The sequence below is a fragment of the Pseudomonas fragi genome, assembly GCF_002269505.1.
GTDB lineage: Bacteria > Pseudomonadota > Gammaproteobacteria > Pseudomonadales > Pseudomonadaceae > Aquipseudomonas > Aquipseudomonas fragi_D.
The window spans coordinates 1-57,671 of record NZ_NQKQ01000025.1 but is presented as its reverse complement, the minus strand read 5'-3'; the positions used below and the strand labels follow the sequence as shown (position 1 = coordinate 57,671).

47 protein-coding genes and 6 tRNA genes (1 of these 53 running past the window's edge) are annotated in these 57,671 nt (G+C 58.1%); 16 read left to right on the top strand and 37 right to left on the bottom strand.

Annotation, left to right across the window (positions count from 1 at the left end; genetic code table 11):
- The 3 genes from CJU81_RS18990 to CJU81_RS18980 all read right to left on the bottom strand — a co-directional run.
- Positions 1–333 carry the 5' portion of an ExbD/TolR family protein gene (locus CJU81_RS18990; RefSeq protein WP_095037839.1) on the bottom strand. It extends 96 nt beyond the left edge of the window, so 333 of the gene's 429 nt are visible here — the first part of the coding sequence; the start codon lies at positions 331–333; the stop codon falls past the left edge of the window.
- Entirely contained in the window at positions 330–965 is a 636-nt protein-coding gene (locus CJU81_RS18985; RefSeq protein ID WP_095037855.1) for a MotA/TolQ/ExbB proton channel family protein, read from the bottom strand. The genes CJU81_RS18990 and CJU81_RS18985 overlap by 4 nt, the downstream gene beginning before the upstream one ends.
- A 116-nt stretch (positions 966–1,081) precedes the next feature.
- Entirely contained in the window at positions 1,082–3,298 is a 2,217-nt protein-coding gene (locus CJU81_RS18980) for a DNA internalization-related competence protein ComEC/Rec2 (RefSeq protein WP_176464878.1), read from the bottom strand.
- A gap of 134 nt (positions 3,299–3,432) precedes the next feature.
- Here CJU81_RS18980 and CJU81_RS18975 point away from each other — a divergent pair, with 134 nt between their 5' ends.
- Positions 3,433–3,948: a DUF2062 domain-containing protein gene (locus tag CJU81_RS18975; RefSeq protein ID WP_095030672.1), complete on the top strand. Its 516-nt coding sequence runs from the start codon at positions 3,433–3,435 to the stop codon at positions 3,946–3,948.
- A 44-nt stretch (positions 3,949–3,992) separates the two neighbouring features.
- Here the strand turns inward: CJU81_RS18975 and CJU81_RS18970 are convergent, their stop codons facing one another.
- From CJU81_RS18970 to CJU81_RS18960, 3 genes are all read right to left on the bottom strand, one after another.
- Complete coding sequence (locus CJU81_RS18970) at positions 3,993–4,772, bottom strand: ABC transporter permease (protein ID WP_095037837.1); 780 nt, start codon at positions 4,770–4,772, stop codon at positions 3,993–3,995.
- Positions 4,769–5,701 carry an ABC transporter ATP-binding protein gene (locus CJU81_RS18965; protein ID WP_095037836.1) on the bottom strand — a complete coding sequence of 311 codons (933 nt, stop codon included), beginning with the start codon at positions 5,699–5,701 and terminating at the stop codon, positions 4,769–4,771. The genes CJU81_RS18970 and CJU81_RS18965 overlap by 4 nt, the downstream gene beginning before the upstream one ends.
- 133 nt (positions 5,702–5,834) lie before the next feature.
- Positions 5,835–6,461: a glutathione S-transferase gene (locus tag CJU81_RS18960; RefSeq protein WP_095037835.1), complete on the bottom strand. Its 627-nt coding sequence runs from the start codon at positions 6,459–6,461 to the stop codon at positions 5,835–5,837.
- A 151-nt stretch (positions 6,462–6,612) separates the two neighbouring features.
- Between CJU81_RS18960 and CJU81_RS18955 the strand changes: the two genes are divergently transcribed.
- Positions 6,613–9,060: an acyl-CoA dehydrogenase gene (locus tag CJU81_RS18955; RefSeq protein WP_095037834.1), complete on the top strand. Its 2,448-nt coding sequence runs from the start codon at positions 6,613–6,615 to the stop codon at positions 9,058–9,060.
- Between the two features lie 63 nt (positions 9,061–9,123).
- Positions 9,124–9,540, top strand: coding sequence for a PA2817 family protein (locus CJU81_RS18950; protein WP_095030668.1), 417 nt, complete (start codon positions 9,124–9,126; stop codon positions 9,538–9,540).
- Between the two features lie 98 nt (positions 9,541–9,638).
- On the opposite strand, the gene CJU81_RS18945 is transcribed toward CJU81_RS18950, so the two are convergent.
- Entirely contained in the window at positions 9,639–10,580 is a 942-nt protein-coding gene (locus CJU81_RS18945; protein WP_095037854.1) for a LysR family transcriptional regulator, read from the bottom strand.
- An 89-nt stretch (positions 10,581–10,669) separates the two neighbouring features.
- On the opposite strand from CJU81_RS18945, the gene CJU81_RS18940 reads away from it, so the two are divergent.
- On the top strand, positions 10,670–11,296 hold the full coding sequence (locus CJU81_RS18940; protein ID WP_095037833.1) for a hypothetical protein: 627 nt from the start codon (positions 10,670–10,672) through the stop codon (positions 11,294–11,296).
- On the opposite strand, the gene CJU81_RS18935 is transcribed toward CJU81_RS18940, so the two are convergent.
- The 13 genes from CJU81_RS18935 to CJU81_RS18875 all read right to left on the bottom strand — a co-directional run bounded on the left by CJU81_RS18935 (position 11,281) and on the right by CJU81_RS18875 (position 22,135).
- Positions 11,281–16,026 (bottom strand): dermonecrotic toxin domain-containing protein, encoded by a 4,746-nt coding sequence (locus CJU81_RS18935; protein WP_095037832.1) that lies wholly within the window; start codon positions 16,024–16,026, stop codon positions 11,281–11,283. The two genes, CJU81_RS18940 and CJU81_RS18935, sit on opposite strands and share 16 nt — an antisense overlap.
- 116 nt (positions 16,027–16,142) lie before the next feature.
- Positions 16,143–16,964, bottom strand: coding sequence for a quaternary amine ABC transporter ATP-binding protein (locus tag CJU81_RS18930; RefSeq protein ID WP_095037831.1), 822 nt, complete (start codon positions 16,962–16,964; stop codon positions 16,143–16,145).
- Positions 16,961–17,812: an ABC transporter permease gene (locus CJU81_RS18925; protein ID WP_095037830.1), complete on the bottom strand. Its 852-nt coding sequence runs from the start codon at positions 17,810–17,812 to the stop codon at positions 16,961–16,963. Before CJU81_RS18925 ends, CJU81_RS18930 begins: the two co-directional genes overlap by 4 nt.
- Before the next feature lie 21 nt (positions 17,813–17,833).
- Positions 17,834–18,853 carry an ABC transporter substrate-binding protein gene (locus tag CJU81_RS18920; RefSeq protein ID WP_095037829.1) on the bottom strand — a complete coding sequence of 340 codons (1,020 nt, stop codon included), beginning with the start codon at positions 18,851–18,853 and terminating at the stop codon, positions 17,834–17,836.
- Positions 18,850–19,398 carry a sigma-70 family RNA polymerase sigma factor gene (locus CJU81_RS18915; RefSeq protein ID WP_095037828.1) on the bottom strand — a complete coding sequence of 183 codons (549 nt, stop codon included), beginning with the start codon at positions 19,396–19,398 and terminating at the stop codon, positions 18,850–18,852. Before CJU81_RS18915 ends, CJU81_RS18920 begins: the two co-directional genes overlap by 4 nt.
- 130 nt (positions 19,399–19,528) lie before the next feature.
- Positions 19,529–20,320, bottom strand: coding sequence for a phosphate/phosphite/phosphonate ABC transporter substrate-binding protein (locus tag CJU81_RS18910; protein WP_095037827.1), 792 nt, complete (start codon positions 20,318–20,320; stop codon positions 19,529–19,531).
- Positions 20,321–20,338: 18 nt separating this feature from the next.
- Positions 20,339–21,280, bottom strand: coding sequence for a fatty acid desaturase (locus CJU81_RS18905; RefSeq protein WP_095037826.1), 942 nt, complete (start codon positions 21,278–21,280; stop codon positions 20,339–20,341).
- 185 nt (positions 21,281–21,465) lie between these two features.
- Positions 21,466–21,541 (bottom strand) — tRNA-Gly (locus tag CJU81_RS18900).
- 5 nt (positions 21,542–21,546) lie between these two features.
- Positions 21,547–21,622: transfer RNA gene (locus CJU81_RS18895), tRNA-Glu, on the bottom strand.
- 101 nt (positions 21,623–21,723) lie between these two features.
- Positions 21,724–21,799, bottom strand: a tRNA-Gly gene (locus CJU81_RS18890).
- A 5-nt stretch (positions 21,800–21,804) separates the two neighbouring features.
- Positions 21,805–21,880 (bottom strand) — tRNA-Glu (locus tag CJU81_RS18885).
- 101 nt (positions 21,881–21,981) lie between these two features.
- Positions 21,982–22,057 (bottom strand) — tRNA-Gly (locus CJU81_RS18880).
- 2 nt (positions 22,058–22,059) lie between these two features.
- Positions 22,060–22,135 (bottom strand) — tRNA-Glu (locus tag CJU81_RS18875).
- Between the two features lie 331 nt (positions 22,136–22,466).
- On the opposite strand from CJU81_RS18875, the gene CJU81_RS18870 reads away from it, so the two are divergent.
- Entirely contained in the window at positions 22,467–23,225 is a 759-nt protein-coding gene (locus tag CJU81_RS18870) for a hypothetical protein (RefSeq protein ID WP_095037825.1), read from the top strand.
- 233 nt (positions 23,226–23,458) lie between these two features.
- On the opposite strand, the gene CJU81_RS18865 is transcribed toward CJU81_RS18870, so the two are convergent.
- Entirely contained in the window at positions 23,459–23,803 is a 345-nt protein-coding gene (locus CJU81_RS18865; RefSeq protein WP_095030658.1) for a YggL family protein, read from the bottom strand.
- A gap of 233 nt (positions 23,804–24,036) precedes the next feature.
- Here CJU81_RS18865 and dacB point away from each other — a divergent pair, with 233 nt between their 5' ends.
- A complete protein-coding gene (gene dacB, locus CJU81_RS18860; RefSeq protein ID WP_095037824.1) occupies positions 24,037–25,503 on the top strand; it encodes a D-alanyl-D-alanine carboxypeptidase/D-alanyl-D-alanine endopeptidase in 1,467 nt (488 codons plus the stop codon).
- A 192-nt stretch (positions 25,504–25,695) separates the two neighbouring features.
- Here dacB and rlmKL read toward each other — a convergent pair whose 3' ends face one another.
- Positions 25,696–27,966, bottom strand: coding sequence for a bifunctional 23S rRNA (guanine(2069)-N(7))-methyltransferase RlmK/23S rRNA (guanine(2445)-N(2))-methyltransferase RlmL (gene rlmKL, locus CJU81_RS18855; protein ID WP_095030656.1), 2,271 nt, complete (start codon positions 27,964–27,966; stop codon positions 25,696–25,698).
- 541 nt (positions 27,967–28,507) lie between these two features.
- Here rlmKL and rmf point away from each other — a divergent pair.
- Entirely contained in the window at positions 28,508–28,723 is a 216-nt protein-coding gene (rmf, locus tag CJU81_RS18845; protein ID WP_095003125.1) for a ribosome modulation factor, read from the top strand.
- Between the two features lie 129 nt (positions 28,724–28,852).
- Here rmf and CJU81_RS18840 read toward each other — a convergent pair whose 3' ends face one another.
- The 9 genes from CJU81_RS18840 to ppsA form a co-directional block, all read right to left on the bottom strand.
- The gene (locus CJU81_RS18840) at positions 28,853–29,878 is read right to left on the bottom strand and encodes a quinone-dependent dihydroorotate dehydrogenase (protein WP_095037822.1); all 1,026 of its coding nucleotides are present in this window, start codon (positions 29,876–29,878) and stop codon (positions 28,853–28,855) included.
- Positions 29,879–29,999: 121 nt separating this feature from the next.
- Positions 30,000–30,974, bottom strand: coding sequence for an OmpA family protein (locus CJU81_RS18835; RefSeq protein ID WP_016779915.1), 975 nt, complete (start codon positions 30,972–30,974; stop codon positions 30,000–30,002).
- Between the two features lie 106 nt (positions 30,975–31,080).
- Positions 31,081–31,671 (bottom strand): RNA polymerase sigma factor SigX, encoded by a 591-nt coding sequence (gene sigX, locus CJU81_RS18830; protein WP_029611289.1) that lies wholly within the window; start codon positions 31,669–31,671, stop codon positions 31,081–31,083.
- Between the two features lie 92 nt (positions 31,672–31,763).
- Positions 31,764–32,588, bottom strand: coding sequence for a mechanosensitive ion channel family protein (locus tag CJU81_RS18825; RefSeq protein ID WP_095003122.1), 825 nt, complete (start codon positions 32,586–32,588; stop codon positions 31,764–31,766).
- Positions 32,589–32,590: 2 nt separating this feature from the next.
- On the bottom strand, positions 32,591–32,836 hold the full coding sequence (locus CJU81_RS18820) for a CrfX protein (protein ID WP_095003121.1): 246 nt from the start codon (positions 32,834–32,836) through the stop codon (positions 32,591–32,593).
- A gap of 63 nt (positions 32,837–32,899) precedes the next feature.
- Positions 32,900–33,895, bottom strand: a complete 996-nt coding sequence (locus CJU81_RS18815; protein ID WP_095037821.1) for a CorA family divalent cation transporter — start codon at positions 33,893–33,895, stop codon at positions 32,900–32,902.
- Between the two features lie 24 nt (positions 33,896–33,919).
- Complete coding sequence (gene rraA / locus CJU81_RS18810; protein ID WP_095030652.1) at positions 33,920–34,411, bottom strand: ribonuclease E activity regulator RraA; 492 nt, start codon at positions 34,409–34,411, stop codon at positions 33,920–33,922.
- Positions 34,412–34,672: 261 nt separating this feature from the next.
- On the bottom strand, positions 34,673–35,632 hold the full coding sequence (locus CJU81_RS18805) for an alpha/beta fold hydrolase (RefSeq protein ID WP_095037820.1): 960 nt from the start codon (positions 35,630–35,632) through the stop codon (positions 34,673–34,675).
- 104 nt (positions 35,633–35,736) lie between these two features.
- Positions 35,737–38,112: a phosphoenolpyruvate synthase gene (gene ppsA / locus CJU81_RS18800; protein ID WP_086796050.1), complete on the bottom strand. Its 2,376-nt coding sequence runs from the start codon at positions 38,110–38,112 to the stop codon at positions 35,737–35,739.
- 177 nt (positions 38,113–38,289) lie between these two features.
- Here ppsA and ppsR point away from each other — a divergent pair, with 177 nt between their 5' ends.
- Positions 38,290–39,108: a posphoenolpyruvate synthetase regulatory kinase/phosphorylase PpsR gene (gene ppsR / locus CJU81_RS18795; protein ID WP_016779906.1), complete on the top strand. Its 819-nt coding sequence runs from the start codon at positions 38,290–38,292 to the stop codon at positions 39,106–39,108.
- A gap of 87 nt (positions 39,109–39,195) precedes the next feature.
- Here ppsR and prpD read toward each other — a convergent pair whose 3' ends face one another.
- The 6 genes from prpD to CJU81_RS18765 all read right to left on the bottom strand — a co-directional run bounded on the left by prpD (position 39,196) and on the right by CJU81_RS18765 (position 47,732).
- A complete protein-coding gene (gene prpD / locus CJU81_RS18790; protein ID WP_095037819.1) occupies positions 39,196–40,680 on the bottom strand; it encodes a 2-methylcitrate dehydratase in 1,485 nt (494 codons plus the stop codon).
- Between the two features lie 156 nt (positions 40,681–40,836).
- Positions 40,837–42,027: a 2-methylaconitate cis-trans isomerase PrpF gene (gene prpF, locus CJU81_RS18785; RefSeq protein WP_095037818.1), complete on the bottom strand. Its 1,191-nt coding sequence runs from the start codon at positions 42,025–42,027 to the stop codon at positions 40,837–40,839.
- A gap of 47 nt (positions 42,028–42,074) precedes the next feature.
- Positions 42,075–44,666, bottom strand: a complete 2,592-nt coding sequence (gene acnD, locus CJU81_RS18780) for a Fe/S-dependent 2-methylisocitrate dehydratase AcnD (RefSeq protein ID WP_095037817.1) — start codon at positions 44,664–44,666, stop codon at positions 42,075–42,077.
- Positions 44,667–44,832: 166 nt separating this feature from the next.
- Positions 44,833–45,960, bottom strand: coding sequence for a bifunctional 2-methylcitrate synthase/citrate synthase (gene prpC / locus CJU81_RS18775; protein WP_095037816.1), 1,128 nt, complete (start codon positions 45,958–45,960; stop codon positions 44,833–44,835).
- A 165-nt stretch (positions 45,961–46,125) separates the two neighbouring features.
- A complete protein-coding gene (gene prpB, locus CJU81_RS18770) occupies positions 46,126–47,013 on the bottom strand; it encodes a methylisocitrate lyase (protein ID WP_019827683.1) in 888 nt (295 codons plus the stop codon).
- On the bottom strand, positions 47,010–47,732 hold the full coding sequence (locus CJU81_RS18765; protein ID WP_095037815.1) for a GntR family transcriptional regulator: 723 nt from the start codon (positions 47,730–47,732) through the stop codon (positions 47,010–47,012). The genes prpB and CJU81_RS18765 overlap by 4 nt, the downstream gene beginning before the upstream one ends.
- A 280-nt stretch (positions 47,733–48,012) precedes the next feature.
- On the opposite strand from CJU81_RS18765, the gene rloA reads away from it, so the two are divergent.
- The 8 genes from rloA (at position 48,013) to CJU81_RS18725 (ending at position 57,502) form a co-directional block, all read left to right on the top strand.
- A complete protein-coding gene (gene rloA / locus CJU81_RS18760; protein WP_095037814.1) occupies positions 48,013–48,549 on the top strand; it encodes a retropepsin-like aspartic peptidase RloA in 537 nt (178 codons plus the stop codon).
- A gap of 5 nt (positions 48,550–48,554) precedes the next feature.
- Positions 48,555–50,087, top strand: a complete 1,533-nt coding sequence (rloB, locus tag CJU81_RS18755; RefSeq protein WP_095037813.1) for an osmotic stress tolerance membrane protein RloB — start codon at positions 48,555–48,557, stop codon at positions 50,085–50,087.
- A complete protein-coding gene (locus tag CJU81_RS18750; RefSeq protein WP_095037812.1) occupies positions 50,087–51,070 on the top strand; it encodes an alpha-L-glutamate ligase-like protein in 984 nt (327 codons plus the stop codon). The genes rloB and CJU81_RS18750 overlap by 1 nt, the downstream gene beginning before the upstream one ends.
- A 120-nt stretch (positions 51,071–51,190) precedes the next feature.
- Complete coding sequence (gene pabB / locus CJU81_RS18745) at positions 51,191–52,534, top strand: aminodeoxychorismate synthase component I (protein WP_095037853.1); 1,344 nt, start codon at positions 51,191–51,193, stop codon at positions 52,532–52,534.
- Between the two features lie 68 nt (positions 52,535–52,602).
- Positions 52,603–53,337, top strand: a complete 735-nt coding sequence (locus CJU81_RS18740) for a phosphoadenylyl-sulfate reductase (RefSeq protein WP_095030642.1) — start codon at positions 52,603–52,605, stop codon at positions 53,335–53,337.
- Between the two features lie 171 nt (positions 53,338–53,508).
- A complete protein-coding gene (locus CJU81_RS18735) occupies positions 53,509–54,027 on the top strand; it encodes a sigma-70 family RNA polymerase sigma factor (protein ID WP_095030641.1) in 519 nt (172 codons plus the stop codon).
- 6 nt (positions 54,028–54,033) lie between these two features.
- Positions 54,034–55,020 (top strand): FecR family protein, encoded by a 987-nt coding sequence (locus CJU81_RS18730; protein ID WP_095037811.1) that lies wholly within the window; start codon positions 54,034–54,036, stop codon positions 55,018–55,020.
- Between the two features lie 76 nt (positions 55,021–55,096).
- Complete coding sequence (locus tag CJU81_RS18725) at positions 55,097–57,502, top strand: TonB-dependent siderophore receptor (RefSeq protein WP_095037810.1); 2,406 nt, start codon at positions 55,097–55,099, stop codon at positions 57,500–57,502.
- Positions 57,503–57,671: the final 169 nt, after the last annotated feature.

Here is a 57,671-nt window from a genome sequence, read left to right as displayed (position 1 = left end):
GGTTTTGCCATCGGCGCTGATCGACAGCGGCAAGCGGGTATCGCCGCCGGACTCTTTCTGAAGGGCCTGCATCAGGCTCTCCAGATCATTCTTGGGCAACAACTGGTTATTGACCGAAAACACCCCGTCGGCACTGATGGCGATATCCAGTTGCTTGCTGCCTTGATCCTCACTGGGCGAACCGCTGACGGCCTCCGGCAGATCGACGCGCAACTGGGTTTCACGGGTGAAGGTGGTCGTCACGACAAAGAACAGCAACAGGATAAACACCACGTCAATCAATGACGCGAGGTTGATATCAACTGTTTCCCGTGGCTTGCGGCGAAATTTCACGCTTTGCTCCCGACCATGTCGACTTCACGGTCGCCCTGCACCACTTCAACCAGCTTGATTGCCTCCTGCTCCATGCCAACCACCAGGTCGTCAACACGACGCTGCAGGAAACGATGGAAGAATACGGCCGGGATACCCACCATCAGGCCCGCTGCGGTGGTGATCAGCGCTTTGGAAATACCGCCCGCCAGAATGGCAGCATTGGTGGTCATGCCCGAGCCCATGAACGAGCTGAAAATATCGATCATGCCCAGCACCGTGCCCAGCAGGCCCAGCAAAGGCGCCATCGCCGCAATGGTGCCCAGGGTATTGAGGTAGCGCTCAAGCTCGTGAATAACCCGCGCGGCGGCCTCTTCAATGCACTCTTTCATGATCTCGCGACCATGACGGGAGTTGGCCAGGCCCGCCGCGAGGATTTCCCCCAGCGGCGAGTCGGCGCGCAGCAGTTTGAGCTTCTCCGTGTCCATTTGCTTGTCTTTGATCCAGACCCAGACCTGACCCAGCAGATGCTCCGGGGTAACGCGGCTTGCACGCAGGGTCCACAGACGCTCGACAATAATGCCCAGCGCGGCAACAGAGCTCAGAATGATCGGCAGCATCATCCAGCCGCCGGATTTGACCAGTTCCCACACAGTGACAATCCCCTCGAAAAAGTGCGCCACTCTACCACAGGATTGCTTGCAACCTTGTGGGTCCAACTGTCCTGCCCCTTGCGGGAGCGAGCAAGCACGCGCCCGCAGCGACAGGCTCAATCACGCCAGAACCGGCGTTGATCGCGCATGCTTTCAGCTTTGCCCGACGCCCCCAGGCGAAATTTCACCGCACCCTGCTCGGCGCTGTCCAACACCTGCACGCCCAGCGCCTGATAACGGGCCATCACCTGTGGATGGGGATGACCGAAGCTGTTGCCATGCCCCCGGGAGATCAGCACGATTTCAGGCGCCAGCGCCTTGAGAAACACCATCGACGACGAGGTCTTGCTGCCGTGGTGCGGGGCCTGCAACCAGCGGGTGGGAACTCCCAGCGGGCTTTTCAGCAGCTCACGTTCAGCCTTGGCGTCAATATCGCCGGTCAGCAGCAGCCGTTCATCGCCTGCCTGCACCTGTAGCACGCAGGACTTTTGATTACTGTCGCTCGCCCCCGCCCACTGCCAGAGTGAAAACCTCACACCATCCCATTCCCAAGTCTCCCCGCTGATACAGGGTTGCGCCTGCAACTGCTCCGCCAACCCCGGAACATCGCCGCCAATCACCCGCGCCACGCTGACTCCCCGCTGCACCGCCAGCGCGCCACCGGCATGATCCGAGTCCGCGTGGCTGAGCAGCATCAAGTCCAGCTCGCCAACGCCCAGAGACCGCAAAACCGGCACCACCACCCGCTCCCCCTGATCCAGACTGCCGAACTTGGGGCCCGCGTCGTACAACAGCGTGTGATTGCGGGTACGCAAAGCAATCGCCAGGCCCTGACCGACATCCAGTTGCAGCACCTCGACCTGACCGTGGGGGATGGGCTCACGGGGCGCAAACAGCGCCAGCAACACCAGTGGCCAACCCAACGACCGCAAGACAAACCCAGCAGGCAACAACAGGATCAGCACTCCGGCAGCACACAACAACCAAAGGTATACCGGCACAGATGCGGGCAACCAGGGCGTGGACACATCGGCCAGCAGGCTCAGGCATTCAACCAACACGTCGATCAAGCCACCCGACACCCACAGCAGGCTTTCACCCAGCCAGGGCACAGGCAGCAGCAAGGTGCCCAACAGGGCCGTTGGCAGCACCGCCAGGCTGATCCAGGGCACAGCCATCAGATTCGCCAACGGGCCGATCAGGCTGATGGGCAAGTCGAGCACCCACAGCACCGGGAACAAGCCCAGGGCAATCAGGCCTTGAGGACGCAGCCACATGGCCCGCCACCCCCATGCCCCCAAACGGCCGCTGAAAGTAAAGATAAGCACCGCCACGGCACCGAATGACAACCAGAACCCCGCCCGCAAACTCGCCAGCGGCTCGACGATCAATACCCCATTGAGCGCCAGCAAAAAAGGCAGCCACACGCCCAGCTGCCGAAACCACAAACGCCATGCCAGCACCAACCCGAGCATCACGCACGCGCGCTGCACCGGCACTTCAAAGCCTGCCAGCACGCCGTATCCCGTAGCGCCCAGGAACGCCAGAGCACAAGCCCAGGGTAACCACGGCAAACAACGTGGCCACAGTCCATAACGTGCCAGCAGGGCAATAAATCCGTAGATCAAGCCGGCAAACAGGCCGATGTGCTGGCCCGAGATCACCAGCAGATGCACCGTGCCGGTTGCTTGCATCAGCGTCCAGTCGTCGCGACTCAGGCCCGACCCGTCGCCCAGGACCAGCGCTGCCAACCACGAAGCCCGGCCCTGGGCATCAATGCGCAACAGGCGTTGGCGCAAGCCGTCACGCCAGGCGTGGCTGGCAGCCTCCTGCAATTGACCCTGCTTGACCGTGCCAGTGGCACCAATGCGTTGCGCCAGTAGCCAGGCCTCAAAATCAAACCCCTGAGGATTGAGCAGGCCTTTGGGCTTCTTGAGTTTGACCGCCAGCCGCCAGCGTTCGCCGCTGCTCACTGGCGGGCCGTGATACCAGCTCAGCCTGATGGTCGCAGGCAAAGCGCCGTGACGCGACTTCGCCCCCTGCAATTCAAAGCGAACGGATTCACCGGACTGTTGCGGCAACCCGACCACACGCCCCTCCACCCAAAGCGTGCGCCCATCGAATGAATCCGCCAGACGGTCATCCAGCGCCCTTTGCCCCTGAACGCAGGCCCAGCTCAGCCCCAGAACAAAAAGCCCCACCGGCCAGGCCCGGCAGGCCAACAGCAACATCCCTGCCACCAGCATCGGCAGCAACCACCCGGCAGACGGTAAAACGGGTAAAAAGCGCAGCGTAATAAGCCCCGCTGCCAGCGCCAACATCCCTGTATACATGCCTATACTCAACTTATCCTTTTGACTCGGATTAGCTGGTAGCGAGCATTGCGCGCTTAAGAAATTGTCACAAAGTCTGAATAGGCATCCTGTCGAATTTGGGCATACTGCCCCCTTGACCCAGGGAGAGGCCCATGCCACGGCGTTTGATCAAACGTTTCATGCCAGATCCGGCCCTTATCAGGGAACACAAGTCCTTACGATTTTTGGGCACCTTGCTCCACGACCCGAACCTCTGGCACCTCAATCGTCACTCAGTGGCCCGGGCGATGGCTGTGGGCATTTTCGCGGCCTTTATCCCCATGCCGTTTCAAATGTTGCTGGCGGCTTTTCTGGCGATCAACGTACGCAGCAATATGCCGATTTCCGTGGGCCTGGTCTGGTTGACCAATCCCATCACCATGCCACCGGTGTTTTATTGCACCTACCAGCTCGGCGCCTGGTTGATGAACGTACCGGCACGCAGCTTGCCCGACGAACTGACCTGGGAATGGATCAGCGGCCAGCTGTCTACGGTGTGGCAGCCATTCCTGCTGGGCTCGGTAGTCTGCGGCGTGGTGCTTGGCGCACTGGCCTATTGCCTGACCATGCTCTATTGGCGCTGGTGGGTCAGCCATAAATGGAAGGCCCGTAAAAACAGGCACCCATAAAAAAGGCCCCTTTCGGGGCCTTTTTCATACATGGGCAATCGCTATTACTGACGCATCCCGCGCCCGCTGACCAGCAGCTTGGCGCAACCCAGGTACAGCACCACAGTTGCAACCACCATAAAAGTCAGCGCAACGCTGATCTTGATATCCGAAACGCCCAGAATGCCGTAACGGAAAGCGTTGACCATGTGCAGCACCGGGTTGGCCAGCGACACGCTCTGCCAGAACGGCGGTAGCATGGTGATGGAGTAGAACACCCCGCCCAGGTACGTCAACGGCGTCAGCACAAAGGTCGGAATAATCGAAATATCGTCGAAGTTGCGTGCAAAAACGGCGTTGATAAAGCCCAGCAACGAAAAAATCGTCGCCGTCAGCACGACCACCACAATGGTCAGGCCCAGATGGTGCACTTGCAGATGAGTGAAAAACAGCGACAACAGGGTCACGATCAACCCTACGATCAGGCCGCGTAAAATCCCGCCCACGGTAAAACCGATCAGAATCGTGTGCGGCGAGACCGGCGACACCATCAGTTCTTCAATCGAACGCTGGAACTTGGCCCCAAAGAAGCTCGATACCACGTTGCCGTAGGAGTTGGTGATCACCGACATCATGATCAGGCCCGGCACGATGTACTCCATATAGGTGAAACCACCCATATCGCCGATTTGCCGACCGATCAGGTTACCGAAGATCACAAAGTACAAGACCATGGTGATTGCAGGCGGCAGCAGGGTTTGCGGCCAGATCCGCATAAACCGTCGAACTTCACGGTAAATAATGGTGTTCAACGCAATCAGGTTGGGACGCAGCTCCGAGCTCATACCGCCACCTTTGCCAGGTTTTTCTCGACCAACGACACGAACAACTCCTCAAGGCGATTGGTTTTGTTGCGCAAGCTCACCACTTCGATGTTTTGCGCGGCCAGTTGGGTGAACAGACCGGTAATGCCCACAGCCTTGTCGACCTGCACTTCCAGCGTCGAGGCATCCAGCAACTGACTCGGGTAACCGATCAATTGCGGGGCAGTCTGCAACGGGTGCTTCAAGTCGAGCAAAAAGGTCTCGACATGCAACTGGCCAAGCAACTGGCGCATGCTGGTGTTTTCGACAATGGTGCCGTGATCGATAATCCCGATATTGCGGCACAACTGCTCGGCCTCCTCCAGGTAATGCGTGGTGAGGATGATCGTCGTGCCTTGCTCGTTCAGCCCGGTAAGGAAGGTCCACATCGAACGGCGCAGCTCAATGTCGACACCGGCGGTAGGCTCGTCGAGAATCAACAGCCGTGGCTCGTGCACCAGGGCGCGGGCGATCATGAGGCGGCGTTTCATACCACCGGACAACGAACGCGAAGGTGTATCGCGCTTGTCCCAAAGCCCCAACTGCGTCAGGTACTTTTCGGCACGTTCCTTGGCAATTTTCGCCGGGATACCGTAGTACCCCGCCTGGGTAACGACGATATCGAAGGTCTTTTCAAACTGGTTAAAGTTGAATTCCTGCGGTACCACGCCAATCGAGCGCTTGAGAGCTGCAGGATTGCGATCAAGGTCATGACCAAAGATATTCACCGTACCGCCAGTCTTGTTGACCAGGGTAGAGAGAATGCCGATGGTGGTGGATTTGCCGGCGCCGTTAGGGCCCAGCAAGGCAAAAAAGTCACCTTCGGCTACATCCAGATCGATACCACTCAGGGCCTGGAAACCGTTGCCGTAGGTTTTGGTTAGCTGCCGTATGGACAGAGCGGAACTCATATCGGATTACGCACCAAGATGGGGGAATGGAGAGGTGTAAATAAGGGCGAACAGGCTGTAGGACAAGTCCGACAAGGCCCTATGGTGCTTGGCCTCGCCGCACAAGTACAGTCGCCCGTATTAATAGTGGCTATTAAGTCAACGCGGTCATTACTGCATTTCGGTAAGCCGGACGCTGCTTCAAACGCTCATACCAGGCACTCAAATGCGGCAGTGGCGGGCGTTCGATGGGCATTTCGAACCAGGCGTAAATGAAGGATCCCAGCGGTATATCGCCCATGCCGATTTCATCACCGGACAAGTAGGGTTTTTCAGCCAAGGCCCGATCAGCAATAGCCAGCAACTCACCGCTTGCCTTGATGGCCGCGTTGATTGCCACCCAGTCCTGCTGCTCGGCAGGTGTACGCAATACACCCCAGAACACGGTGCGAAACACGCCGGCAAATGAAGTGCTGGTCCAGTCCATCCACTTGTCTGCCTGCGCCCGTACACGGGCGTCTGTTGGATACCAGGACGTATCCGAACCGTATCTGGCAGTAAGGTAACGCACGATAGTGTTGGATTCCCACAGCACGAAGCCGTCGTCCTCTTCAATCACAGGCACCTGGCCATTAGGGTTAAACGCCCGATATTCCGGGCTGTTGACCACCCCAAAGGCGCCCCCCGCTTCTACGCGGCTATACGGCAAAGCCAACTCTTCAACACACCACAACGCCTTGCGCACGTTTGACGAATTCTTGCGACCCCACACTTTCAGCATGATCTGGCTCCTGATTGATAGACGCCGAAGCAGTCTACGCCGGGATGACGAACTCCGCCTCCAGCGTGAGGTCACTATCCATACACCCCTGGTCGAAAGTTGCGACTAAGCTCACAAGAGTGCACGCCCCTGGTTTCATGGAGGATTGAATATGCTGTTGTTGTGGATTCTGGTTCTGATTGTTGGCATCGCCTATATGGCCCATCGCCGCATCGCGCCCCTGACGACCATTGCCGTGGTCGCTGTGTATTTGCTGGCCATGGGCGTCATCGGCCATGTCCCCGGCTGGCTGCTGGCAATCCTGTGGCTGCTGCTGGCAGCGCCCACTGCCCTGCTGCTATTGCCTGAGCTTCGTCGCAAACTGTTTACTGCCCCCCTGTTCAACTGGTTCCAAAAGACCCTGCCGCCGATGTCGCAAACCGAACGTGACGCCATTGATGCCGGCACCGTGTGGTGGGACGGCCAGTTGTTCAGCGGCCGTCCCGACTGGAACCAGTTGCTGGCCTACCCCAAGGCCCAGCTGACCGAAGAAGAACAGGCATTCATTGATGGCCCCACCGAAGAACTCTGTGCAATGGTCAGTGACTGGGAGATTGGCCAGGCCATGGACCTCCCGCCCCAGGCCTGGTCCCACATCAAGGAACACGGTTTCTTCGCCCTGATCATCCCCAAAGCCTACGGCGGCAAGGGCTTCTCGGCCTACGCCCACTCCCAGGTTGCCATGAAACTGGCCACCCGCAGTGGCGACCTCGCGTCTACCGTAATGGTGCCCAATTCCCTCGGCCCTGCGGAATTGTTGCTGCATTACGGCACCGACGAACAACGCGACCACTATCTGCCCCGTCTGGCCCGTGGCGATGACATCCCCTGCTTCGCACTGACCGGGCCACTGGCAGGCTCCGATGCTGGCGCGATGCCTGACACCGGGATTATCTGCAAAGGCCAGTGGCAAGGCGAAGAAGTGCTTGGCCTGCGTCTGAACTGGGAAAAGCGCTACATCACCCTCGGACCCGTCGCCACCCTGCTGGGCCTGGCGTTCAAGGCCCATGACCCGGACCATCTGCTGGGCGACAACGAAGATTTGGGTATCAGCCTGGCGCTGATCCCTACCGACACCCCCGGAGTCGAAATCGGCCGTCGCCATCTGCCACTGGGCGCCGCCTTTATGAACGGCCCGAACTCGGGCAAAGATGTGTTTATCCCGCTCGACTTCCTGATCGGCGGCCAGGAAATGCTCGGCAAAGGCTGGATGATGCTGATGAATTGCCTGTCGGTGGGGCGTTCGATTTCCTTACCGGCAGTGGGCACTGGCGCTGCCAAGTTCACCAGCCTGGTGACCGGCCAATATGCTCAGGTGCGCGAACAGTTCAATGTGCCACTGGCGGCTTTCGAAGGCATTCAGGAGGCACTGGCACGTATCGGCGGCAATGCCTGGCTGATGGACAGCGCGCGCATGCTGACGGCCAACGCAGTCGATCTGGGGGAAAAACCCTCGGTGCTGTCGGCCATTCTCAAGTATCACCTTACCGAGCGCGGCCGCGAGTGCATCAGCCACGCGATGGACGTGCATGGCGGCAAGGGCATCATCATGGGGCCCAACAACTACCTGGGCCGCAACTGGCAGGGTGCGCCGATTTTCATCACCGTGGAAGGCGCCAACATTCTCTCGCGCAACCTGATGATCTTTGGTCAGGGCGCCATTCGCTGCCATCCATTTGTACTCAAGGAAATGGCCCTCGCCAGCCGTGAAGACAAGGATCAGGCGCTGGTCGAGTTTGACGAACTGCTGCTCAAACACATCGGTTTTGCGATCAGCAACAAGGCCAGCACGTTCGTCCTGAACCTGGGTCTTGGCCGATTCGAGCACGTACCGGGCAATGCCTTGAGCCAGGGTTACTTCCGCGCCTTGAACCGCCAGGCGGCAGCCTTTGCCCTGCTGGCCGACCTGAGCATGATGCTGCTGGGCGGCGAACTTAAACGCCGCGAGCGTCTGTCGGCACGCCTGGGTGACGTGTTGAGCCATATGTACCTGGCCAGCGCCGCGCTCAAGCGTTATCACGACCAGGACTCACCTGCGCACCTCGACCCGCTGTTCAAGTGGGCCATGGAGGAAAGCCTCGGCCACGCCGAACGCGCACTGGACGAGCTGCTGAAAAACTTCCCGAACCGCGTTCTGGGGTTCTTGCTGCGGGGCGTGGTATTTCCGTTTGGTCGCCGTCATACCGGCCCGTCGGACACACTGGATGCAGAAGTTGCCGCAATCCTGGGCCGCACCAAAGGCGATCCGGCACTTGAAGCAGTGCTGGCCGGTTGCTATCGCCCGCAATCACCGGACGACGCCGTGGGTGCCCTGCAACATGCCAGCGACCTGCTGAGCGAAGCCCGCCCGTTGCACAAAAAGCTCCACGAAGCGCTGAAAAGTGGCCAGGTAAAACCTGCCGCAGGCGAACCGGTCATCGATGCGGCGCTACAAGCCGGGGTCCTGCAAGCGGGCGAAGCGCAAACCCTGCGTAGCGCCGAGGCCGCACGGCGCAAGGTGATTGACGTGGATGACTTCAGCAAGGAACAACTCAGCCACACCGAAGGAAAGATTCGATAGCAGGACAGCGAGCGCGATGAGCTTTATACTCTCGCGCCCGTTTTACCCAAGAGGATACCCGCAATGGCCACCAATGATCTGAACCACAACCTTGTCCTGCTCGACATTCTGCGCAGCATCCTGGTTGCTGTCGGTGACGCTGAGCAGATCCCCGAGGAAAGCCACACGCTGTTCATGGAACGTTTTGACGACATGCGCAGTTCGCTGCCGGTTGACCCGATCAACAGCCAGTACCTGGGCCAGGACATCATGTGCCAGGTTATCGAACGTTACCCGCAGATCGCCCATCTGGTCCCGCGCGACCTGCTGTGGTACTTCGGCGGTGCCTGCTTCAACTTCCTCTCGGATGAAGAACTGGACATGTACCAGGCTCTGGAAGAGCGCCGTCACGAAGCCGAGCTGAACGATGAGCCGTTCGACTGGAATCAGGAAAAACAACTGATGGCGCTGCCGACCACACAAGACAGCCCGCAGCACTGATCACAGTCCGACCCAAAAGCCCGCCCGGTTTTGCCTGGCGGGTTTTTTTATGCAAACACGAAAACCCCGTAGCAGCTGCCGAAGGAACGAGGCAGCTGCTACGGATTACGCCACATCCCCAGCGTCGGTTCCTGCGCCAGCCGTTCCACCAGAAAGTCGATAAACACCCGCAGCTTTGGCGGCAGATACCGAGTGGGCGTTTGCAGCAACCACACGCCACCATGGTAGGAAGCAATAAAATCCCACTCGGGCAGCACCTGCACCACCAGCCCCTCTTCCAGCGCCTGGCGCGCCGTGAAATACGGCAAGCTGCCGACCCCGATATGCTGCAACACCGCATCCAGACGTACGCCTGTGTGGTTGGCCGCATAACGCCCGCGTACACCCACTGTCACCGATTTACTGCCCTGCCTGAACTTCCAGCGCGCATCGGCCGGGGTTTCCCCTAGATAAATGCAACTGTGCTCACGCAAATCCTCAGGCTGCTGCGGCACCCCGTGACCGGCCAGGTACTGCGGCGTGGCACAAAGCAAATGCTCGATCGGGAACAACTGGCGCCCGACCAACCCCGGCGGTGGTTGATCAGTAATGCGAATGCTCAAATCGACGTTGTCATCGATCAAATCGACATAGCGATCTTCCAGGATCAATTGCACATCGACCTTGGGGTAACGACGCAGAAATTCGGGCATATGCGGATGAATTACATACCGCCCCACCGCCTTGGGTACGCTCAGGCGTATCAGCCCTTCGGCCTCCCGGGCAAAACGCCCGCTCAGGTCCATTACCGCTTGCGCCGCACCGGCCATTTCGTTGCAACGTTTGAAAACCTCATGCCCCGCATCGGTCAGCCCCAACTTGCGGGTTGTGCGTTGCAGCAAGCGAATGGCAAGGGCTTTTTCCAGACGGGCAACACTGCGACTGACTGCCGAAGGCGAGGTACCGAGCTGGCGTGCAGCTTCAGAGAAACTCCCGGCCTCGACCACCTTCACAAACACGACCATTTCAGCCAGTAACGACAAAGATAGATTTATGCTCACGGTGCACAGGTCCATTGAATTTTGCATGGATTATCACACCACAGGCTCGACCCTATACTAGAAAAAGAAACCCGCTCAGGAACACTGCCATGACCCAACGCCTGTTTTTCAACAACGACGCCACCCGCTGCGAGGTCGAGGTTACCCACTGCGCGCCCCATGAGGACGGATTCGTCGTCACCCTCGCCGCCACTCCCTTTCATCCCCAGGGTGGCGGGCAACCCAGCGACACAGGCTGGATCGGCAACAGCCAGGTCATCAAGGTGGTACAGGAACAAGACGCCATCGTGCATTACGTCAGCCTGCCCGTACCGACAGGCCGGGCACAGGCGCAAGTCGATGAAGCCCGCCGCCGGCTGCATGCCCGCCTGCATTCGGCCGGGCATTTGATCGGAGTGTATGGCGAGCAACTGGGCTGGGTACCCACCAAAGCCCATCACTGGCCGGACGAATGCCGGGTAAGTTTTGTGCCCGGTGACAACCCGCAAGCGCTGGAAGCTGAGGCCGTGCAGCACGCCCTGGAACAATGGATCGGTGCCGACCTGCCAAGGCATACCCGCCTTGATCCGCAGCAGCGCGCCATCAGCTTTGGCGATCTGCCGGGTTATCCGTGCGGCGGTACCCATGTGCAATCTCTGGCTGAACTGGGTACCGTCAATGTGCTGTCAGTAAGCCAGAAAAAAGGCGTGCTCTCGGTTCGCTACACGCTCGACTGAGCCGTTACGGCTAACGACAAAAACAGCCGCTGCGCCATGGCCCTGTCAAGTCGGGCGCGATACACCTCGATGTACTCGTGCTTGCTCTGGGCTCTGGCGTAAAGCGAATGCTCACTCAGGGTTCGCTGCGCGGCGGTTTTAAGATGGGCCACATCAAAATCCGCGAGGGGCGTGTCCTTGCTCTTGTAGTGAAAGTGGGCAAACCACAACGCCTTGCCATCCTGCGTGCTGATGGCGTATTCCTCCAGGTAATCCTTGCGTTGGCCTTTCGACAAATACCGCCGTGGTCCGGTACGGGTGATTTTCACCTCACCCTGGGCTTTCAAGTACTCGACATTGGCCCCCGTAGGTGGGAGCCGCTTGATAATGCTGATTCGCAAGCTTCGACCTTCGGCACGCAACCTGCCAGCCGCCGCCTTGAGTTCGGCAATTTGCGCCAAAGCTTCTGCTTTACGTTGATGATCCAGGGACTCGACATCAGGGTTGGCACCCACAACATTTTTTTCAATCTGCTGCGCCACTTCATCGAGCGAGCGAGCCTTGAAATCCAGAATCTCCTCGATTTCCACCGGTATTTTTGACGTAGTTGCTGTTGCGCGGTTATGTGCGATCACTTCTGACAGGCGCTCCAGCAATCTGCGAGCGTCTGCCTGAAGACTGGACAGAGACTTTGCTTGAGAAACCTGAACGGTTGAAGGCCTGCTGCTGCCGATCTCTTCCCACAAGCCTGTTTCTGTTTTGCGATAGGAGCGAATATTCAAGCGGTCAATGCCCTCAGCAACATCGACAATTTCCTCATCGGAACCGGAGGACGGAGGACGGACCTCCCCCACCAGGGTCAGGTTTTTGCTGGTCTTGATGACTTTCTGCAGAGCACGGGTGGAGGTGCTTGTGGCCCGGGGCGCATTGATCAGACGACTGGGGCCGGGGCGGGCATCCTCCGCTTCAGAGGACGAGCTTTCAGACTCCCTGATAACATTTTCCATCTGGGACTCTGCAAACTCCCGCAGGCTGCCCATTACCCGGATGATGTCGGGTAGGTACTCATTACGAAAATGCTCGGAAGCCAGGCTCAGCAAGTTCTGGCAAACGCCTTCAGCGGCGTCGTACTTTTCAATGGTCTTGTCAAAAAACTCGAGGTGCTCACTGGTGTAGATCGCACCATCGCGGCGCAAGCCCAATTGCGACCAGGCCGTATCAACCAATGTGCCTTGCCCAAACAGATCAAATGCGTGTTGCTCTTCAGGAGAGAGGTTGATCGCATCACGCCGAATGGCCAGTTCACAAAGGGTTTCCAGATACGCTGCGGACCAGTGGCGATCAAAATAATCGCGGTCCGGCTTGCTCATTATCTCCAGCAGCGCGCTTTCTTTGGGCAGCGGTCTGGCCTTGACCTCATCCAGCGCCTCACTTTCACGCAGCGAATTTTTGAACAGCCGCGCCTCCAGCCGTTGCGCCTGTTTCAAGTTCTGAACCCAGCGCTCATAGGGTTCATTGGAGCCCTTGCTGATTTCAGCCATGACTGCCAGCAACTCGGGGATATAAGACAGCATTGAGTTGTTGAGCGGTAAGGCCTGGAGCGATTCTTCCAGGTAGTTCTGCAATTTGAACAACCTGAGGGTCAACTGAACCCACGTCTCCTGTGTCCGGGCTTCAAAGCTTTCATTTGGCATCACATGATGCGTTCTGGTTTTCAGGTCGATCAACTCCAGCACACCTCTGCGCCACGCTTCCAGCTCGGTTTCATAGCGATCAACCAGCGCCTCCCGGCGTTCCGGGTATTTATTGAGCAACTCTTCGGTAAGTTTGAGCACACGCTCACGGCCCTGTAGCTCTTCCTCAAGACGTACCGCCTCTTGCATGAGAGCCGTGACTTTCTGGGCTTTTTTCTCCCGAAATGCCTGAATGGCTTTTTTCGGTCCACCGCCTCGCAGCCCGATGCGCAAATCAAGGCGCCATTGCCCGGATTCATCTCTTCTCAGGGCCGGCCCAAATCGCATGCGCTGCTCAGGGTCCTGAATGACCGGCCCCTCAACATTACTGCTGACACGGTAGGTTCTGTCGTCAATTCGCACATAGAACTTGTCCTGATACTGGATAAACCCCTTCAATACGCCCTCTTCCACAAGCGTGCCCCGAGTCAGATCGATATCCAGCGCAAAGGTGTTCAAACTCGACTGCTGGGCTTCAGTCAGTCGGGGCTGTGCACTGAACCATGTCACGTCCAGGGACGAATAATCCCTTGCGGTGCGGGCATCCAGATCAGGCAGTCTTTTTTGCGCAAATACGGAGACTTGCTGCGGCTCTGGCACCGCAAGCGCTTCAGGTTGATAGATCGTGAACAGAGGTTCATCGACAGGCGGGTTCAAGCGCCGACGTTCATTGGTTTGCGCCTTGAAGCGCAAACTCTCGTGCAACAGGGCCAGGCTGATATTGAACAACAGGTCGATGACTGTTTGTTGAGCCGCCTGCTTGTCGCCATCGATTCGCGCCTTTAAACCGCTATCCAGGCTTAACAGGGTCTGAAACAGCCAGGCGGCTTTTTGCAGGGGGCCGCTGAGAAAAAACGTCAGGCCGTTAAACAGGCTCCAGCCGTAGTGTTTGAGCAATAACCAGCGGCGTTCCGAGGTCGATACTGTCTGATTGTCAGCCATGGTCATCAGGGCATTGGCGTTAGCGTCGAACATCGCGCCAAAGTAGTCACCCACCACGGCCTGGGTACTGAGGGTTGCCGGGCTGCGGGGCAGCAGGGCCAAAAAACCTTCCAACAAGACACCCTCCAGATGCGGGCGCTCAAAACCGCCGTCGGCGTAATACCCCCTGGCATCATCGTCCAGCCAGGTCAGCACGCTCTCTTGCAACTCGCCCGTGTGCTTGATGGCCTCCACCAGTGCCGTCCAGCTGGCAAACTCCAGCAGCGGCTCCGGGGCAAAAGGCCGGTACAAAATAAATGGCCCGACCTGAATATTCAGCGCACCGAACACAAACATGTTCGCCACCGTATCCACTTCAGCCCCCTCATAAGCGTGAAAACCCAAGGGGCGCACACATATATATCCACGGGTGACCGACAGTTGCGCGTCATGGCGCATAAGCTGGGTCATGATTCGCAGACCCTGGCGTGTAAAACCGGCTCGTCCCCTGATTTGCTGCTCCAGGGCAAACAGGGGCAATTGAATTCTCAGCTGGGCGGCGAACAGTGCCTCACGTCGAGCTGCTTCCTGTTCGTCGTCGACCAGATACCCCTTGAGCAGCGCGATATAGCGCGTCCCGACATCCAGCTCATCCACCAGCGCCTTCACATAGCCGCTGGTCAACCAGCCCGGCACGGGAGCGCCGGTGCGATCCTTGACATCGATCAGGCCGACCGGCCAGCCGCCTCTGTAACTCAGGACAAACTCCGCGAAAGACAGGACATCGTCACTGAAAATGGCCAACTGCAAGTTCTCAACGCCTACGTCATGAATCTCGATGTTCGAGAGATCAAGACCCGAGTGCGGATGATCGCGCTCGATACGTTGGCGGATCATCTTCTCGGCATAAACCGGCAGAGCATCAATGCCCTCAAGAAAGCTGCGCCCGCCGTTCTGGCGCTGCCATATCAGTTCAGCGTTGAGCAGCTGGCTGTAAGCCATTTGCTGCGCAGGGCTGGCAACGGCGAGCCACTCGGGTAATGCTCCGGTTACATGATCCAGGTACGGCTGCTCCTGCGGGCTGAAAAAAGGAAACATCGCAGCCGCGTCGTCCAGTGCCTGCTCAAGCCGCCCGACACTCCAGTTGCCCGCCTGCGCAGCTTGCCCCGAACGGGCTATGTCACGCAGTTGCGAATCCAGGAGGGTCACGGCCAGCGCTGCGAAGAAATCCCCCTCTGGTTCATACAGGCTCCAGGTCAATGAGCGAATCGGCGTGGTCTGCAATATTCGCCTGACCATAAGGGTCGCGAACGCCTGCACCGAAACAAATGATTCAACCCCGTGTTCCAGCGAGTAACCGAGCACGAGCAGGCGATCCGGCATTTGTCGGGTGAGCAGCAGCGTGCCTGGCAGTTGAAAGCGGCTAACGAGGTTGTCTTGCGCTCCCTCTATGTTCACCAGATAAGCACGCAAGGGCGTTTCGGCGGTAGCCCTTGTGCGGGCCTGCTTGTCCGGGAAGGAGGCCAGCACCGCCAGCCCGACCGACTGCTCGGTCGCGAGTTCAGGCATGCGGTTTTGCACCAGGGCGGCACTGCTCAACGCGTTCTGTAAAACCCGGCTCAACCACAAGACAGGAGCCGTCGTGACGCTGTGCCTGTCACTCCAGAACTCGGTCATGGCCTGTTGAAACATGTCGATCAACACCACCGCCTGCTCATTGATGATGACCTGCAGATCAGCCATGTCTACCGCCAATGGCGCAGGGTCCAGCTCGGTGCTCCCGGCGCAAAGGCGATGGAACCCTTGAATCAGCACCACCGGCTTTGAATCGAGAAAACCCTGAATCATCACATCCACCGCAGCCATCAATCGATAGCGTCGGGGTGTACCCGGCAAGTCGTCGGGCGTCAGTGGCTGTGCAATAAAAAGCTGAGAGAAATCTGCATTCAGAGCCGGATATTTTTCCTGCAATGCTCGCTTGAAGCCCAGAGCAGCCACGTTCTGGAATGTCGGACGCTCAGAAAAATGCTGGGCTGCAAAGCTGCCCAGCACCGAGTAGCGAACCATTGCGTCGGGGGTGGTCGAGAGTGTTTTCATGACAGTTCATCGCATTAAGTAGCAGACGGAGTTCTGCCCGCGGGGGCAGAACGAATCCGCTGATTAAATGCAATTAACCGGGGTCAAACGCGGTAACAGGGTATGGACATTACCGATCAGGCGCTGGCGCGACGGCGCTGGACGAAACGGCCCACGTAATCATCTGCCGGGGCATGCAGAATTTCATGTGGGGTGCCGACCTGAATCAACTGTCCGTCCTTGAGCACGGCAATGCGATTGCCGATGCGCAGCGCTTCGTCCAGGTCATGGGTGATAAACACGATGGTTTTTTGCAGGGTGCGTTGCAACTCCAGCAATTGGTCCTGCATCTCGGCACGGATCAACGGGTCCAGGGCGCTGAAAGCTTCGTCCATCAGGATGATGTCCGTGTCGGTGGCCAATGCCCGCGCCAGGCCGACGCGCTGACGCATGCCGCCCGACAGTTGATGAATGAACACCTGCTCGTAACCTTGCAGGCCGACCACTGAAATCCAGTGGCGCGCGCGCGCCTGGCATTGCGCGGCGCTTTCACCCCGCACCTTCAAGCCATAGGCGACGTTGTCCAGTACATTGCGATGGGGCAGCAGGCCAAAATTCTGAAATACCATGCTGATCTTGTGCCGACGAAAATGGCGCAGGGCAGGCATGTCGTAATCAAGGATGTCTTCACCGTCTACCAGGATCTGACCGCTACTAGGGTCGATCAGCCGATTGAGATGACGCACCAGCGTGGATTTGCCTGACCCGGACAAGCCCATGATGACAAACACCTCCCCTGCCCTTATCGACAGCGAAATATCATTGATACCCACCACGCAGCCTGTTTCAGCCAGCACCTGATCTTTACTCTTGCCGGCGCGAATCATGGCCAGAACGTCTTTCTCACGATTGCCGAATACTTTGAAAACATTGCGTACTTCAATTTTGTTATCGGTCATTTCTGATCCCCATGCCGCGGTCGGCCATAGGCCTGGGTAATACGGTCGATGACCACCGCCAGAATCACGATTGCCAGCCCGGCCTCCAGGCCCTTGCCGACATTGAGGGTCTGAATGCCCACCAGCACATCCTCACCCAGGCCGCGCGCGCCAATCATCGAGGCAATCACCACCATCGACAGGGCCATCATGGTGGTCTGGTTGACCCCGGCCATGATGCTGGGCATGGCCAGTGGCAATTGCACGCCGAACAACTGCTGCATCGGCGTGGCACCAAAGGCATTGATTGCCTCCATCACCTCGCGGTCGACCTGGCGCAGGCCCAGATCGGTCAGGCGGATCAGCGGCGGTACGGCATAAATCACAGTGGCAAAAATCGCTGGCACCTTGCCCAGGCCAAACAGCATCAGCACCGGGATCAGGTACACGAAGCTGGGCATGGTTTGCATGATGTCCAGCAGCGGCATCAGCACCGAGCGCAGGCGGTTGCTACGGGCGGCCAGAATACCCAGCGGGATGCCCAGCAGCACCGAAATGACCGTGGCTACCATCATCAATGCCAGGGTTTGCATGAGCTTGTCCCACAGACCGACTGCGCCCACCAGAAACAACAGGCCGACGATCAGCACGGTGCTGAGGACTTTGCGCGTGGCATGCCAGGCAATCACCCCGACGATGGCCAGCATCAGCCACCACGGAGTCAGGCGCAGCAGGTTTTCAAGGTTGACGATGGCCCAAAGCAAGGTGTCGGAGATGTGCCGAAACACATCGCCGTAGTTGCTGACCAGCGCATCAACCCCGTCATTGACCCATCCTGCGATGGAAAACGTCAGATAGTCAGGAAACATGCAGTGCTCGTGTTCAAGGGGTTAATTCGCTTCAAGCGCCGCATCGACCTTGGCCGCTGCTTCAGGAGTGACCCAGGCGTGCCAGATCTGCGGTTGCTCACGCAAAAATGCCTGTGCTGCCTTGCGCGGTTCGGTGCGCTTTTCGCTCATTTGCGCCAGAGTGGTGTTCAGCAGATCGATCGGAAAATCGACCTTCTGGTAAAACTCGACCAGTTGCGGGTATTGCTGGCTGAACGGCGTCGATACACCGATGGCCAGTTTCGCCGGCAACGAACGGGTGCCCTTGGGGTTGGGATTATTGACGTCGGCCAGGGTTTTCCAGGCTTCGGCATCAAAGGCAGGCTCTTCGAGCTTGATCAATTTGTAACGGCCAATCAGCGGGGTGGGTGACCAGTAGTAGAACAACACCGGTTTGCCACGCTTGATCGATGAGCTGACCTCGGCATCCAGCGCCGCGCCGGAGCCAGTGCGAAAGTTCACAAAGTCCTTGTCCAGACCATAGGCCTTGAGCTTCTGGCTATTGACGATTTCAGAGGTCCAGCCAGTAGGACTGTTCAGAAAGCGACCGCGAGAAGGGTCTTCCTGATCGCGGAAAACATCTTTGTAGCGCGCCAGATCATTGACCGATTTCAAGTCCGGCGCCAGTGCCTTGATGCCTTTTTCCGGGTCGCCCTTGATCACATACTCAGGCACCCACCAGCCCTCGCTGGCATTCTTGACGATATCGCCCAGCCCCAGCACCTTGCCCTCGGCTTCGGCCTTGATCCACACCGGGCTGCGCCCTGCCCACTCCTCACCAATCACTTGAATATCGTTTTTGGCCAGTGCAGCTTCCAGGCTGACAGTGCTGCCGGGCAGTGTGTCCGTCGCCACGTCGTAGCCTTTTTCGGTAATCAGACGCAGTACTTCGGTAATCAAGCTGCCGCTTTCCCAGGTGATATCACCAAAGTGAACCGGCGCCTTTTGCTCTGCCAGCACCGGCTGGGTGATCAATGCACAGGCCAGTAGCGAACCACCGAGCCATTTTTTCAAGTTAGTCATGCGGATTCTCTTGTTATGGAGGGGCGGAAGGTGGGTTGCGCGGTGGCCTGCAAGGCGCAGCGCTTGAGTGCGCGAACCATGTAGTCACTGACGCTGCGCCGGGATATGCCCAGCTGTTGCGCGATTTCGGGGTAGGTCAGGCCATTGACCCGTGACAGCACGAAGGTTTCCTTGACCTTGTCAGGCAAACCATCGAGCCGGGCGTCAATCATCTGCAGGGCTTGAAGTGCCTGCGCCAGTGTTTCTGGCGAGGGTGAATGCAGAGGTTCTTGCTGTTGCACGCTCATCAGATAGGCCCGTTCCACATCACGGCGACGCCACAGTTGAAAGATCAAACGCCGGGCGATAGTCGTCAGCAGCGCGCGCGGCTCACGAATGACCAGGCCCCGGGGCGCACTTAAAAGTTGGGCAAACGTATCGGCCGCGATGTCTTCAGCGTAGCTGCTGGAATCGAGGTAACGGCACAATCGTGCATGCAGCCACAAATAGTGGGTGCGATAAAGCTGGCTCACATGGTCGCGATGAGCGAGGTCGGCGCCGGACATAGGGGCTCCAGAAAGTAAGTAGAACGGTATGTCCGGTGATCCGGTGCGGCGATCCTAGCAAATGGTTTTATGCAATTTAAATACTAAAAAAACATTTGGTTATTCGTTTCAGCTATTAAACATGAATCCCCTACTGCAAGACTTCATACCCGAACTCCGCCGCTTCCTGCCGATAATCGAGAACCTTCTGATAATCAGCTTCACTGGCGGGTAAAACTTCCCGCAGCCCCAGGGTTGCAGCTACCTCGGGTAATTGCTGCAAGGCAGTATTCATTGCCTGGCGAATCTGCTCTGCGCCGTCGCGTCCGGCACTGAGCGCCGTGATGTAAGGCAACGTCGGGCTGCTGGCCGTTCGCGCCACAACCCGCAGCCCGGCGACTTCTGTCGGCGCATAACGGGCCAGGTAGGCAAAGGTCACGCTGTCGATGGCGGCCAGGTCTGCCCAGCCTTCACGCACCCAGCGCAGGCTTTGCCGGTGCGCGCCGCTGACGGCCACTGAAGCAAAAAAACGCCCGCCGCGCTGCAGGGGCGCAAGACGATGGCGCAACAGATTCATACCACTGTTGGAGTGCTGGTCATTGATCACCCCGCGGCTGCCCGCGAAAGCGGCCAGATCGCGGCGCGAGTCTGCATCACGGCTGACAATCACACTGCAATGCTCACCGCCACTGCTGTCGGGCCATTCGTAATGCGGGCGACCGATCAATTGCACCTGCCCGCGCAACTGGGTTAACAGCGGATAACCACAGGTCTGACTCAGCAACAGCTCTGGGGCCCTGAACAACTCCAGCAGACCAAGGCCCCGGGTATCACCGCGGGTGTGCTGCAAAAGCGCGAGAATGCGGGTCAGCCAGCGCTCATTGGCTTCGCTGACCTGCTGGGGGGCTACATACATTGCCAATTCGGCATAACGGCCAGACATGGAAGGCACCTTGTGAAATTAACTGAACGGATGCTGCGGGCTATCAATCGCCCGCACCGCGTGACGACGAAAAAGCTCACCGTAGCCTTGCACCAGGAAACCACCACTGCGTTGCTGCCACTGCTCGCGCCGCGCCCGATAGACCCTGGGCAGGTAAAACCACGGCAAGCCCGGCAAATCATGGTGCACCAGATGCAAATTGAGGTTCAGGAACAGCCAGGTCCAGGGCCAACCGGCTTCATTGAGTACCGTTCGCTGTTCCGGCCGGGCTGCGGGACGGTGCTCATAAAAGGAGCGAACCATGCCCACTGACAAAACTGGCACGGTGACCAGAAATACATACTGCCAAACGGCCAGTTCGCTGTAGTACGCGATAAAGGCGAACATCAGCACCGTGAAAAAACCGTGGGTCAGCCACATGCACCAGGCTTGCCGGTCGCCACTGCGCAGGCGTTGCAGCTCTTCTCTGGCCATACCGTACAACGCCAGGGGCGGGCCCAGCAGCAATCGCCCCGGCACCGTTTTGTTCAGCCAGAGCAGGCCGCGCAAAAGCTTTGAGCTGGTTTGCCAGTGAGCCTGGCTTAAATAGCGGCTTTCGGGGTCAATGCCTGGCAGGGTCAGGTCATGATCGCGGTGATGCTGTAAATGGCTGTCGCGATAGAGGGTGTAGGGGTACCACAAGGCAAAAGGTGCGTAGCCCAGCACCTTGTTCAGACTGTTGAAACGGGTGGGATGGCCGTGCAGCAGTTCGTGCTGCACTGACATCCACAGCACCACCACCGGAATCAGCAACACAATTGTCCAGCCCGCGCCGAGCAGCGGGCTGCCCAGCAGCAAGGCAAACCAGGCGGCGGGTACGGCAAGCAACAATATCCAGGTGGGCCACTGGGTTCGACCGGTAAAGGTACGGGACAAGGCCTGAATGTCCCGTTGCTGGGCGCTATCGAAAAAATGCGACATCTGAAGAACTCAAAACAGGTTTGAATCCTTGTGGCCCCAGTCCCAGTTTTCTTGCAGATCGATTGGTTATGAGCTTAGAGGTGTTTGCGGGCTGGCCGAAAAGCAAAACCCGGAAACGCAAAAAGCAGCACGAAGGCTGCTTTCTGTGTGTTTTTTGAAACTGCGTAGCTCCAAAAAACAAAATTTGGAGCGGGAAACGAGACTCGAACTCGCGACCCCGACCTTGGCAAGGTCGTGCTCTACCAACTGAGCTATTCCCGCAATAATGGCGTCCCCTAGGGGACTCGAACCCCTGTTACCGCCGTGAAAGGGCGGTGTCCTAGGCCACTAGACGAAGGGGACGTTGCCCGAAATGCACACGTACATTTCAGTGCCAGATCACTAACAAACGTTAGTCTCTTGGCTTTCACTCAACTTCGCCCGAGAGCAAAGCTGCTTAAAAATGGAGCGGGAAACGAGACTCGAACTCGCGACCCCGACCTTGGCAAGGTCGTGCTCTACCAACTGAGCTATTCCCGCAATAATGGCGTCCCCTAGGGGACTCGAACCCCTGTTACCGCCGTGAAAGGGCGGTGTCCTAGGCCACTAGACGAAGGGGACGTTGCCCGAAATGCACACGTACATTTCAGTGCCAGATCACTAACAAACGTTAGTCTCTTGGCTTTCACTCAACTTCGCCCGAGAGCAAAGCTGCTTAAAAATGGAGCGGGAAACGAGACTCGAACTCGCGACCCCGACCTTGGCAAGGTCGTGCTCTACCAACTGAGCTATTCCCGCAATGGCGTCCCCTAGGGGACTCGAACCCCTGTTACCGCCGTGAAAGGGCGGTGTCCTAGGCCACTAGACGAAGGGGACACACTACAACTTCACTGGTTACATGCGTTTGGCTGTTTGCTTTACGCTGCAATTGGCGCGCATTCTAGGGATGGATTGGAAGGTCGTCAACCCCAATATGAAAATATATTGAAATCAATGACTTCCCCCCTCTTAAGACGTTTTCCTACTGAGTCTTAAGGCAAGCTCCTAGCGCCTATATTCCGGCCCCCTACAAGGGGTTATGATTGCCCAAACTCAGTGATGGCAGTTCGCTGCCCCGTCGATCTTCAGCCTCTATATAGCCAGGCACTGCGACTTCACCGAATCAACGCATCCACACCCAGAAGAGGTTTTAACGTTGACGCCCACCATGATTGCCCTGCTTGTCGTCGTCGGGATCGCCCTGTTGATCGCCATCGTTTACATAAACCATGTAGTGGAAAACAACAAACTGGAGAAAGCCCGCCTCAGGGTCGAGCTCAACGATCGCATCCGTCGTTGCAGCGAGGTTAACGAGACCTTTCCCGGCCAACTGATGTCCCCTGCCCTCAAGCTGCTGCTTACCCGCCTTGAACTCAATGCCACACAGCGCCTGTTAATGCTGGATAAATCCAGCGCGGCATTAAAGGCGCAAGTGGCCGAACTCGGCGGCCTGATTGCCAAGGGAGAGTCGATCCCTGTCAACAACCCGCCCAACCCCATCACGAGCGAGGCCATGGCCAAGGACGTGCGCTTCTTGCTGGAAACCCTGCACGGCCAGATTACCCGTGCTGCGCAAGATGGTTTTCTGCCTACTAATGAAGCCAAGCAATGGCTTAAAGAGATTCGTCACTTGCTGGTCGTGGTGCATATCGAGTTCTTCAACAATCTGGGCAAGCTCGCCTTACAGAAAAACCAGCCGGCCCAGGCCCGCCTGGCTTTCGAGCGCGCCGTGCAGTATTTGCGCAAACAGCCGGTGCCGGCCATGTACAACGCCCCGCTGAAGGATTTTGAAGCACAGCTGGCACGCGCCAACGCACAGGTGCAAAGCGCACTTGCGCCGAACACCGGCGAAGAGAACGAGCTGACTGAAGGCTTGAAAACCGACGAAGCCGATGCGGACTGGAAAAAGAAGTCGATTTACGACTGAGCCCCTCATATCAAGAGGCGAGAGCGAAATTGCTCGCGATGGCATCACCGCATGCTCCCTGGAGACCGCGCTGCCTGCATCGCGAGCAAGCCCGCTCCCACAACATGACGCCCACGGCAAATCACACGAAAAAAACGTGGGCACTGAGGTTAAGAAATTCGTTGCAATACCCGGGACGGGTCAGAGGGCGTAACACACAAAGGCAGCCGCTCGGGCTGCCTTTGCGTTTGACGTCAGGCTACCGGATTGATTTCTTTTTCCGGGTACCACACGTCCAGCAGCGGGCTGACTTCAACGGTGGTCAGCTCTGGACGCGCTTTGAGCCAGGCTTCAACAGCAGCACGCTGCTCTTCGGTGACCGAGCCGCGCTTCTGCAGGCAAACCAGACCGTAGTCGTCGCCGCCAACATAACCCAGACCGTTAGCTTCCATGGCTTCTGCCAGGAAAGCTGCCAGGAATGCATCGATAGCCTCTTCCGACAGGTCTTCTTTGAAATCCAGGTTCAGCTCAAAACCCAACTCCTGAAATTCATCAACGCACAGTTTTTTGCGCAGACGCTGGGAACGATTAGTAGCCATTGAACAATCCTCTTAAGTAATAACGGGCGGCACTTTAGCAGCTTCGGCCGCCCGGCGCCCGGTTCCGTGTGAACGGTTCATCGTTTTCTATACTTTATCCACCAAACCCTGTAACAGGTGGATGCACAACCCCGACAACCTTGGGGCATAATGCCAACACGTTTATGACCATTGAGGGAACTTTTCATCATGCCCTCGTATTTTTTCCCCTCGCCTGCAGGGTTTTACTTCATATGATCAAATCTTTACGGCCACTGCTTCTCGCCAGCTTTTTTCTGCCACTGGCCTTCGGCGCCAACGCCGCCCCCGTCAATACCACCCTCACACCAAAAGTTCAGCAAGCGCTCAAAACCAACAAGCTGGGCGACGACGCCCTGTCGCTGGTTCTGCTGCCACTCAGCGGCCCCGGCATTCCAACCGTTTACAACGCCGATGTGTCTATGAACCCGGCCTCTACCATGAAACTGGTGACCACCTATGCGGCCCTGGAAATGCTCGGCCCGACCCATCAGTGGAAAACCGAGTTCTACACTGACGGCACGCTCAACAACGGCATTCTGCAAGGCAACCTGTACCTCAAGGGCGGCGGCGACCCCAAGCTCAATATGGAAAAGCTCTGGCTGTTGATGCGCGACCTGCGCGCCAATGGCGTGCAGCAGATCACCGGCGACCTGGTGCTCGATCGCAACTTCTTCAATCAGCCGCAACTGCCGGTGTTCAACGATGACGGCAATGACAAGAACAAGCCGTTCCTGGTCAAGCCCGACTCGCTGATGGTCAACCTCAAGGCCCTGCGTTTCGTGGCGCGCAACGATGGCGGAAAAGTCCTGATCTCGGTTGAACCACCGATTGCCAGCATCAAGATCGATAACCAGGTCAAAGCCGTCAACGCCAAACAATGCACCGGCGATGTGCGCTATAACCCGGTCACACAAGCTGACGGCACTGTGATTGTCACCGTCAGCGGGCAACTGGCTGACGGCTGCAACTCGCAGACTTATCTGTCCCTGCTTGATCACGCGACCTACACCGCTGGCGCCGTACGCGCCATCTGGAAAGAACTGGGCGGCAGCATCCAGGGCCAAGACCGCCAGGCCAGCGTGCCAAAAGGCGCCAAGTTGCTGGCCCGCTCCTTCTCGCCAGACCTGGCCGAGATCATTCGCGACATCAACAAGTACAGTAACAACACCATGGCCCAGCAGTTGTTCCTGAGCCTGGGCGCGCAGTTCCGCAACGACGCCGACGGTGACGACGCCAAGGCCGCACAGCGCGTAGTGCGCCAGTGGCTGGCGAAAAAAGGCATCACTGCGCCGCACCTGGTCATGGAAAACGGTTCCGGCCTGTCCCGTGCAGAGCGCGTTAGCGCACGTGAAATGGCGCAAATGCTCCAGGCTGCCTGGAAAAGCCCCTACGCTGCAGAATTCATCAGTTCCATGCCCATTGCCGGTAAAGACGGCACCATGCGCAAACGCCTGAAAACCACGGCCATGAACGGCCAGGCACATATCAAGACCGGCACGCTGAACACCGTACGGGCTATTTCCGGCTTTAGTCGTGACATCAACGGCAATACCTGGGCAGTGGTCGCCATCCTCAACGATCCACGCCCGTGGGGCGCCTCGGCAATTCTCGATCAGGTGCTGCTCGACCTGTATCGCCAGCCGCAAATTCCTAACAGTGCGGTATCCATCGCTCAGTAGGGCATTTGCCAGGCAATAAAAAACGCCCCTGATCTTACGATCAGGGGCGTTTTTTTATGGGAGCAACTGTCTTGAGAACAGCTCGACTCTGTGGGAGCGGGCTTGCTCGCGATGCAGGCGACACGGTTATTTAGGTAAACCGCGGCGACACCATCGCGAGCAAGCCCGCTCCCACCACTCCAGCATCAACCTTTACCGGGCCATGATTTTCCACGCACGGTGGATTTTGCTGTTGCGGGCAAAGTCCGGGTCGATGGTGCTGGCGGTGATTTCTTCGACCGAATAACGCGCTTCCAGATGCTCATCCAGAATGAACTTGCGGAAGTTGTTCGAGAAGTACAGCACGCCACCCGGCGCCAGACGGGCCATGGCCAGATCCAGCAAATGCACGTGATCGCGCTGCACATCGAAGATGCCTTCCATGCGCTTGGAGTTGGAGAAAGTCGGCGGATCGATAAAGATCAGGTCGTATTCTTCGCGACAGGTATCCAGCCACACCATCACATCGCTCTGCTCCAGACGGTTCTTGTCAGAAAAACCGTTCAGGGACAGGTTGCGCCGCGCCCAGTCCAGATAGGTTTTCGACAGGTCAACGCTGGTGGTGCTGCGCGCACCGCCCTTGGCCGCATGGACGCTGGCCGTTGCGGTGTAGCAGTACAGATTGAGGAAGCGCTTGCCAGCGGCCTCTTTCTGGATGCGCATGCGCATTGGGCGGTGATCCAGGAACAGACCGGTGTCCAGGTAGTCGGTAAGGTTGACCAGCAGCTTCACGCCACCTTCGTTAACCTCGGTAAACTTGCCCTGGGCACTTTGACGCTCGTACTGCTTGGTGCCGCTCTGACGCTCACGGCGCTTGACGATTACCCGGCTCTTGTCGATGTTCAGCGCCTGCGGAATGGCCGCCAGTGCATCGAACATACGCTCCGAAGCTTTTACCGGATCGATGGATTTGGGTGCTGCGTACTCCTGGACGTGAACCCAGTCGTGATACAGGTCGATCGCCATCGAGTACTCAGGCATGTCGGCGTCGTAGACACGATAACAATCGATGCCTTCGCGCTTGACCCACTTGCTCAGCGCTTTGACGTTCTTTTGCAGACGGTTGGCAAACATCTGCCCGCCTTCGCTCAAGCGCGGCTGCTCGATCACCACGGGGGCCGGTTTGATCGGGTTACCGTTCTTGTTGAACTTCTCGTACTTGGTCGGCGCTTCGATGTTGGAAGGCAGATCGGACTCGGCCTGCTCGCGCTCAGCCTGACGCTGCTCGGGGGTACGGCGCTCGCCGGTAACGAACTGATCCGGCACCACCTTGATCAACAACAGCTTGCACGGCAAGGCGCCGTTCCAGAACGAATACTGCTTGTGGCTGCGGATACCCATGCGCTTGCCCAGATCCGGAGCACCGGTAAACACCGCGGCCTCCCAGTTCAGACAGGCCTGACGCAGACGCTCGCCGAGGTTCTGGTAGAGGTAGAGCAGGCTCGCCTCATCACCCAGACGCTCGCCGTACGGCGGGTTGCAGATCACCAGGCCTTTCTGGTTCTGGTCCGGACGCGGCTCGAAGGTCGCCACTTCGCCCTGGTAGATCTTGATCCAGTGGCTCAGGCCCGCACGCTCGATGTTGTTGCGCGCTGGCTGGATCAGGCGCGGATCGGCTTCATAGCCGCGAATCCACAGCGGTGGCTTGGCCATGCCGATCTCGGCACGCTCGGTGGCTTCGTCGTGAAGTTTTTTCCAGATGGCCGGAATGTGACCGAGCCAGGCATCGAAGCCCCAATGGATACGATTGAGGTTCGGCGCCATATCGGCGGCGATCATCGCACCTTCGACAAGGAACGTACCCACACCGCACATCGGGTCAGCCAGGGCAGCGCCTTCGGCGGCCATACGTGGCCAGCCCGCACGAATCAGGATGGCTGCCGCGAGGTTTTCCTTCAGCGGGGCTGCACCCTGCTGCAGACGGTAGCCACGCTGGTGCAGGCTGCTGCCCGACAGATCCAGCGACAGAATGGCTTCGCCACGGTCCAGACGCAGGTGAATGCGCATGTCGGGGCTGATCTTGTCGATCGAAGGGCGCTCACCGCTCGGCGTGCGCAGTTTGTCGACAATGGCGTCCTTTACCTTCAACGCACCAAAGTGGGTGTTGTCGATACCCGAACCGTGACCGCTGAATTCAACGGCCAGGGTGCCATCCGGGACCATATGGTCCTGCCACTCAACATCCAGCACACCGTGATACAGGTCTTCAGCGTCCTTCATCGGGAAGCGCTTGAGTACCAGCAACACCCGGTTGGCGAGGCGCGACCACAGGCACAGGCGGTAGGCCGTCTCCATGGTTGCCATGCCACGAATGGCCGAGGTGTGCTCGCGGGCTTCCTCAAGACCAAGGCCGGTGGCCTCTTCGAGAAGCAGGCCTTCAAGGCCTTTGGGGCAGGTAAGGAAGAGTTCGTAACGATCCGACATGGGATTCCTGGGCTATTAGCTATCAGCGAGAAGGCGACGCATCGCCCGCTCCGTTTTCAATCAAGCGCTTTTCTTGAAGAGCGCTCGCGTGGCACGAAACTGTGCCGTTCCACCGAGGCGATCACTCATGCCCTGAGGCATGGAGAGTTTAGACGCCTGGGCAGGTCATTCATCTGGAAACAACAGGTCATATACAGACCCTTCGTCGAATAGTCCCCCAGCAAAACAGACGGGTATTCGCGACGAGGAATGAAACGCATCCTCTTTGCAAACACTCGGCCTATCAGGCTTTGGTCGTATTCATGAGCCAAAAAGCGACCTTACTTATGGCCTTAACACCATTATCGTTACGTCCTTATGACAAAACGATCATTCACACGCCTTGGCGCATTGGTTAGAACTCAACTCAGGTTACGGCCGCACAGGCCATAACAAAATGCTCGCCACGCCGGCAGCGAGCACACCAACGGCAGAACACTCTGCCCCGACCTCAGGAAGGTCGACGCTAAATAAAACAGTCAACAAGTGAGGGCAATACCCTATGAGAAGACTTAAGCGTGATCCGTTGGAAAAAGCGTTCCTACGCGGATATCAATACGGTGTTAACGGAAAATCCCGCGAGCTTTGCCCTTTTACTCTACCGTCGGTACGCCAAGCCTGGATTAACGGCTGGCGCGAAGGACGCGGCGACAACTGGGACGGTATGACAGGCACTGCGGGCATCCACAGACTCAACGAACTTCACGCCGTCGGCTAACTCTGGGCAAATCCGACATCACCTCGAAGCTGTACCGACTCAACCTTGCCGTCCTATCCAGGCGGCGGGCTCAGGCCCAGGGGCTCCTTAATGGAGCCCTTTTTATTGCCTGCGGGTTTTCGCCGCGACTCAGGTGCGCGCCAAAGCAGAAATGGCGTCAACCGACTCACGAATCAAGGCCGGGCCCTTGTAGATAAAACCCGAGTAGATTTGCACCAGGCTGGCGCCCGCAGCGATTTTCTCAGCAGCGTGCTTGCCCTCGGTAATCCCGCCTGCAGCGATGATCGGCATGCGGCCCGCCAACTCGCCAGCCAGCACCTTGACGGTGTGGGTGCTTTTCTCGCGTACCGGAGCACCGGACAAGCCACCCGCCTCGTCGCCATGCTCCATACCTTCAACGCCTACACGACTGAGGGTGGTGTTGGTGGCGATAACCGCGTCCATACCCGTCTCAAGCAGCGCCTGAGCCACGAGCACGGTTTCTTCATCTGTCATGTCAGGGGCGATCTTGATCGCCAGCGGTACGCGCTTACCGTGGCGCTGAGTCAGTTCGTTCTGACGCAGTTGCAGGGCTTCGAGCAATTGCTTAAGCGAATCACCGAATTGAAGGCTGCGCAAACCCGGGGTGTTAGGCGAGCTGACGTTTACAGTCACGTAGCTGGCGTGCTCATACACCTTGTCCAGGCAGATCAGGTAATCATCGACCGCACGCTCAACCGGCGTGTCGAAGTTCTTGCCGATGTTGATACCCAGGATACCGCTGTACCTGGCTGCCTGAACCCGCGTAAGCAGATGATCAACGCCAAGGTTGTTGAACCCCATGCGGTTGATGATCGCTTGTGCTTCAGGCAGTCGGAAAATACGTGGTTTGGGATTGCCCGGCTGAGGACGCGGCGTCACGGTGCCTATCTCAACGAAGCCAAAACCCAGCTGTGCAAAGCCATCAATGGCCGCACCATTTTTGTCCAGACCTGCGGCCAGGCCGACCGGGTTCGGAAAATCCAGCCCCATCACCGTCACTGGCAGCCTTGCCGGCGCCTTGCACAACAAACCATTAAGCCCGAGACGGCCACCTGCGCCGATCAAGTCCAGGGACAGGTCGTGAGAGGTTTCAGGGGAGAGTTTGAAGAGCAACTGGCGGGCCAGGTTATACATGGGCTGATTGAACTCAAAGGGTTGCTTGAAGAGAGCGCGATTATAGCTGCGCGCTTCGCTAAATCACAGGCAAAGAAAAACCCGGCCGGAGCCGGGTTTTTCTGAACAGCCTAGCTAAAAATTACTTAGCTTCTGCTTGAACGGTAGCTTCTACGCGACGGTTCAGAGCACGGCCTTCTTCAGTTGCGTTGCTTGCAACTGGGTTGGCTTCGCCGTGGCCAACTGCGTCTACACGGTTGGCTGCAACACCTTGGTTAACCAGGGCTGCACGAACAGCGTCAGCACGACGCTGCGACAGTTTCTGGTTGTAGGCGTCTGGACCGATGCTGTCAGTGTAACCAGCAACAGTGGTAGTGGTCGCAGGGTACTGCTTCATGAAATCAGCAACGTTGTTGATGTCAGGCATGTACTGCGATTTAACAACCGACTTGTCGAAGTCGAATTTCACGTCAAGTTCAACGCGAACAACTTCAGCGATCGGAGCTTCTGGTTCTGCTTCAACTGGTGCTGGAGCTGGAACTGGAGCAGGAGCGACTTTACCGCCGTTACCGCCGAAGTTCACACCCAGACCAACGGTAGGAGCGTAGTCCCACTTGCCGTTGTCCAGTTTGTAGTCAGCTTCAACGCCAGCACGGGCGAACAGGTTGTCAGTGATGTACCACTTAACACCAGCGCCTGCAGTCAGGAAAGTCGACTTGTCGCGACCGCTGTGGCCGTCAGCCTCAACGTTGGTCATGCTCTTGTGAGCAACACCACCGGAAACGTATGGACGCAGAGCGTCGCCTACGGTGCCGAAGTGGTACTGAGCGTTCAGACCAAAGTTGTCGCCTTTGATTTTCTGGTGGCCAGTGCCGTCATTCGAACGGGTGTGGTTGGTAGTGTCGTAGGTCAGGTTCAACGAAACGTCGTCGGTCAGGAAGTAACCGATCGATGCGCCTGGGTTGTAACCGTCTTCTACGTGCTTGACGCTGTCGTTGTACTGTTTTTTGTAGAACAGTTCACCCTCGACCGCGCCTTGGCCTTGTGCCAGGGCACCGAACGAAGTTGCGGCTACAAAGGAACCAATGGCAATGCCCAAGGTGTTTTTCAGTTTCATCCGTTAAATCCCCATCTGGTGATTGTAAAGCAGTCCCACATACCGGGGGACAACTCGGCGGCAAGTCTATCAGACCTTGCCTAGACGTAGAGCCATTTGCGCTGAACTAAGTTTCAGCAATGCCTGCAAATTTCTCACGCAATTTATCAAGAGCACGCTTGTAACGCATTTTCGTCGCACTCAAACCCATATGCATTATGTCCGCGATTTCCTGAAATTCCAGTTCTGCGACAAAACGCAGCACAAGAATCTCGCGATCAATCGGATTTACATGCACCAGCCAGCGATCAAGCCCGCCCTTTTCCTCAGGTTTCGGCGCCTTTTCTTCGGACGCTTCCTCGAGGGGGTCAATGCTTAATGCGTCCATCAAGCGACGCTTTCGCCGTTCCTTTCGATACTGTGTAATGCATTCGTTGTAAGTGATGCTATATAGCCATGTCTTGAATTTCGATTTCCCTTCGAAATTTTTCAAACCGTACAGCACTTTTAGCATGACTTCCTGACAGACATCATCAGCGTCCCTATCGTTCCCTAAATACCTTGAACAAACGTTGAACAAAGTACGTTGATAGCGCCGCATTAGCTCTTCATAAGCTCGCGTCACGTGAAACAACTCATCATGCGAGCGCGCCACCAGCTCCTCATCAGAGAGTTCGCGGGGGTCATAACGCATGGATAGCGATTGGGCTTTATTCAAAACGAGTTGTGCCAACAGTCAGGTCAATGTCCGCCGCAGCCTGATAAATCATGGCTTTTTTGCGGCGGCGTACATTAGCAGGGTTTGCCGCCTTAGCGGCTGGTTACGTGCTGCTCCAGCAAGATCCGGTTCGAGATGGAGACTAGCTCACCCTCATCGGTCAGCAACGTGGTTTTAACCGTGCCAATTTCTTCGATCTGCCCTTCAACCTCGCCAATCCGCACTTCCTGGCCAACCTGATACAGCTCACGCACATAGATCCCGGCCAGTATCTGCCCTGCGATTTCCCGGCTGCCCAGCCCCATTGCCAGAGCAATAGCCAGACCAACGGTAATCAACACAATAACAATCACATGGTTCAGCAGGTCGGTTTTGACCTCAAGCTGGCTGATGGCCACGGAGATACTGATGATGATGACCAGCCCCTGGGTCACTCTGCCCAGCCCGCCGGCATAATCAAAGCCCACGCTCTCGGCAGCGCCACGCACCAGGCCGTTGAGCACCTGGGCCAGCAACACACCTGCCAGCAGAACCAGCAGCGCACCAAAGACCTTGGGCAGATACACCGTCAACAGATCCAGCGCGGATGACACACGATCCAGGCCCAGAGACTGCGCCGCTGAAACCAGGAATACCAGCAACACAAACCAGTAAACAATCTTGCCGATCAGGGTCGAGATCGGCACCTGGATGCCCACCCGCGCCAGAATCTTGGTCAGCCCGGTACCGCCCATCAGGCGATCAAGGCCCAGCTTGGCGAGCAGCTTGGACAGCAAGGCGTCGAGCAGTTTGGCAACCACGAAGCCCAGCAGTACCACAACCAACGCGCCGAAGAGGTTGGGAATAAAGTTGGCAATCTTGGTCCACAAGGCAGTCATTGCCGCGACCAGGCTTTGGGTCCAGACATTCAATTCCATGTTCAATCAGCCTTATCAACAGGGCGAGCAGCAGATTTGCGCCGCGAAACGGGCGCAATATGAGCCGAACCGCTATTCAAAGCAATCATCAGTGCTTGCATCCAGCGGCCCAGCAAGCTGAAAAGATCTCCCGCACCGACCTGGCGGTTGGCGGTTTTCAGCACGCGGCCCAGGCACGCATCGTCGTCCCGGTTGGACGGCTCGGCCTTGAGCATTTCACGTAAGGACTGTTCAAACGGATCGTGCATAAGCACCTCTCGGTAAGTCAGTAAAAGACGAAGGGACATTTGCCGGGGTCACATTCAACCCGGTCACAGCCACTGCAAACGACGGTAAAACCACCATTGCCCCGCCCCGATAACCAGCATCACACCGCAGGTAATGGCAAAGCCATATGAGTCATCGGAGAACGGCACGCCCCCCACATTGATGCCCAGCAAACCGGTAATGAAGGTGATCGGCAGAAAGATTCCCGTCAGCACGCCAAAGCGATACATGATGCGGCTCATGCGCACGTTCAAACGCCGGTCTTCAGACTCGAGCACCAGCCCCACACGCTCGCGGGTCAGCTCCAGCTCTTCCAGATAACGGGTCAGGCTGTTGTTCAGTTCGTTCCAGTAGTCAGCATCATCGGCGCTGAACCAGGGTAATTTGATACGCGTGAGCTGACCGAAAATATCCCTCTGTGGTGCAAGAAAACGACGCAAGGCGGCTGCCCTGCGACGAACCTGCAAAATCGAGTTGTGATCCGGGGTATACCGTTCGTCGGCATCTATCTTGTCTTCTTCATCATCGACGATTTCAGACAGTTCACCGATCAAATCCTGCACCTTCAGGGTCAGGTGCTGGGCCAGATAAAGGATCAGTTCCGAGGTGTTCTTTGGGCCTTCGCCCTGGGAAAATTCACCAAGCAGCTCATCCGTGGCCCGCAACGGGCGCATGCGCAGTGAAATAAGCCGCTGCGCGCTGCCAAAAATACGCAGCGAGACCATGTCTTCGGGCTCTGCACCGGGGTTCAGATTGACCCCGCGCATGAACAGCAGCAGCTCATTGGCAGGCAAAGGGACCAAACGCGGACGGGTATTCTCTTCGAGCAGCAGGTCACAGCTGAAATCACTCAAGCCGCTCGATTCACGCAGCCAGTTCTGGGTTTGAGGATGGCTGCGATCCCAGTGCAGCCAAATGCTTTCGTGGGCCTGCAACTGCAGATCGTTCAGTTCGGTACGCGCAATTTCACGCGCCCCGCCCTCACCGTCCAGCACCAGTGCATGCACCAGCCCCCATTGTGCGTTTACGTCCTCGTACATCCGTGATCCTTAGTGGTAATGCGTTTAGTCAGGCATTTTCAGAGCAGTTGGCGAGATAATAACGCCGTTGTTGTCCGCGTAAATGAATTCTCCGGGACGGAACGTGACACCTGCGAACGTGACCGGCACGTTAACATCACCCACTCCGCGGCGGTTGCTCTTGAGCGGGTGACTGGCCAAAGCCTGGACGCCAAGATCGGTTTGCGCGAGCACATCGACATCGCGAATACAGCCGTAGATAACAATGCCTTCCCAGCCATTTTTCGCCGCCCTGTCCGCAATCATGTCGCCCAGCAAGGCATGGCGCAGAGAACCGCCACCGTCAACCACCAGCACTTTGCCTTCACCGTTGAGTTCAGCCTGCTCCTTGACCCGCGAATTGTCTTCGAAACACTTGATGGTCACGATCTCGCCACCAAAGGAGTCGCGCCCGCCGAAGTTGCTGAACATGGGCTCAAGCACCTGCACCAGCTCAGGGTAGGCATCGCACAGATCGGGGGTGATGTAGTGATTCACGGGAAAGCTCCTGTTCAGGGTGGGCACATCAGTGAAAATAACGTTAGCACTATGGTTATAGACGCTTTGGTGATGGCTGGCTTTAAAAGTCGTCCAGGCCACTAGCGACAACTAATATCACACAAAAGAACAAGTTATGACCACCTCGCGATATCGGGTCACACGCTATCCGTAGCAGCTAGCTGCACAAACACTGCAACTGTGGGAGCGAGCCTGCTCGCGAAGGTCGTTCGCGAGCAGGCTCGCTCCCACAATAAGTATCTACAACGATTGCGCAGTGCCTTTTAGTAGCCAATCACGCACCAACGGCCACACTTCCTGCTGCGCAGGCTGGCTGACGAGCATTTCAACATGACTGAAGTCAGAGCTGAAACCCTGCTCACGCCCCAAAGAAACGAATTTGCGCTGCTCTGAACCCAACTGATCGAACAGTTTGCGGCATGCCCACTCAGGTGTTTGTCGATCACCCGCAGCCGCCACCACCAATGCCGGAATCTGCACCTCGGCCAGCCCGCCCCACCAGTCACGCTCGGCATCCTTGAAACGCCCCATAAAACCATTCCAGCGCAGGGTTTCAAGGGCGATGCTGACGGGTTCGTCTTCCGGGCCACGCTTGAGACGCGTCCCCGAGAGTTGTTTGAAACGCTTCAACAACAGATAGGCGCCCCACTGCACCGGCGGAATTTTCAGCGACCAGTAACGACGATTGATCTGGCAACCAAAGAACGCCGCCGACGCCACATCCTGCGCGCTCAAATACTGCCCCCCCAGGGCCGCAGCCAAACTGATAGCCCCCTGGGAATGACCGATCCAGTGCGGGGTTTGCCCACTTAGCTCACGCACAAACGCAGCGATGGCCGGCAAATCGTAACGGGCATAGTCGGCTACCCGGTTCTTGTGCCAACTCACATTGCGCGACGACAGGCCGTGGCCGCGCATTTCCGGCAGCCACACATCAAACCCGGCACGCGCCAAAAACACCCCAAGCCCTACGCCCTTGGGCGAGTACCAGAAGCGTCGATTGGAAAAACTGCCATGCAACAGGATGACCGGCACACCGCGGACCTGGCTGTCGTCCGCCATGCCCAGTCGGGTCACCACCAGCTCAACGGAAATATCCGGGCTATTGGCGGGTTTCAAGCGATATACATCTTCGCTCAGGTCGCCCCGACGCTCAGCGCTGATCAGGGCAACGGGAAAAAGGAGACTGCTGCTTTGCATAATGCTCTTGCACAAAAAAGGGCGACTTCTTTCAAGAACTCGCCCTACCACGGCTTATAAAGAGCAGGGCAACCGTTTGGCTGCCCTGCCCCTCTCTCAACGACTCAAGCCTTGGCTTGACCTTCTGCCAGGAAGAACCAGGTTTCCAGAACGCTGTCCGGGTTCAGGGACACGCTTTCGATGCCCTGCTCCATCAGCCACAGCGCCAGGTCCGGGTGATCAGACGGGCCCTGACCGCAAATACCGATGTACTTGCCGGCCTTGTTGCACGCCTGAATGGCATTGGACAGCAGCTTTTTAACCGCCGGGTTGCGTTCGTCAAACAGGTGAGCGATTACACCGGAGTCGCGATCCAGGCCCAGGGTCAGCTGGGTCAGGTCGTTGGAACCGATGGAGAAGCCATCGAAGTACTCAAGGAACTCTTCAGCCAGGATCGCGTTGGACGGCAGCTCGCACATCATGATGATGCGCAGGCCGTTTTCGCCGCGCTTAAGACCGTTTTTGGCCAGCAGGTCGATAACCTGGCTCGCTTCGCCCAGGGTACGCACAAACGGCACCATGATTTCGACGTTGGTAAAGCCCATCTCGTTGCGTACACGCTTGAGCGCACGGCACTCGAGTTCGAAGCAGTCACGGAAGTTTTCGCTGATGTAACGCGAAGCACCACGGAAACCCAGCATCGGGTTTTCTTCTTCCGGCTCGTAGAGCTTGCCGCCGATCAGGTTGGCGTATTCATTGGACTTGAAGTCCGACAGCCGCACGATGACTTTCTTCGGGGTAAATGCGCCAGCCAGGGTGCTGATGCCTTCAACCAGTTTTTCAACGTAGAAACCTACCGGATCGCTGTAACCAGCAATGCGCTTGTCGACGCTGTCCTTGATTTCCTGTGGCAGGCCATCGTAGTTCAGCAGCGCCTTGGGGTGCACACCGATCATGCGGTTGATGATGAACTCAAGGCGGGCCAGGCCCACACCGGCGTTCGGCAACTGCGCGAAGTCAAAGGCACGGTCCGGGTTGCCGACGTTCATCATGATCTTGAACGGCAGGTCCGGCATGGCGTCCACGGAGTTCTTCTTGATATCGAAGCCCAGTTCGCCTTCGAAGATAAACCCGGTATCGCCTTCAGCACAGGAAACGGTAACGCCCTGGCCGTCTTTCAACAGCTGGGTGGCATTGCCGCAACCCACCACGGCCGGGATGCCCAGTTCGCGGGCGATGATCGCCGCATGACAGGTACGACCGCCACGGTTGGTGACGATGGCGCTGGCGCGCTTCATCACCGGCTCCCAGTCGGGGTCGGTCATGTCCGAGACCAGAACGTCGCCCGGCTGGACTTTGTCCATTTCCGACACGTCCTTGATGATGCGTACCTTGCCTGCGCCGATGCGCTGGCCAATGGCACGGCCTTCAGCCAGTACCGTACCGGTTTCCTTGAGCAGGTAGCGTTCCATGACATTGCCGGCGCTGCGGCTTTTCACGGTTTCAGGGCGCGCCTGGACGATGTACAGCTTGCCGTCATCGCCGTCTTTGGCCCACTCGATGTCCATCGGGCACTTGTAGTGCTTCTCGATGATCATCGCCTGTTTGGCCAGCTCGCTGACTTCGGCATCGGTCAGGCAGAAGCGGGCGCGATCGGCTTTTTCAACGTCAATCACCTTGACCGACTTGCCGGCCTTGGCTTCGTCGCCGTAGATCATCTTGATGGCTTTGCTGCCCAGGTTGCGACGCAGAATCGCAGGGCGGCCAGCTTCCAGGGTTTGTTTGTGAACGTAGAACTCGTCCGGATTTACCGCACCTTGTACGACGGTTTCGCCCAGGCCGTAGGCGCCGGTGATGAACACTACATCACGGAAACCCGACTCAGTGTCCAGGGTAAACATCACGCCCGCAGTGCCGGTTTCGGAGCGAACCATGCGCTGTACGCCAGCAGACAGGGCGACCAGTTTGTGGTCAAAGCCTTGGTGCACGCGGTATGAAATGGCGCGGTCGTTGAACAGGGAGGCAAATACTTCCTTGGCCGCACGAATGACGTTTTCAACGCCACGGATGTTCAGGAAGGTTTCCTGCTGACCGGCAAAGGAGGCGTCCGGCAAGTCTTCGGCGGTGGCCGAGGAGCGCACGGCAACGGCCATGTCCGGGTTGCCTTGGGACAGAGCAGCAAAGGCGGTACGAATTTCGGCGTTGAGCTTCTCCGGGAACTCGGCTTCCATGATCCATTGACGGATCTGGGCACCGGTTTTGGCCAGGGCATTGACGTCATCTACATCGAGCGCATCCAGCGCAGCATGGATCTGGTCGTTCAAACCGCTCAGTTCGAGAAAATCACGATAGGCCTGAGAAGTCGTGGCGAAGCCACCGGGAACTGAAACACCAGCGCCTGCAAGATTACTGATCATCTCGCCGAGGGATGCGTTCTTGCCCCCCACATGCTCCACGTCATGGGCGCCGAGCTTATCGAGGGAAACTACGTACTCTACCAAGGTGATCTCTCCACTAACGGTGTTGGGAAAAGCTCAGGGCGCTGGATGCTCATCATGAGTCATCGCAGCGATTGTGGCCTGGACCTGGAAAATAAGTGACACTGCCTGTCATGTAGCGCGACAAAAGCGCGCCTATCATATCCAAGAATCGTCACCAGCTTAAGGCCCAAGGCGCAAATGAAACGATCTGCTTTCTTTATATCCGATGGCACCGGCATTACAGCCGAAACCCTGGGCCAGAGTTTGCTGGCACAATTCGAGAATGTGACCTTCAGCAAATTCACACGCCCCTATATCGACAGCGTGGAAAAAGCGCGGGCAATGGTGCAACAAATCGATAACGCCGCCGAAAAGGACGGATTTAGCCCGATAATTTTCGACACTATCGTCAATCAGGATATTCGCGAAATCCTTGCGACGTCCAACGGTTTCATGATCGACATCTTCTCCAGCTTTCTGGCTCCGCTGGAGCAGGCGCTTGGCGAACACTCCTCGTATTCGGTGGGCAAATCCCACTCCATTGGTCACAACTCCAACTACATGGAGCGTATCGAAGCGGTGAACTTTGCTCTCGACAACGATGATGGCGCCCGTACACATAAGTACGACAAGGCCGACCTGATCCTGGTCGGCGTGTCGCGTTGCGGCAAAACCCCTACATGCCTGTATATGGCCATGCAATTCGGCATCCGTGCGGCCAACTACCCGCTGACCGATGACGACATGGAAAGCCTCAAGCTGCCAGCTGCCCTGCGTGAACACAAACACAAGCTGTTCGGCCTGACCATCGACCCGGATCGCCTGACGGCCATTCGCAACGAACGCAAGCCCAACAGCCGCTACTCCAGCTTTGCCCAGTGTGAATTTGAAGTGCGCGAAGTTGAACGCCTGTTCCAGCGCGAAAACATCCCGCACATCAACTCTACACATTTCTCGGTTGAAGAAATCTCGGCCAAAATCCTGGTTGAAAAAGGCGTGGAGCGGCGTTTCAAGTAACAGCGCTGAACATGAAACCTGTGGGAGCGAGCCTGCTCGCGAAGCCGGTAAAGCCCTTTCGCGAGCAGGCTCGCTCCCACTTCGGCCTTAGATCACCAACAAATCCACAAACCGGTTAACCGGCGTGGCTTCCAGCGCCGCCTGATCCTTGCACAGGGCAAAAATCTGCGCACACCGCTGGCCCACAAAACGGGTCGCCAGATTGGCCTTGAACTTGTCCTCCAGCAATGGAATCCCTTCATCCCGACGCCGACGATGGCCAATCGGGTACTCAACCTCCACTTGCCCGGTGCTGGTGCCATCACTGAAAAACACCTCGATGGCATTGGCAATCGAGCGCTTGTCCGCCTCGAGGTACTCGCGGGTGTAGCGCGGGTTTTCGACCACTACCATTTTGTCCCGCAGTTGGTCGATGATCGGATGGGCCCCATGAAAATCATCCTCGTACTGCTCGGCAACCAGATTGCCAAAAGCCAGCGGCACGGCGGTCATGTACTGAATGCAATGATCACGGTCCGCCGCGTTGGCCAATTTGCCTTGCTTGGAAATGATCCGAATCGCCGATTCATGGGTTGTAATCACGATTTTTTCGATGTCGTGCAGACGATCCTTGACCTGCGGGTGCAGGGTCACCGCCGCTTCGCACGCCGTTTGCGCATGGAATTCGGCCGGAAAGCTGATCTTGAACAGCACGTTTTCCATCACATAGGTGCCGTAGGGCTGACTCAGCCGGAACTGGCGCTGACCTTCGGGCTTGAGCGCCAGGTCCTTGTTGGTGTGGCTGAACAGCACATCATAAAAACCCCACTGCGGCGCCGTCAGCACCCCGGGGATGCCCATTTCACCGCGTAGCGCGATATCGGCAAGGCGCACGCCACGGCTCGACGCATCCCCCGCAGCCCAGGACTTGCGTGACCCGGCGTTCGGCGCATGGCGATAGGTACGCAACGCCTGGCCATCGACAAAAGCGTGGGACAGCGCCGACAGCAACTGCTCACGGTTAGCCCCCATCAACTTGGCGCACACCGCCGTCGAAGCCACTTTAACCAGCAAAACATGGTCAAGACCGACACGATTGAAGGAGTTTTCCAGGGCCAATACACCCTGAATCTCGTGGGCCATGATCATAGCTTCGAGTACTGCGCGCACCGTCAGTGGCGCCTGGCCATTGGCTACCTGTTTTTGCGAGAGGTGATCGGCCACTGCCAGAATGCCCCCCAGATTGTCCGAGGGGTGGCCCCACTCCGCAGCCAGCCAGGTGTCGTTGTAATCCAGCCAGCGCACGATGCAGCCGATGTCCCATGCTGCCTTGACCGGGTCCAGACGATACGAAGTGCCCGGTACCCGAGCACCAAACGGCACCACGGTGCCCTCGACCATTGACCCCAGGTGCTTGGTGCACTCAGGAAATCGCAGCGCCAGCAGGCCGCAGCCCAATGTGTCCATCAGGCAGTTGCGCGCAGTATTCAGGGCTTCGGGGGAGGTGATGGTGTAGGTCAGTACATAATCGGCAATGTCCTGCAAAACCTTGTCGTAATCGGGGCGATTATTGAGGTCGACGTTGGCGCTCATGGGGCAGTCTCCAAAGAGTGGGTAAGGGTCGTGTCCATCCTCAGGTTCATCGTGATTTTGCGGGTCTAAATGCCCGTTTGATGTAACAGAATCAAAAGCCCCTCACCACGCCTCTCCCGAAGGGAGAGGGGACTAAAGGCAAAAGGGTTCACCCGATCAAAAAGAATCACCCGGCACCCGCACCCAGCCTTCCATCAACACCCGCGCACTGCGGCTCATGATGGCTTTGGTCACGGTCCATTCGCCGTTAACCTGGCGCGCCTCTGCCCCCACGCGCAAAGTGCCCGAGGGATGACCGAAACGCACGGCGCTACGCAATTCACCACCTGCAGCCAGATTGACCAGCGTGCCCGGAATCGCTGCTGCCGTACCGATGGCGACTGCCGCAGTGCCCATCATGGCGTGGTGCAACTTGCCCATCGACAAGGCCCGCACCAGCAAATCCACTGCCTGCGCAGCCACCGGCTTGCCACTGGATGACACATACGCCGCGGGCGGTGCAACAAAGGCAACCTTTGGCGTGTGCTGACGCTTGGCCGCGTCTTCAAGCTTGTCGATCAGGCCCATGCGCAGTGCGCCGTGAGCGCGGATGGTTTCGAACATGGCCAGGGCTTTCGGGTCGCTGTTGATGTCGTTTTGCAGCTCTGCACCGCTATAACCGATGTCCCGCGCGTTGACGAAAATCGTCGGGATCCCGGCATTGATCATCGTCACGTTCAAGGTGCCGACACCCGGTACTTCAAGGTCGTCCACCAGGTTACCGGTTGGAAACATCGAACCGCCTGCCCCCTCTTCATCCGCCGCCGGGTTGAGAAACTCCAACTGCACTTCAGCGGCCGGAAAGGTCACGCCGTCGAGTTCAAAATCGCCGGTTTCCTGTACCGCACCTTCGGTGATCGGTACATGGGCGATGATGGTCTTGCCAATATTGGCCTGCCAGATTCGCACCACCGCCGTACCGTTTTGCGGAATGCGCGCGGCATCCACCAAACCGCTGCTGACCGCGAACGAGCCCACGGCCGCCGACAGGTTGCCGCAGTTGCCGCTCCAGTCGACAAATGGCTTGTCGATGGCCACTTGGCCGAACAGGTAATCGACGTCGTGATCCGCCTGCAGGCTTTTGCTGACGATCACGGTTTTACTGGTGCTGGACGTAGCCGCACCCATTCCGTCGATCTGTTTTTCGTACGGGTCGGGGCTGCCAATCACGCGCAACAACAAGGCATCACGGGCGGCACCCGGCACCTGAGCCACGGCGGGCAAGTCCAGCAGGCTGAAAAACACGCCTTTGCTGGTGCCGCCACGCATGTAGGTTGCGGGAATTCTGATTTGCGCTGCGTAGGCCATAACACTGAGTCCTATAGTAGCCGGGGCACCTGGCCCCGGCGCTGGGGTTAGGCTGTCGCCGATTCCAGGAAGTCCTGGGCAAAACGCTGCAACACGCCACCGGCTTCGTAGATCGAGACTTCTTCCGCGGTATCCAGGCGGCAGGTCACCGGCACTTCCAGGCGTTCGCCATTTTTGCGGGTGATCACCAGGGTCAGCGTTGCACGCGGCGTGCGCTCGCCGACTACGTCGTAGGTTTCACTGCCGTCGATCTGCAGGGTCTTGCGGTTGGTACCCGGCAAAAATTCCAGTGGCAACACGCCCATGCCGACCAGGTTGGTGCGGTGAATACGCTCAAAGCCTTCGGCCGCGATGGCCTCGACACCTGCCAGGCGTACACCCTTGGCCGCCCAGTCACGGGACGAGCCCTGACCGTAATCGGCGCCCGCGATAATGATCAGCGGCTGCTTGCGTTCCATGTAGGTTTCAATAGCTTCCCACATGCGCATCACCTTGCCCTCGGGCTCAAGGCGAGTCAGTGAGCCCTGCTTGACCTTGCCGTCCTCGATCACCATTTCGTTGAACAGCTTCGGGTTGGCGAATGTCGCGCGCTGGGCCGTCAGGTGGTCACCACGGTGGGTGGCGTAGGAGTTGAAGTCGACTTCCGGCAAGCCCATTTTCGCCAGATATTCGCCTGCGGCGCTGTCGAGCATGATGGCGTTGGACGGCGACAAGTGGTCCGTGGTGATGTTGTCCGGCAGCACCGCCAACGGACGCATGCCTTTGAGTGGACGTGCCCCGGCCAGCGCCCCTTCCCAATAGGGCGGACGGCGGATGTAGGTACTTTGCGGGCGCCAGTCATACAGCGGCTCGACTTTCGGGCCGGTGTCTTCATGGATGGCGAACATCGGAATGTAGACCTGGCGAAACTGCTCGGGTTTGACCGCAGCCTTGACCACGGCGTCGATTTCTTCATCGCTCGGCCAGATGTCCTTGAGGCGGATTTCCTTGCCGCTGGCATCCAGGCCCAATACATCTTTCTCGATATCGAAACGAATGGTGCCGGCAATTGCGTAAGCCACCACTAGCGGTGGCGAGGCGAGAAATGCCTGTTTGGCGTAAGGGTGAATTCGCCCATCAAAGTTACGGTTGCCCGACAGCACGGCCGTGGCGTACAGGTCGCGGTCGATGATTTCCTGCTGGATCGCAGGGTCCAGGGCACCGGACATGCCGTTGCAGGTGGTGCAGGCAAATGCCACCACGCCAAAGCCCAGCTTCTCCAGTTCATGGGTCAAACCGGCTTCGTCCAGATACAGGGCCACGGTTTTGGAGCCCGGCGCCAGCGAGGTCTTCACCCACGGCTTGCGGCTCAGGCCAAGCTTGTTGGCATTGCGCGCCATCAAGCCCGCGGCGATCACGTTGCGCGGGTTGCTGGTATTGGTGCAACTGGTGATAGCCGCGATGATGACCGCGCCATCGGGCATTTGCCCCGGCACATCGTCCCATTGACCGGCGATGCCCTTGGCTGCCAGATCAGTGGTGGCCACGCGCGCGTGCGGGTTGCTCGGCCCGGCCATGTTGCGCACTACCGATGACAGGTCAAAGCTCAGACTGCGCTCGTATTGCGCGCCCTTGAGGCTGTCGGCCCACAGGCCGCTGACCCTAGCGTAGTTCTCCACCAGTTGCACTTGCTGGTCTTCACGACCGGTCAGCTTGAGGTAATCGATGGTTTGCTGGTCGATATAGAACATCGCAGCCGTGGCGCCGTATTCCGGAGCCATATTGGAGATGGTGGCACGGTCGCCCAGGGTCAAAGCTGCAGCGCCTTCACCGAAGAACTCCAGCCAGGCACCGACCACTTTCTGCTTGCGCAGGAACTCGGTGAGCGCCAGCACCATATCGGTGGCGGTAATACCCGGTTGCAGCTTGCCGGTCAGCTCGACGCCGACGATTTCCGGCAGGCGCATCCACGAGGCACGGCCCAGCATCACGCTTTCGGCTTCAAGGCCGCCAACACCAATGGCGATCACGCCGAGCGAATCCACGTGTGGCGTGTGGCTGTCAGTGCCCACGCAGGTATCCGGGAAGGCCACACCGTCGCGCACCTGGATCACCGGAGACATTTTCTCCAAGTTGATCTGGTGCATGATGCCGTTGCCTGGCGGGATCACATCAACGTTTTTAAAGGCTTTTTTGGTCCACTCGATAAAGTGGAAGCGGTCTTCGTTACGACGGTCTTCGATGGCGCGGTTCTTTTCAAACGCCTCGGGGTCGTAACCGCCGCATTCCACCGCCAGCGAGTGGTCGACGATCAGTTGGGTCGGCACGACCGGGTTGACCTGGGCCGGGTCCCCGCCTTGCTGGGCGATGGCGTCACGCAGGCCGGCGAGGTCGACCAGCGCGGTCTGGCCCAGAATATCGTGGCACACCACACGCGCCGGGAACCACGGAAAGTCGAGATCGCGCTTGCGATCGATCAACTGGCTCAGCGATGCATTCAGGGTGGCCGGATCACAGCGGCGCACCAGGTTTTCGGCCAGTACGCGGGAGGTATAAGGCAGCGTGTCATACGCACCGGGCTTGATCGCATCGACCGCCGCACGGGTGTCGAAATAATCCAGCCGGGTGCCCGGTAATGTTTTGCGAAATTCAGTATTCATTGGCGCAGGACTCGATCACGGTAGGTACAAAAGGGCAAACAGGCCAGGAACTCATGTGGGAGCGGGCTGCTCGCGATGCAGGCGCTGCGGTCGCTCAGGCGGACCGCGTTGATGCCATCGCGGGCAAGCCCGCTCCCACCTTTTAATCGGCTCTGTGCCTGCTCACTCAGCGACGTTCGATTGGCACGAACTTGCGCTGTTCTACGCCGATGTACTCGGCGCTCGGTCGGATGATGCGGTTGTTGGCACGCTGCTCGAACACATGCGCCGCCCAGCCGGTCAGGCGCGAGCAGACAAAGATCGGGGTGAACAGCTTGGTAGGGATACCCATGAAGTGATACGCCGAGGCATGGTAGAAGTCGGCGTTGGGGAACAGCTTCTTTTGTTCCCACATGGTCTTGTCGATCGCTTCGGAGACCGGGAACAACACGGTGTCGCCCACTTCGTCGGCGAGTTTTTTCGACCAGCCCTTGATCACTTCGTTACGCGGGTCGCTGTCTTTGTAGATTGCGTGGCCAAAGCCCATGATCTTGTCCTTGCGCGCCAGCATGCCGAGGGTGCCCTGCACCGCTTCTTCTGCCGAGCCAAAGCGTTCGATCATTTCCATCGCCGCCTCGTTGGCGCCGCCGTGCAGCGGGCCGCGCAGCGAACCGATGGCCGCGGTGATGCACGAATACAGATCGGACAAGGTCGAGGCACATACGCGCGCTGTAAAGGTCGAAGCGTTGAACTCGTGCTCGGCGTAAAGGATCAGTGAGACGTTCATCACCTTGACGTGCAGCTCGCTCGGCTTCTTGTCGTGCAGCAAGTGCAGGAAGTGGCCGCCGATCGACTCTTCGTCGGTTACGCAATTGATGCGCTTGCCGTCATGGCTGAAGCGATACCAGTAGCACATGATTGCCGGGAAAGCGGCCAGCAGGCGGTCGGTCTTGTCCTGTTGCTCCGAGAAGTCTTTCTCTGGCTCAAGGTTGCCCAGGAACGAGCAACCGGTGCGCATCACGTCCATCGGGTGGGCGTCGGCGGGAATGCGCTCCAGCACTTCTTTCAATGCCTGGGGCAGATCGCGCAGCTTTTGCAGCTTGGCCGTGTAGCCAGCCAGCTGGGTTTTGGTCGGCAGTTCGCCGTACAACAGCAGGTAAGCTACTTCTTCGAAGCGAGCTTCGGCCGCCAGTTCACGTACGTCATAACCACGATAAGTGAGGCCCGCGCCTTCCTGGCCTACGGTGGACAGGGCCGTTTGCCCGGCCACCTGGCCACGTAAACCGGCACCACTCAATACTTTTGCTTCGGCCATTGCGCTTCTCCAATCTTGAATTTGTTAGGGATTCGGCAACTACTGGGTTCAATACATACATAGGTGGGAGCGAGCCTGCTCGCGATTCAGGCAACACGGTTTGCCTGAATCACTGCGGTGACCCTATCGCGGGCAAGCCCGCTCCCACAGATTCACAGTGTTCTGTTACTTCTTCGCGGCAAACAACGCGTCGAGCTTCTGCTCGAACTCGTGGTAATTGATGGCGTCGTAAAGCTCCATGCGGGTTTGCATGGTGTCGATCACGTTTTGCTGGGTACCGTCGCGGCGGATGGCGGTGTAGACATTTTCGGCCGCCTTGTTCATCGCCCGGAATGCCGATAGCGGGTACAGCACCAGCGATACGTCAGCACCGGCCAGTTGCTCGGTGGTGTACAGCGGCGTGGCACCAAACTCGGTGATGTTGGCCAGAATCGGCGCTTTCACCCGGTTGGCGAACAGTTTGTACATCTCCAGCTCGGTAATGGCTTCCGGGAAAACCATGTCCGCGCCTGCTTCAACACAGGCCGCTGCACGTTCCAGGGCCGATTCCAGGCCTTCTACCGCCAGCGCATCGGTACGCGCCATGATCACGAAACTGTCATCGGTGCGCGCATCGACGGCGGCCTTGATGCGGTCGACCATTTCCTGCAGAGAAACGATTTCCTTGTTCGGGCGATGGCCGCAACGCTTGGCGCCCACCTGGTCCTCAATGTGAATCGCCGCAGCGCCGAACTTGATCATCGACTTGACGGTGCGCGACACGTTGAAAAACGAAGAGCCGAAGCCAGTATCCACATCTACCAGCAGCGGCAGATCACACACATCGGTAATGCGTCGTACATCAGTCAGTACATCGTCCAGACCGGTAATACCCAGATCCGGCACGCCCAGCGACCCGGCTGCAACGCCGCCACCCGACAGGTAGATAGCCTTGAAACCGGCACGCTTGGCCAGCAGCGCGTGGTTGGCGTTGATCGCACCCACCACTTGCAAAGGATGTTCGCTTGCAACTGCATCACGGAAACGCTGGCCTGGACTGTTCTTATTGCTCATGACTCACCTCGTGGAGTGGCTGTCTGCTGGGCGCTGTCTTGGTAGTGACGCGCAATATTGCGTTTCGAAGCGCCGATATGTCGGCGCATCAACAACTCGGCCAGTTCGCCGTCGCGATCGGCAATGGCATCGAGAATGCGGTGATGCTCGGCAAACGCCTGGTGCGGGCGATTGGGCGTGGCGGAAAACTGGATGCGATACATGCGCACCAACTGGTACAGCTCGCCACAGAGCATTTGCGTCAGGGTGCGGTTACCGCTGCCCTGAATAATCTTGTAATGAAAATCGAAGTCGCCTTCCTGCTGGTAGTAGCCAACGCCTGCCTGAAACGCTTCATCGCGTTCATGGGTTTCGAGCACCTGGCGCAACTCGGCGATGTCTTCATCGCTCATGCGCTCGGCGGCCAGACGGCAAGCCATGCCTTCAAGGGACTCGCGAATTTCGTAGAGTTCGATCAGTTCGGCATGGCTCAACGACACGACCCGGGCGCCCACATGGGGCACTCGCACCAATAAACGCTGGCCTTCAAGACGGTGAATGGCTTCGCGCAGCGGCCCACGGCTGATGCCGTAGGTGCGCGCCAGCTCAGGTTCGGAGATCTTGCTTCCCGGGGCGATTTCACCTTTGACAATAGCCGCCTGAATACGCCGAAAAACGTTCTCGGAAAGGGTTTCCGAGTCGTCCTGGGTGATCGGGGCAGGTTCCAGTGCTTGCAGCATATTGTCGACACCTTGAAAATCAATAGCGCCAAAACTAGCCATTTCGAGACAGGTAGTCAAAGAATAAATAGATATTGTCGACAATCGTCTAATACGACCTTGGTTGTATCGACTGGCTGCGTGGAGGGTTAGCGGCGCCTCGGCGCTGGCGCCATAAAACCATCATGTTAGAATGCCGACCGCATCCGCCCTGCCCTCATCTATAGGGCAGCCGCACGAGGAAACTTGCACTCCTGCCAGTCGCCTTGATCTGAAGATTGCAAGAGACGTGCTTCGATTTATGAAATTTTTTCCCCTCTACATCCTCGCCTGCCTGCTGTGCGTACCTGGCTTGAGCCATGCTGGCGAAAAAACCGTGTACGGCCTCAATGAATACGCAGAACTGGCAGGTATTGACCTGCAGGTAGCGGCCAAACTCGACACCGGCGCCAAGACAGCTTCGCTCAGTGCCCGTGACATCAAGCGCTTCAAACGTGATGGCGAAAGCTGGGTACGTTTTTACCTGGCCATCGATGATGCCCACTCGCACCCCATCGAACGCCCGCTGGCCCGTGTCAGCAAGATCAAGCGGCGCTCGGGTGACTACGACCCGCAGGCCGACAAGAACTACACCTCGCGCCCGGTCATTTCCCTGGAAATCTGCATGGGCAAGGCTTTACGCACCATCGAAGTGAACTTGACCGATAGAAGTGCGTTCCAATACCCGCTGTTGATTGGCTCCGAAGCGCTAAAGCGCTTTGATGCGCTGGTTGACCCAAGTCTTAAATACGCTGCTGGCAAACCTGCCTGCGCCGCCAACGCTCAAACCGCAGAGTAATTGAAATGCGCGCTCTTACCCTTCACCTGAAAATCTTGATCACCATCCTTGTGGTGCTGGGCATTTCGATCACGGCCTATCAGATTTTCGTCCTCGGCATTCCTGTGACCGAAGACGCCACGGATGACTTGTGGAATATCGACGCCAAGGTCGAGTTTGTCGCCAGCTCCAAAGATCCGGTCAAGATCCAGATGTTCGTGCCGCCGCTGAACCGCGACTACGTCAGCCTCAACGAAAGCTTCATCTCCAACAACTACGGGGTGAGCGTCAACCGGGTTGACGGTAACCGCAAGGTCACATGGTCGGCACGCCGGGTCAGTGGCAAGCAAACCCTGTACTACCGCCTGGTGCTGACCAAGCGCTACTCGGGTGACAAGACCAAGATCAAAGGTCCGGTATTTCGCGACAGCATCGCTGTTGAAGGTCCGGAAAAAATTGCCGCCGAAGCCTTGCTCGCGCCGATCCGCCAGCACTCGGCCGATGTCGAAACCTTTATCAGCGAAACCATCAAGCGCGTCAGCAATGCCAACGATGACAACGTGAAACTGCTGCTGGCGGGCGACCCTTCGACCGCGCACAAGGCACAAATCATCGAGTTGCTGCTGTCGATTGCCCACGTACCAATGGAAAAAGTCCACACCATCCGCCTGGTGGCCGACCAGCCACAAACCCCGGAACTGTGGCTGCGCAGCTTCAACGGCAACGACTGGCTGTACTTCAACCCGGAAACCGGCGAACAGGGCCTGCCGTCTGACCGCCTGCTGTGGTGGATCGGCGACGAGCCGATGGTCACGGTCGATGGTGGTAAAAAAGCCAACGTTACTTTCAGCCTGAACAACAGCGAAATGAACGCCATTCGCCTGGCCAAGCTGACCGACGAGAACACTGACGCCAACTTCCTTGAGTATTCGCTGTACGGCTTACCGCTGCAGACCCAGCAAACCTTCATGATCATGGTCATGATCCCGATCGGCGTGCTGGTGATCCTGATCCTGCGCAACCTGATCGGCCTGCAAACCCTGGGTACGTTTACCCCGGTTCTGATTGCCCTGGCCTTCCGCGAGACCCAGCTGGGCTTCGGCATCATCCTGTTTACGGTGATTACCGCACTGGGGCTGACGCTGCGCTCCTACCTTGAACACTTGAAGCTGCAGATGCTGCCACGCCTGTCCGTGGTGCTGACCTTTGTGGTCATCCTGATCGCGGCCATCAGTTTGTTCAGCCACAAGCTGGGCCTGGAACGCGGGCTTTCGGTCGCCCTGTTCCCGATGGTGATTCTGACAATGACCATCGAGCGTCTGTCGATCACCTGGGAAGAGCGCGGCGGCGGGCACGCCATGAAAGTCGCGATCGGCACCCTGTTCGCCGCCACCCTGGCGTACCTGGTTATGAGCGTGCCGGAGCTGGTGTACTTCGTGTTCACCTTCCCGGCAGTTCTGCTGATCATGGTGGGCTTCATGCTGGCAATGGGTCGCTACCGGGGCTACCGCCTGACCGAACTGGTGCGTTTCAAAGCATTTCTGAAGGCTGAGTCCTGATGTTCGGCTTCTGGAAGACCTGGAAGGCCCTGGAAGCCCGGGGCATCATGGGCATCAATCGGCGCAATGCGGACTACGTACTCAAGTACAACAAACGCAGCCTGTACCCGATTGTGGATGACAAGATCATCACCAAGGAACGCGCGATCAAGGCCGGTATTCACGTACCTGAAATGTACGGCGTGATTTCCACCGAAAAAGAAATCGAAAAGCTCGATGACATCATCGGTGATCGCAGCGACTTCGTGATCAAGCCTGCGCAGGGCGCTGGCGGTGACGGCATTCTGGTGATTGCGGATCGCTTCGAAGACCGGTTTCGCACCGTCTCGGGCAAGATCATCAGCCATGAAGAGATCGAGCATCAGATCTCCAGCATCCTCACCGGCCTGTATTCTCTGGGCGGTCACCGTGACCGGGCGCTGATCGAGTACCGGGTTACCCCGGACCAGATTTTCAAAAGCATCAGCTACGAAGGTGTGCCGGATATCCGCATCATCGTGCTGATGGGCTACCCGGTAATGGCCATGCTGCGCTTGCCGACCCGTCAATCGGGCGGCAAGGCCAACCTGCACCAGGGCGCCATCGGTGTTGGCGTCGACCTGGCCACCGGCTTGACCCTGCGCGGCACCTGGCTGAACAACATCATCAGCAAACACCCCGACACCACCAACGCGGTTGACGGCGTGCAACTGCCCAACTGGGACGGTTTCATGAAGCTGGCGGCCGGTTGCTACGAGTTGTGCGGCCTGGGCTATATCGGCGTGGACATGGTCCTCGACCAGGACAAAGGCCCGCTGATTCTGGAGCTCAACGCCCGTCCGGGCCTGAATATCCAGATTGCCAACGATTGTGGCCTGACCCTGCGCACCCACGCGGTCGAAGCCCACCTCGAAGAACTGGCCGCCAAAGGGATCAAGGAAACACCAGAAGAGCGCGTGCGCTTTGCCCAGGAACTGTTTGGGCATATTCACCAGCCCGAATAAGCGTTTTCACACCTGTTGGAGCGGGCTTGCCCGCTCCAACAGTTGCCACAAGCCACATAGATTTGCAGTCCTGCACAGGACTACAATCGGCACCCCGCTCCGATGGCTGATTTGCTGCGCATGTTGACCTGTTCTGTACACCCGCTGCCCTATCTCGCAAACCCCGCTGACTATTTCGCGGTGATTCGTCATGCACCCGGTGCCGTGCTGCTCGACAGTGGCCGCCCCACTGCGGACCGTGGCCGCTACGACCTGATGAGTGCATGGCCCGAGGCAGAGCTGACCTTGCAGCCAGACGAGCCGGGGCGCGATTTTCTGCAACGCCTGCGTGACAGGCTGCAGCAATTGGGCAATGCCAGCCTTCCGACCGGATTCGAGCTGCCCTTTGCCGGAGGCCTGATCGGCTACCTGAGCTACGACTTTGGCCGACAACTCGAACAGCTTCCAGCCCACGCCCAGGATGATCTGCACCTGCCGGATGCGCGATTGGGCCTGTACGCCTGGGCACTGATCACGGACCACCAGGCAGCCACCAGCCAGCTTGTATTTCACCCAAGCCTAGAAACAGCAGAGCGCGAGCGCCTGACCCAGCTGTTTAGCCAACCCGCACCACAGCACCATGGGGCGTTCTCTCTCAAGCAGCCAATGCAGGCGGATATCAGCGCCAGCCAGTACGAACAGGCATTGAGCAAGATCCACGACTTCATCCAGGCGGGCGACTGTTACCAGGTCAACTACACCCAGCGCTTTAGCGCGCAGTGCGAAGGTGATGCCTGGACCGCCTATTGCGCCCTGCGCCTGGCCTGCCCGACGCCTTTTTCCGGGTTTATGAGCCTGCCAGACGACAATGCCATTTTGAGCCTGTCCCCCGAGCGCTTTGTACGGGTCAGCCACAATCAGGTAGAAACCCGGCCGATCAAAGGCACCCGGCCACGGGGCAGGAACAGCACCGAAGACGCGGCCAACGCCGCCGAACTGCTGGTAAGCCCCAAGGATCGTGCAGAGAACCTGATGATCGTCGACCTGCTGCGCAATGACCTGGGCCGCACCTGCCGCACCGGCTCGGTGCGCGTGCCGCAACTGTTCACCCTCGAAAGCTACCCCAACGTTCATCACCTGGTCAGCAGCGTTGTCGGCGAACTGGCTGACGACAAAGACGCCCTGGACCTGATTGGCGACAGCTTTCCCGGCGGTTCGATTACCGGGGCGCCCAAAATCCGCGCCATGCAGATCATCGACGAACTTGAACCCACGCGCCGCAGCATTTACTGCGGCTCGCTGCTGTACCTGGATGTACGCGGCGAAATGGACAGCTCCATCGCCATCCGCAGCCTGCTGGTCAAGGACGGGCGCATCAGTTGCTGGGGCGGCGGTGGCATCGTGGCCGACTCCGACTGGCAGGATGAATATCAGGAATCCATCACCAAAGTGAAGGTACTGCTCGATACGCTGCAAACCCTGTAGACCGCGCTTTTTGCTAAGATCGCGATACTAGAGAGCGCCCAGCGCCATTCACTGTAGGAAGCCGCCTGATGAGCCATCCGTTCGACGTCGCTGAACTCGCCGCGACATACGCCAGCAAGTCCCCGCAAGACATACTCAAACTCGCCTTTGAACACTTTGGCGACGAACTCTGGATTTCCTTCAGCGGCGCCGAAGATGTGGTGCTGGTGGACATGGCCTGGAAGCTCAACAAGAACGTCAAGGTGTTCAGCCTCGACACCGGCCGCCTGCACCCCGAGACCTACCGGTTTATCGAACAGGTACGCGAGCACTACAAGATCCAGATCGAGCTGATCTCGCCGGATCAAAGCAAGCTCGAACCGTTCGTCAAGGAAAAAGGCCTGTTCAGTTTCTACAAGGACGGCCATGGCGAATGCTGTGGCGTGCGCAAAATCGAGCCGCTGCGACGCAAGCTGTCGACCGTCAAAGCCTGGGCCACCGGCCAGCGCCGCGACCAGAGCCCCGGCACCCGCAGCCAGGTTGCCGCCCTGGAAATTGACGGCGCGTTCTCCACACCGGAGCGCACGCTTTACAAATTCAACCCGTTGGCACAAATGACCAGCGAGGAAGTCTGGGGCTATATCCGCATGCTGGAGCTGCCTTACAACAGCCTGCATGAACGCGGCTTTATCAGCATTGGCTGCGAACCCTGCACCCGCCCGGTACTGCCCAACCAGCACGAGCGCGAAGGCCGCTGGTGGTGGGAAGAAGCTACGCAAAAAGAATGCGGGCTGCATGCCGGCAATTTGATTGCCAAGAACTGAATCCAGCACAAAACCCGTAGTCGCTGCCGAAGGCTGCGAGCTCTTGATTTGATGAGAGAGTTAAAAGCTCGCAGCCTTCGGCAGCGACTACAATGCTCGCCCAACTTGCGTTTACCCACGACTTTCGTTAAGAATTGGTAATTATTCTCAATAACGTTTAGGCACTGTCCTATGTCTTCGGGTGAACCGTCCTACCAGGCCGCCATTACCGAACTGTACTGCGCGCATCATGGCTGGCTATTTGGCTGGCTGCGCAGAAAACTCGGTTGCGCGCACAATGCCGCCGATCTGGCACACGACACCTTCGCCCGAATCCTCAATGCCCGCGAGTCGGTCGCCACCCTGCGCGAGCCCCGAGCCTTTTTGAGTACTACGGCACGCCGGTTGATCATCGATCAGGTGCGCCGCAAACAAATAGAAAACGCCTATCTGCAAGAGCTGGCCCTGACCGCCGAAGCACTCGAAGGCTTTCAGTCGCCCGAACAGATTCTCACCACCCTGGAAGCCCTTGAGCAGATCGCGTTTATTCTCGAAGGCATGCAGGAAAAGGCGCGCCAGGCATTTGTCCTCTACTACCTGGACGGCCTGACCCAGAGCGACATTGCCCGCCAGTTGGGCTTGTCAGACCGCACCGTGCGCAAATACCTGATCCAGGCCCTGCTGCATTGCAGCCATAGCCTGGACACCTGAGCCCGCATGGCCGAACAACACGAAACGATAGACGAACAAGCCGCCGAATGGATCCTTCGTTTGCACGAAGAGGGCTTCAGCGAGGGCCTGCGCCAGGACTTCGAGCACTGGAAACGGCAAAGCCCGCAACATGCCGCTGCAGCCTTGCGCATGCAGGATGTCATCAACCGGCTGCAGGCTTTGCGCGAACAATCGGTGCCGGCCAAAGCTGCGCTCAATGCGGCATTCGCCGGGCGCAAAGCAGTAACCCGACGTAAACAGGCCCTGCGCGCACTGCTGATCGCAGGTTGTCTGGCACTGCCGGCCACCCTGCTTCTCAAAAGCCAGTACCCCGAACAATGGATGGCCGATATCAGCACCGGCCCCAACGACTGGAAAACGCAGCGCCTGGCCGACAATTCGACCATCACCCTCAGCGGCACCAGCGCACTTAACCTGCGTTTTGACGCTCAGGAGCGTCGTATCGAATTGCTCCAGGGCGAAGTGCTCATCGAAGTTGCCCACGACAGCACCAGACCTTTCGTTGTGCAAACCGCGCAAGGCAGCATGCGCGCCCTGGGTACCCGTTTCGTGGTCAAGCGTCAGGGCGACACCACCGTATTGACCATGTTGCAGTCTCGCGTCGCGGCACAAAGTGCAAATGAACAGCAAACCCTGGAAGTGGCTGCAGGCTCGCGGGCATTGATCCACCGCGACGCGGTCGAACTCGCCGGCAGCATCTCCCCGGCCAGCATCAACCAGGCCTGGGAGCGCCATCAACTGGTGGTTGAGAACCAGCCACTGCCCGAAGTTCTTGATGAGATCTCCCGCCATCGACGCGGCCTCCTGCAGTTTGATCGCGCTGCCCTGGCCAACTTGCGCGTTTCGGCCGTGCTGCCCCTGGACGACACCGACCGGGCGCTGCAACTGATCGCCGACACCCTGCCCCTGCAGATCAACACGTACACCCCATGGCTGATCGTCATCAGCCAGCTGCAACCGGCCAAAAAATAATAATTCCCATTCGTTCCGCTTTTTTCGAGTCAGCCGTCAAGGTAGGTACATAGACTCATAAAGGACTACGCCTTCCATGCTGACTTCCTACAAACCGCTCGCACTGGCGGTTCACTTGATTGTTGCCTCGGCAGCTGGCTTGGCCTGCGTCGCCACGGCCCAGGCGCAAACAGCGGCCGTACAGACCTACGATATCCCCGCAGGCCCGCTGAGCAGCGCACTCAACCGCTTCGCGCAACAGGCCGGCGTAGCCCTCATTTTTCAGTCGAGCAACTTGGAAGGCTTGTCGACTCCCGGCCTGCATGGCGCCTACAACGAACAAGGCGGATTCGAAGCCTTGTTGCGCGGCAGCGGTTATACCGTGGTTAAAAGCGCCAACGGCTATATGCTCAGCGCGCTACCCGCTGCCGCTGGCGCCCTGGAGTTGGGCGCCACCCAGGTCAGCGCCAACCAGCTGGGCACGATCACCGAAGGTAGCGGGTCCTACACACCCGGCTCCATCGCCACTGCAACGCGCATGGTGCTGACACCCCGGGAAACACCGCAGTCCATCTCCGTGGTAACGCGCCAGGCGATGGACGATTTCGGCATGAACTCCATCGACGACGTAATGCGCCACACCCCCGGCATCACCGTGGCCACCTACGACAGTGACCGCACCAGCTATTACTCCCGCGGCTTTGCGATCAAGAACTTCCAGTACGACGGCATCCCTATCCTGCAAGATCCGCAGTACTCGGCCGGGCACACCCTGACTGACACGGCGATTTACGACCGGGTCGAGATTCTCAAAGGTGCAACCGGATTGCTCACCGGCGCCGGCGGCCCGGGCGGCACCATCAACATGGTGCGCAAAAAACCGACCCGTGAATTCAAGGCTCATATCGACGTGGGCGCAGGCTCCTGGGAGAACTACCGCTCCGAAATCGATGTCAGCGGGCCATTAACCGAAAGCGGCAACGTGCGTGGCCGTGCAGTGGCGGCCTATCAGGACAAGCATTCGTTCATGGATCATTACAAGCGCGACAGCGAGGTCTATTACGGCATTCTTGAAGTGGACCTGACGCCCGACACCCTGCTCACCCTGGGTGCCGACTACCAGGACAACAACCCGACCGGCTCCAGCTGGTCGGGCAGCGCTTCACTGTTCAACTCCGCCGGGGAGCGCATCAGCACCCCGCGCTCGTTCAACAACGGCACCAAATGGAGCAGTTGGAAGCAGTACACGCGCACCCTGTTCTCGACCCTGGAGCACAACTTCGACAATGGCTGGGTGGTCAAAGGCCAGTACAACCACCAGATCAACGGCTATAACGCTCCTCTGGGCGCGCTGCTCGACCCGAACGTGACCACCGGCCTGGCGCCGATCCTGGCGCGCAAGTACACCGGCGAATACGTCAGCGACAGCGGCGACCTGTTTGCCACCGGGCCTTTCAGCCTGCTGGGGCGCGAACACGAACTGGTCATTGGCGGCTCGATCTCCAGGTCGCACTGGACCGGCAAGGACTACACCAACGCCAACATGGTCAACAACGCCTACGACTACTACCACTGGAAAGGCGACGCCCTGGAGCCGGACTGGCGCAATGTCACGTCCTACAACGATGAAACCACCCGCCAGGTCGGTACTTACATGACCGGTCGCTTCAGCCTGACCGATGACCTGAAACTCATGCTCGGCACCCGCGTGGCCGACTACAACGTGACCGGCACCAGCCATGCCAAAGACACCGGCAAAGTACTGCCTTACGCAGCCCTGATCTACGACATCAACGACAACATTTCGGCCTATACCAGCTACACGCAGATCTTTTTGCCACAGACGTATTACCGCGATCGTGACAACAAGATGCTTGAGCCGGATGAAGGCACCAACTACGAGCTGGGGTTAAAGGGCGAGTTCTTTGAGGGCCGCCTGAATTCAAGTCTGGCCTACTTCGAAGTGCATCAGGACAACCGCCCTGAAGCGGATATGGCCTACAACGGCAACCCGACCAACCCGGATATTGACTACGCCTACAAGGGTATCAAGGCCACAACCAAGGGTTACGAGGCAGAGATTTCCGGTGAATTGATGCCGGGCTGGCAATTGCAGGCGGGCTACACCCATAAGGTCAGCCGTGACCAGGGCGGTACCAAGGTCTCGACCTGGGAACCCGAGGACCAGATCAATCTGTACACCAGCTACAAGCTGACCGGTGATCTGGACAAACTGACCCTGGGCGGCGGTGTTCGCTGGCAGAGCACCGGCTGGCAGATGCTGACCAACTGGAACAAGGGCGGCACCGTGGAGAAATTCTCCCAGGACCCGTACTGGCTGGTTGATCTGATGGCGCGCTATCAGATTTCGAAAAACCTGTCGGCCACGGTCAACCTGAACAACGTATTCGACAAGTCGTATTACACTAATATCGGTTTTTATAACTCGTCGTACTACGGTGACCCGCGCAATGTGATGGTGACCACGCGCTGGGATTTCTAGACCCCACACACCACAAAACACTCGCGCACAAAAAAGCCTGCACAAAGCAGGCTTTTTTGTTGATCACAGGCGTTCAAGGGGCCTGTGATCGGAATATGGCGCAGCGGACGGGACTCGAACCCGCGACCCCCGGCGTGACAGGCCGGTATTCTAACCGACTGAACTACCG

Bases quoted from the DNA above. Each gene is read 5' to 3' on its own strand.
- CJU81_RS18980 (WP_176464878.1), bottom strand. From the start codon at position 3,298: ATGTATACAGGGATGTTGGCGCTGGCAGCGGGGCTTATTACGCTGCGC.
- CJU81_RS18975 (WP_095030672.1), top strand. From the start codon at position 3,433: ATGCCACGGCGTTTGATCAAACGTTTCATGCCAGATCCGGCCCTTATC.
- CJU81_RS18970 (WP_095037837.1), bottom strand. From the start codon at position 4,772: ATGAGCTCGGAGCTGCGTCCCAACCTGATTGCGTTGAACACCATTATT.
- CJU81_RS18965 (WP_095037836.1), bottom strand. From the start codon at position 5,701: ATGAGTTCCGCTCTGTCCATACGGCAGCTAACCAAAACCTACGGCAAC.
- CJU81_RS18960 (WP_095037835.1), bottom strand. From the start codon at position 6,461: ATGCTGAAAGTGTGGGGTCGCAAGAATTCGTCAAACGTGCGCAAGGCG.
- CJU81_RS18955 (WP_095037834.1), top strand. From the start codon at position 6,613: ATGCTGTTGTTGTGGATTCTGGTTCTGATTGTTGGCATCGCCTATATG.
- CJU81_RS18950 (WP_095030668.1), top strand. From the start codon at position 9,124: ATGGCCACCAATGATCTGAACCACAACCTTGTCCTGCTCGACATTCTG.
- CJU81_RS18940 (WP_095037833.1), top strand. From the start codon at position 10,670: ATGACCCAACGCCTGTTTTTCAACAACGACGCCACCCGCTGCGAGGTC.
- CJU81_RS18935 (WP_095037832.1), bottom strand. From the start codon at position 16,026: ATGAAAACACTCTCGACCACCCCCGACGCAATGGTTCGCTACTCGGTG.
- CJU81_RS18930 (WP_095037831.1), bottom strand. From the start codon at position 16,964: ATGACCGATAACAAAATTGAAGTACGCAATGTTTTCAAAGTATTCGGC.
- CJU81_RS18925 (WP_095037830.1), bottom strand. From the start codon at position 17,812: ATGTTTCCTGACTATCTGACGTTTTCCATCGCAGGATGGGTCAATGAC.
- CJU81_RS18920 (WP_095037829.1), bottom strand. From the start codon at position 18,853: ATGACTAACTTGAAAAAATGGCTCGGTGGTTCGCTACTGGCCTGTGCA.
- CJU81_RS18915 (WP_095037828.1), bottom strand. From the start codon at position 19,398: ATGTCCGGCGCCGACCTCGCTCATCGCGACCATGTGAGCCAGCTTTAT.
- CJU81_RS18910 (WP_095037827.1), bottom strand. From the start codon at position 20,320: ATGTCTGGCCGTTATGCCGAATTGGCAATGTATGTAGCCCCCCAGCAG.
- CJU81_RS18905 (WP_095037826.1), bottom strand. From the start codon at position 21,280: ATGTCGCATTTTTTCGATAGCGCCCAGCAACGGGACATTCAGGCCTTG.
- CJU81_RS18870 (WP_095037825.1), top strand. From the start codon at position 22,467: ATGATTGCCCTGCTTGTCGTCGTCGGGATCGCCCTGTTGATCGCCATC.
- CJU81_RS18865 (WP_095030658.1), bottom strand. From the start codon at position 23,803: ATGGCTACTAATCGTTCCCAGCGTCTGCGCAAAAAACTGTGCGTTGAT.
- dacB (WP_095037824.1), top strand. From the start codon at position 24,037: ATGATCAAATCTTTACGGCCACTGCTTCTCGCCAGCTTTTTTCTGCCA.
- rlmKL (WP_095030656.1), bottom strand. From the start codon at position 27,966: ATGTCGGATCGTTACGAACTCTTCCTTACCTGCCCCAAAGGCCTTGAA.
- rmf (WP_095003125.1), top strand. From the start codon at position 28,508: ATGAGAAGACTTAAGCGTGATCCGTTGGAAAAAGCGTTCCTACGCGGA.
- CJU81_RS18840 (WP_095037822.1), bottom strand. From the start codon at position 29,878: ATGTATAACCTGGCCCGCCAGTTGCTCTTCAAACTCTCCCCTGAAACC.
- CJU81_RS18835 (WP_016779915.1), bottom strand. From the start codon at position 30,974: ATGAAACTGAAAAACACCTTGGGCATTGCCATTGGTTCCTTTGTAGCC.
- CJU81_RS18825 (WP_095003122.1), bottom strand. From the start codon at position 32,588: ATGGAATTGAATGTCTGGACCCAAAGCCTGGTCGCGGCAATGACTGCC.
- CJU81_RS18820 (WP_095003121.1), bottom strand. From the start codon at position 32,836: ATGCACGATCCGTTTGAACAGTCCTTACGTGAAATGCTCAAGGCCGAG.
- CJU81_RS18815 (WP_095037821.1), bottom strand. From the start codon at position 33,895: ATGTACGAGGACGTAAACGCACAATGGGGGCTGGTGCATGCACTGGTG.
- CJU81_RS18805 (WP_095037820.1), bottom strand. From the start codon at position 35,632: ATGCAAAGCAGCAGTCTCCTTTTTCCCGTTGCCCTGATCAGCGCTGAG.
- ppsR (WP_016779906.1), top strand. From the start codon at position 38,290: ATGAAACGATCTGCTTTCTTTATATCCGATGGCACCGGCATTACAGCC.
- prpD (WP_095037819.1), bottom strand. From the start codon at position 40,680: ATGAGCGCCAACGTCGACCTCAATAATCGCCCCGATTACGACAAGGTT.
- prpF (WP_095037818.1), bottom strand. From the start codon at position 42,027: ATGGCCTACGCAGCGCAAATCAGAATTCCCGCAACCTACATGCGTGGC.
- acnD (WP_095037817.1), bottom strand. From the start codon at position 44,666: ATGAATACTGAATTTCGCAAAACATTACCGGGCACCCGGCTGGATTAT.
- prpC (WP_095037816.1), bottom strand. From the start codon at position 45,960: ATGGCCGAAGCAAAAGTATTGAGTGGTGCCGGTTTACGTGGCCAGGTG.
- prpB (WP_019827683.1), bottom strand. From the start codon at position 47,013: ATGAGCAATAAGAACAGTCCAGGCCAGCGTTTCCGTGATGCAGTTGCA.
- CJU81_RS18765 (WP_095037815.1), bottom strand. From the start codon at position 47,732: ATGCTGCAAGCACTGGAACCTGCCCCGATCACCCAGGACGACTCGGAA.
- rloA (WP_095037814.1), top strand. From the start codon at position 48,013: ATGAAATTTTTTCCCCTCTACATCCTCGCCTGCCTGCTGTGCGTACCT.
- rloB (WP_095037813.1), top strand. From the start codon at position 48,555: ATGCGCGCTCTTACCCTTCACCTGAAAATCTTGATCACCATCCTTGTG.
- CJU81_RS18750 (WP_095037812.1), top strand. From the start codon at position 50,087: ATGTTCGGCTTCTGGAAGACCTGGAAGGCCCTGGAAGCCCGGGGCATC.
- pabB (WP_095037853.1), top strand. From the start codon at position 51,191: ATGTTGACCTGTTCTGTACACCCGCTGCCCTATCTCGCAAACCCCGCT.
- CJU81_RS18740 (WP_095030642.1), top strand. From the start codon at position 52,603: ATGAGCCATCCGTTCGACGTCGCTGAACTCGCCGCGACATACGCCAGC.
- CJU81_RS18735 (WP_095030641.1), top strand. From the start codon at position 53,509: ATGTCTTCGGGTGAACCGTCCTACCAGGCCGCCATTACCGAACTGTAC.
- CJU81_RS18730 (WP_095037811.1), top strand. From the start codon at position 54,034: ATGGCCGAACAACACGAAACGATAGACGAACAAGCCGCCGAATGGATC.
- CJU81_RS18725 (WP_095037810.1), top strand. From the start codon at position 55,097: ATGCTGACTTCCTACAAACCGCTCGCACTGGCGGTTCACTTGATTGTT.